This window comes from Galbibacter orientalis DSM 19592 (assembly GCF_000260115.1).
Lineage (GTDB): Bacteria > Bacteroidota > Bacteroidia > Flavobacteriales > Flavobacteriaceae > Galbibacter > Galbibacter orientalis.
Map to the genome: position 1 here is coordinate 341,500 of NZ_JH651379.1, position 57,671 is coordinate 399,170.

Below are 57,671 nucleotides of genomic sequence, written 5' to 3' on the forward strand. Positions count from 1 at the left end.
CTAACACTTAAAGCCCCTCTTTCCATCATCAAGTCGGCAGCCTTTGTTAGCGTTCCTGCAGTATCCACCATGTCGTCTACCAAAACAACATTCTTTCCAGTTACATCTCCAATAAGCTCCATGTGGTCTATTACATTGGCTTGTTTACGCTGCTTGTAACATATAACCACATCAGAATTTAAAAATTTAGAATATGCGTAAGCTCTTTTAGAACCTCCCATATCTGGCGATGCAATTGTTAAATCCTCCAAATTAAGACTCTTTAAATATGGTAAAAAGATAGTAGATGCAAATAAATGATCTACTGGCTTTTCAAAGAACCCTTGGATTTGGTCTGCATGAAGATCCATTGTAATAATTCTGGTTGCTCCTGCAGATTCTAATAATTTAGCTACTAATTTAGCTCCTATTGGAACTCTAGGTTTATCTTTTCTATCCTGTCTTGCCCATCCAAAATAAGGCATTACAGCAGTAATGTGTCTTGCTGATGCCCTTTTAGCAGCATCCAACATTAATAACATTTCCATTAAATTTTCTGAACTTGGGTTTGTTGAGCCTATTATAAAAACTCTAGTCCCACGTACAGACTCTTCAAATGATGGTTGAAATTCACCATCACTATACCTAGTAAAAGATACTATCCCCAAATCTGTTCCAAACGCTTTTGCAATTCTCTCTGCTAAATCTTGACTCTGAGTACAAGAAAAAATCTTTGGATCTGGCACCGAATATGGCATTGTAATATCTTGTTTAATAGTTAATTATCGCTATCTCATGTAAAATGAGGTGCAAATTTAGAAATTTATTCCAACTCTTAAAGCATTTTGTTACTATTTTTAGCTTGAAGATTGAAAATATTTTATAGTTTTGCATTCCGAAATTGATAGAATTACTATTTTTCTATTCTATTAATTCAAGAATAATGCTCGAGTGCCTGCCTGCGGTAGGCAGGGCGGAATTGGTAGACCTGTCTGCCGACAGGCAGGCGCGCTTTAAATTATTGACCATGATTACAGTATATGCAATATCAAGTTTAAAAACTAATTACATATATGTAGGAATGACAAGCAATCTTAAAGAACGCATTAACAGGCACAATTCAGGAAGAGAAAGAACAACAAAATTTTATCTTCCATTTGAATTAATTTTTTCTGAAGTTTGTAACGACAGAAAAGAAGGACGAATAAAAGAAAAGTATTGGAAATCTGGAATAGGTAAAGAGAAATTAAAAGCTCTTAGAGATTCCACCAAATAATGCTCGAGTGGCGGAATTGGTAGACCTGTCTGCCGACAGGCAGGCGCGCTTTAAATTATTGACCATGATTACGGTATATGCAATATCAAATTTAAAAACTAATTACATATATGTAGGAATGACAAGCAATCTTAAAGAACGCATTAACAGGCACAATTCAGGAAGAGAAAGAACAACAAAACCTTATCTTCCATTTGAATTAATTTTTTCTGAAGTTTGTAACGACAGAAAAGAAGGACGAATAAAAGAAAAGTATTGGAAATCTGGAATAGGTAAAGAGAAATTAAAAGCTCTTAGAGATTCCACCAAATAATGCTCGAGTGGCGGAATTGGTAGACGCGCTGGATTCAAAATCCAAATTTGAGAAGGGAAAAAAAGTATGCCGAAGTGGTGGAATTGGTAGACACGATGGATTCAAAATCCATTGCTCACAAGGCTTGCGGGTTCGATTCCCGCCTTCGGTACTAAAAAAGCTGAGATGAAAATCTCGGCTTTTTTTATGACTTGGTACAACATAGGTACAACATTTTGCTATTTTGAAGGCAACATTTTTATTGATGTTAAATTCTTCTATTTGTTTTTAAACCCTATGAATTTACTATCAGAATAATAAACTTTATCTAATCACGACCTTACTTCTTCGTAAGGGAAGTTTATTATCATACAATATACACGCAAGGTAAACTCGTAAAATACTTCCATCAAAAGACTACGGCATAAAGCCAACGCTTCTTCCCCTACTCATTTATTCCGTTTCCTTTTGAGCCAAGATTTTATCTTCCGTTTGGTTTCTGCTCAAATATTGTTTAATCAAAAATTTGAGTATTATGACAACAAAAGCGAGTACCACAAAGAAGCGCAGTAGAGCGAAATCTACTGCCAAGAAAGAAGTAAATGGAAAGAAATCCAAAGCACTTCAAATTCAGAACTTACCGTTGGGTAAAATCAAGCCTGACCCAGAACAGCCGAGAAAGACGTTTAACGAAGATGCGTTAAAGCAGCTATCTGAGAGTATCGAAAAGCACGGTGTGTTGCAACCAATCACGGTAAGGCAACTAAATGACCATTATGTCATCGTGATGGGCGAACGCCGATATCGTGCAAGTAATTTGGCTGGAAAGAAGACCATACCCTGTATCGTGAGGACTTATAAAAACAATGATGTTCTTGAAGTTCAGATTATCGAGAATCTGCAAAGACAGGATGTCGAGCCTACCGAAGAAGCCGAGGCGATTGCTTACCTAAGCGAGAAATACGCACCTACTGAAATTGCAAAGCGATTGGGAAGAACGGATAACTTTATCAGACAGCGACTTAAACTGGCTGGATTGATTGACGGTTTTAAGCACTTTGTCCGCAATGGCGAAATGACGATTTCCTTAGGTGTTGGTGTTGCGCTATTTGAACCGGAAGAACAGCTGATGATGTTAGAAACGATGGGCGAAGATTTTAATGCACATCAGATAAACAGGATGATTAAAGACCAGACCTATGATTTGGAAAAAGCATCCTTTGATGTAGCGGACAAAAAATTAGTCCCAAAAGCTGGGTCTTGTGTAGAATGTCCGTTCAATGCGGCCAATCAAGGCAATCTGTTCGGCGAAGGTCAAATGGTCTGTACAAAAGCAGCTTGTTATGAGACCAAGAAGAACAAGTCGTTCTTGAACCTCATTGAGAAATCGAAGAAAGAGAATATTTTGATGATTCCCGAAATAAGGAAGTATTGGGCGGATGACAAAAACAATCAATTAATCATTTCCCAGTTGGAAAAGAACGGATTGAAAGTCTATTTACTGGATGATGCTGAAATTATAGAAAATCCAATTGAACCTACAATAGAGGCAATTAAGAAAGAATACCAACATTATGACTATTCTGAAGATGAATTAAAAGCCGAATTTGAAAAAGCGTTGCAAAATTACAAAGAAGCATTGGAAGAATACAATTCAGCAAATGAAAATGGGTTTACAAATGGCATTTTGTTTCATCCCAAAACTTACAGGAATAAAGAGGTCTTTGTAAAAATTGTCGAAAAATCAAAGAACGATTCTACGGAATATTCGGCACCATTGGCCAACAGAAAAATGGCAGATTGTACACCTGAAGAACAAATCGTAAAAATCAACGAAAGGGAAATCCGCAAGAAGCAAATAGAGAACAATAAGCAATTTGAGGAAGTTGTGCAGATGATTCGTGAGACGAAATACATTGATACAAAGAAGACACTTTCAACAGATGAAATGGTCGCATTCTCGATATCACTATTTGAAAACAACGTGGACTATATGAGCCAGCAGAAGTATTTCTCAAAATTCCTGAGCGACACTTCAAAGATGACCAGAGTTGAAATGGTAGAGAATTTCAAGAAGAAGTTCAAAAAGGAAATCTTCCATAAATTGATACGGTATATGCTCACGAGGCAAGTGCATTTTGGCGAAAGCAATCACGTCAATAATCTTACCAACATTTCATTTTATAATGCGATACAGGGATATTATAAATCCAAGATTGCCGGCATAGAAAAGGAATATGCCGAAAAACGAGACAAGCGTGAAGCACGTTTGAAAGAGCGCATCACGGTTCTTGAAAAGCAAATTCAGGAACTCAACGATTAGCTTTTGTTGTTTGAAGAAGGGTCGGCATTCGTGCTGGCCCTTCTTCTTTTTTATGATAGTGTTTTGAAAGATGGGTTCTTAAGGAAGGGGTTATCAATCAATAGTTAGTGCAAAGGTAAACTCGTAAAATACATCCATCAAAAGACTACGGCATAAAGCCAACGCAACTTCCTACGCTTATTTATTCCGTTTCCTTTTGAGCCAAGATTTTAACTTCCGTTTGGGTACTGCTCAAATATTGTTTAACTAAAATTCAAAAGCTATGTATTTACAAAATTTGCAACAGGATGAAATCTTTGTTCCATCAGAAATGAAATCCTTAAAGAGTCTGACACAGATGGAATCTCGAAGAGGGCTTGAAAATGCTATTATCTCAAATGGCAAAATTGTCAACGTGGTATCGAACAGTTACGGACACATTCCGAATCAACTATTCTTCAAGAATGCTGAAGAAATGTTGACCGATGCACAGCTAAACTTTCATAAACGAACCATCAACAAAAATGATAGGTCGTTCATTACCGACTTTATCATCGACGACAAAAGCCAGTTTACGGTCAAGAACGATAAAGATTTGATACTGCCGATGCTTCGGTTCAAAAATTCCTATGACGGTAGTGAAAAGACCTCTGGTCACTTTGGATTTTATAGAGAAGTGTGTTCAAATGGCCTGCACGTTTCCCAGGCAGAAATTGAGTTTTCAATCAAGCACAGTAAGAACAACACGCATTTGATTATGCCGAGGCTGAACAATCTATTTGATAAATTTCTGGACAATGAATTTTATACCATTACCAAGAAATTCGACAAGATGAAGGAATGTAAAATCATCGATACACAAGAATTTGTGAAGGCCATTCTTGACAAAACGAAATTGTTCAGATATGAATGTAGCGACAATAACAGCGCCCCTTCAAAAAAGTCTCGTGAAGTCATAGAAATCTTGAACTATGAAGCCTTGTTGCTCAATGAAAAACCAAATCTCTGGTTGGGCTATAATGCGTTTAATTCAGTACTTCATAATGTCTTAAAGAAAAGCTTTGGCCAACAAGAACGGTTGGATAAAAAGCTGTTTGATGAAGTCTATGATATGGCATAAATTAAATTAAGGTTTGTCCAGTACCTTAAACTGGATTTTTAGTAACAATTGATTTTTTGAAGAACATTCTTTTTCACTAACAATTATGCTAATTGCAATAACCAACAAGCCCGCAATTTTAAATTGCGGGCTAAAATACTTGCGTACCTGCGGATAGAGAGAGATTCGAACTCTCGGTACAGTTTCCCGTACGCCTGATCTTCAATCAGGTGCCTTAGACCACTCGACCATCTATGTTTTAAAGAAGTTTTACCCCTTTTTTGAAACAACAGGCTTTAGAAATGTGTTTAGAAAACCGTTTGTTGTCAGATTATGTAAGCCTAACAAGTTGGCTATTTCTTTAGTACTTGATGCAGTAAAACCGGAACTGTTGATCCCATCAACAAATCTTCTTAAAGTAATTTTTAACGAAATTAAGGATTCTTCGTCAATAACTCTAGTATTTGCGCTAGTGTTCACATTCCAGCCTTTTATATTTGGTGGTTGAATTGTTACTAAATTAAAACTTGCTGCTTCACCATATAGTTTCTTAAACCACTCGCCTGAGCCCAATAACTGATTAATGTTATCTCTAGTGATTTCACCGTGTATAGCTCTAGATTTGGCCTCTAAAACTAAATAATGATTTCCAGTCATTACCCAAAGGACATCAGGACCGTTACCAAATTCTGCTTCTGGTTCTTGAGTATGAAAACCGACTAGTCTTCCAACTTCTGCCAAGGCGTTTTCAAATTTTGTATGTGGTATGTCCGGACTGAACTGAAGATCATCCAATAGACTTTCTAAATACAATTTAAAATCTTGGGATGTTTCATATCTTTTTATGAAATTGAGGACTTGTGTCGCCTGCTCTACACTTGCCATTATTTTAGTATAACTATGTCCGTTCTTTGACTGCAACATATGTGAGGCCGTCTTTGCTGCTTTTATTTGTAAATCGTTAGATTTCGGGATATTATCTAGATAGAGATAATTGGCTGCTTTTTCAAAATACCAACCTTTCTGTTTTTGGGTTAAATCAATTGTATCAACTATCTCATCCAAGATTATTTTTGAAGCTCCTTCGTGATTCCGTCTTCTGAAAAGGTCTATGGCCTTTGACTCGGTATCGGCAATTTCCAAATTCTTAATAACCCGCTCATCGGTTTTGTCAGTCTCCACTTGCGAAAGTATTCCAGAATGGTACTCGCGCCAACTCATATCTTGCACAAGACATAATTTAGCGGTATCTCTAATTGTTTTTAGGGCATTATCGTTTGATTCATCATCTAATAGTGATAGACCCAGTTTGAGTTGTTTCCGTGTTACTGGTGTAAAATACTGTAGATTCGATTTGTTTCCTAAAAACTGTAATAAATCCTTCCCCATTAGAAACACCGCGCAATAATCACTGCCAGACCTTACAGCTCTGCCTAGACCCTGCTCAATAATTTGAGCCTTTAGGGAAGATTTTACAGACTCTAGACGTAACTCTGCATATAACTGTTCATACGAACTAAATGACGGGTAGCCGTCCAATATCAAAATCCTGCACATATCGCCATTCAAATCTACACCATCATAACGATTCACCAGAACATTCAACGATCCCTTCTTGGATTTTAAACTGGCTATATCCTTATTGATGTTATCTTTTTCAATAATTTCTGCGCCAATATCTTCCCACTTTTCAGCTCTATTTGCAGAAGGTGTTAAAACCATTACATTTACGCCAGAATCTGCATATTCTTTAGCCAAATCCATTATCTGCTCGTCAGTTATCCTCGAATCGAATCTTTGTGGGGCAAGAATCAATCTTTGACCAACGTCCTTACGATCCTTGGGAATCAAGGCGTTTTTGATACTATCGATATCAATACCTAAATCCTTTATCAAATCAATCTGGTCTTCAAATGTAGCTGAAAGTATGTACCTATGTTTTGCTTCGTTAAAGGCGCGTACATTATGAAATGGCACATAAGACGGTGCGATTTCAATACCTCTTGGTCCCACATAGCAATCATAAGATTTTAAGTCGTCCGCTATCAAACCCCATTTGAACATCAGCTCGCTGTCTTCACTGAACTCGCCTATAAGATGCACAAGTTCATCTAAACGCGTGAGCCAAGCCCAGTAAGGTACTTTAAGTATCTTAGCATATGGATCGCCATCAGTTAACCTATGGTAAGTTCCTGGTGCTTGATACTTTAATTCATCATTGAATAATTTTAGTAATCTTTCGGCAAGTTCGTGACCGAATGGAATGTTTATGGTGGTGGCTTGCCTAGCTTTATCAAGGCATACGTGGGCATCATCGAGAACAATAGAGCCGACATCGATATTATCCCTATCAAAAATAGAGCGTGAATTGAAAAGCTTTTGAAACGTGCATAACAGAATAGCTTTTGAATTTAAAAAGTCATCAGGAAAAACACTTCTTTGCCCTTGATATTCAATTTCACAAACGGGTATTCCATATAAATCCGCTTGCAACTTTGCCTGTTCTAATAGTTGTTTGTCTGGACATAAATATAAACTTGGACCGACTCCTTCAATCATTTTTGAGTGCAACATCAATAAGCTTACAAGCGTTTTTCCAGAACCTGTATTCATTTTACACAAAACATCTCGTTGGTCTCTTATACTATGCCAGGAGTTTAATACCTCTTCTTGTATTCCTCTTAAATATGCATATCCTTCCTTATGGAACAAATTTTGAAATAACTCTATGGGTTCAAAATTTAATTCCTTTGGGGATGTATCTTCTAGTTTTTTCTTAAATATATTCATCGACAATTTTGTTCTATTATCATTTAATTAACAAAGGTCTTAAAAATTTATCAAGTGATGGGCTATCATTCTTTAATTAGTTAAAAAGTGAGTTAGAATGAATAATTTATTTTTTTAAATTATTAAGCCCATTCCCCTACACTTCGCGAAAAGCTACATTCCGGAAAAAGCGCTTCATTACACAAGGTCTTGGACACAATTTCAAAGTTTCCGATTTCCATAACGCTAAATCCCCCAAAAGCGGAAAACGTCAATCTACATCTTTGAAATTAAGACCGCTTTAAACTCTACTAAATAGGATAATTCGTTTTCATAATCCGTTCAGCACATTCCCCTACATTCCGCGAAAAGCTACATTACGGGAAAAGAGCTTCTCTAAAAAGGTCTTGGACATCATCCACAATTTCAGCTTTCCATTTCGTTAACCCTTCCCGCGATGCTGGGAAGGAACACTTCATTCCCGAGCCAAAATCGTGAATTAAGTCCGCCTTCTTGAGCGGAAAGTCATCGCCTCAGTTTTCTTAACAGAATTTGCGGCGAAGTCTTCTTGAGCCTTCACTCGAAAATTCTTAAAAACCGAACCGCTGCCTTACACATTTTAAGGGGTTTATAATGGATAAAGCCTTTGTTGTTTTTCGGGGCGTCGAAAAACAGGCACGACATAACCAATTCTAATTTAACCACAGCTACTTATCTCGCTTAAGTACCGGTACGCTCAAACGCAACTGCGTTTAAAAGAATTGCTAATGCCCTTATGGAACTTGTCAAGACTGTACAAGTTTTAATGAAAAATAAGGCTTCTACTTCCTTGAAACCCGCCGAAAAAGGCAGGTTTGCTACGTCGCAAACACACCTGATTTGTTCCCTAAAAGTCTTGACAAAACCCACTCTATCCATTGTGCTGTGCACAGAAGAAAAGAACAAACACCCCTTAAAATTTAATCTGTTTTAAATCAATAGGGGAAATATAAATCACTTAAATATTTAGTTATGAGTACTATTAGAAATCACGTACAGTTAATTGGAAACGTTGGTCAAGAGCCAACCATTACGAACCTTGAAAGCGGTAAGAAAGTAGCCCGCTTTTCACTCGCTACTAACGAGTATTACAAGGACAGCAAAGGCGAAAAGCAAACGGACACCAATTGGCATACCGTAGTGGCCTGGGGAAAGACCGCTGAAATTGTTGAGAAATATGTCGAAAAGGGCAAAGAAGTAGGAATCACAGGGAAACTAAAGACCCGAACCTACACGACCGATGATGGCAACCAACGCTATGTAACGGAAGTCGTAGCCGATGAAATCCTTCTACTTGGAAGTAAAAGCGATAAGTAATCTTCAAAATAAAGAGGGCGTTCCTCTCGAAAGTTGCGCCCTCTTTTTCATTATTCACACATTAAATATATGCACAATGAAAGCACAAGTTAACGAAATAAAAGAGCGATTGCAATATTTTACGGGAACAGAAATGTTCTATCAAATCCCCTTACTAAGAACACGTTTTACGGACGGATTGAAATATTTGTCAGAAGTAGCAGAATGTTTTTGGCTCATTACGGACACTTCCGTAATTGCAAAAAGTCTGATGAACCGAAGCGAATTTATAACCATAGACTTTAAAAGATTGCCCGAGGAAAAACAAAATTTTACAGGATATGAAGCTGAAATTATTTATACAGATGGCAACGACAATATTTTGGAAAAACACGGCTATCGGGCAACCGATTTTCCGCTCGATGAATTGCGGTTATTTTTTGTAAATGATACGCTGATGTTACCAAGCGAATATTAAAAATTCAGGCTATGGTTTATCTCAATTTTACAGACTTGAGCGAGGAGGCTCAAAACCGACTTTTAGAGGATTCTAAAAAAAACGTGGAACGAAAATTTGGCGATGATATTCGCAAATACGTAAGGGAAAATTACACCTGTTTTGAAACGATGATAGAGGAAGAAGCATTACGAAATTTATATTCCTATAAGTTCATATTCAACATCTAATTTTCTAAACTTAATAATCAAGCACCTCTAAATTTTGGAGGTGTTTTTTCTTTTCAAGTAATTCCAGTTCAATAAAAAAACCGTATCTTTATTTCGCTGAAATTCAGCACACATAATTTATATAGCTACCCTATTTTTAACTTTCGCTGGTAGCTGTATCCATCTATATTTTACATATTGGAATTTCCGAATTCCTAAAAGGGCAATTGGCTTTTTAGCCAGATTGTATGAAATTTTTGTCACGCTTTGGCGTGACGAAAAGGAATAGCAAGAGGGTAACGGGCAGAGCCGCGTTACACATTCCTTTTAGCTTATAACCAATTGATTTTCAACAACTTGAAAATTAATGGATTATATATATTTCTTCGATTTGCGTCAAATGCCCTTGAACAACCTGTAAACAGGGATGGATTTACGTCAAATACACAAAAAAAGCGAAAGAAAATGGATTCATTCATCACCATCAGGTTCAAAAGGAAAACTGCCAAACGTTTTCAGGAATTTTCAAAGACACACTTCAAGACCCATACCGAAGCAATGGAAAATATCCTTGATTTTTTCTTCTATAACGAGATATCGCCAAAGGAAAAATTGGGTCCGACAGGGCGAACCATCGAAGCCAAACTATTAAAAAGAATCAATGCAGTCATCGCTATAATGCGTGATGTTGAAAAGACACAAACCAAACCCACGGTCGCAATGATTCAATCCCTTTTTGAGACAGAACAGCCAAACAAAAAACCGCTGATTTTAGAAAAGAAATATGCCGAAGAAAAAAAGGAAGTACGCTTCCGTGAAAAACAAAATCCAAGTAACCAACTGTAAATTTTTGAGCTATGTATATTACAATCTCACCTCAAAAAATAGGAGGTAATTATTCTAAAAGTTCGGCTGATTTTGTTGGCTATCTGGAGAAGGAAAACCAAGGATTGGAACAACAGGATATGGAGCATTTTTTTAACCAATATGGCGACGAGATTTCAGCAGAGGAAGTGGTCAGGGAAATTGATAGCAATACCGCAAAACTTGAAAAGCACGAGCCACGGTTTTATTCTATTATCGTAAGCCCTTCACAATACGAACTGAAACGGTTGCAAAACCATAATAAAGATTTGCAAAAATATACCCGGGAGATTATGAAGGATTATGTGGCTTCATTCAACCGTGAAATAAATGGGCGACCCGTCAATATCGATGATATAAAATACTATGCAAAAATTGAACACCAAAGAACCTTTAAAGGAACAGATAAACAGGTGCAGGAAAACCAGCCTTTTGCCACAAAAATACTTCAATTAAAAACTGAAGTCCGAAATGTGCTAGATGGACGAGCAGAAGGAAATGTGAAAAAATTGGAAAAAGAAATCGGGAAACTAGAAAGAGAAGCACCGCACCAACAGAACGGAAAACGAATAGTACAAGGAATGCCAAAAGCAGGAGACCAAAGCCATTTACATATTATCGTTAGCCGCAAGGATGCATCAAACCGATTCAGTTTGTCACCTGGAAGTAAATATAAAGCTTCCGACGTTGAATTAAATGGTAAAACGGTAAAACGGGGATTTGATAGAGATGGGTTTTTTGAGAAAGCAGAAAAGACTTTTGATAAGACTTTTGGCTATCAAAGGAACTTCGCTGAAACCTATAAGGCAAGAAAGGATTTCATCAAGAATCCGAAAATCTATTTTGCATCGTTGATGAAACTACCAACCAACGAAAAAGCGATTGCGTTCAAATTAATGCGTGAAAGTAATATTCCAATAATGCCGAGTATTCCGGTCACGCAGGCACAATTGGTAATGAAAATAATTAACAAGCTACGACGTGGTGCGGAAGTGGCCATCAAATCAAGTTCCATCGGAATCTAACTTAAAATTATACAAATGGACAATCTCGTAACAGTACTTTTTATTATTGGTGTAGCCAGTGTTGTTTTCTATGGAATATTTCGGGTTAGCAGATATGCATTTGTCGTCAATTTTCTATTGATTGGCGCTTTTGTGTATTATTTAAATGAACAATTACCATTGGTGCAAATAGCACTTTATTTTGTTTGTCCTCTGATATTAATTAATATAGGAATGTATGTATTCTTGCATAAAACGGACGAGCCTAAAAGTGGAAATGCCAAATATCAGGTCAACTTTGCCACTACAAAAGGAAACTTCAAACTGGATAACATCAAACGTGGTGCATCTATAATCGGTTCTGCGGGAAGTGGAAAGACCGAAAGTGTAGTCTATGGTTTTTTGAAACACTTCGAAAAAGAAGGGTTTTGCGGAATTATCCACGACTACAAGGATTTTGAGCTTACTGAAATGGCTTATCCCCTTTTTAAAGATGGTAATATCCCGTTTAAGGTCATTTCCTTTGATAAAATCATACATAGGGTAAATCCTATTGCACCACGCTATTTAGAGAACGAGGAAAGCGTAAACGAAGTTTCAAGGGTATTGATTGAAAACCTTTTGGAACAACGGGAATCTGGAACAACTGGAACGACCAAATTTTTCAATGATGCTGCGGAAGGCTTGATTGGTGGATTGATTTGGAAATTAAAAACTACCTATCCACAATTCTGTACCCTTCCACATTTAATCGCCATTTATCAATATCTGGACACAAACAGCCTTATCCAGTTTTTGGAAACCAATACGACATCGAGGGCAATGGCAGATGCTTTTATAAGTGGAAAAGATTCTGAAAGACAGACCGCAGGAGTAAAAAGCACCTTGGCCAATGCTTTTAAACGAATTAGTACACACCGCATTTTTATGGCGTTGTCTGCGGACGAAGTGCCACTCAATATAAATAGTCCTGAAAATCCAACTGTAATTTCGGTCGTGAACAATCCCAAATTTGAAACTTCGTATTCTCCTGTGATTGCCACCATCATCCATACCATTACAAAACAAATGAGTGTACGCAATGCAAAGCCTTCTTTTTTGATGATGGAAGAAGCACCAACCATTCGTTTATTGAATATGCATCGTATTCCTGCGACACTTCGAAGCTATAATATTTCTACGATTTATGTGATGCAGGACAAAATACAAAATGATATGATGTATGGGGACAAGGCAAGCAAAGCGATTTTAAGCAATCTATCCTACCAATTTTTCGGTAAAGTCAATGACCCAGACACCGCAAAATATTACGAACGGTTTTTTGAAATTATTAAGGATCCTACCAAAAGTATAAGTCGTGGGCATAATTTGGATTTTGACACTAGGGTAACTACTGGAGAAAAAGAGATTCCAAAGATAAGGGCTGACGTGTTTTTTCGGTTGAAGCAGGGCGAATTTATCACTTATGCAGATGGGAAGGATAAGAAGGTGCAATTTAAATTGGAAAAAATCAAAAGGGAGCTTCCGGAGAATACCAAAGAATTTTCTAACGCTGATTTGGAGGCTAATTTTGAGAGGATTTTTGAGGAAGCGAGGTCTATATTTGAATAGTAAGGAAAAAAGACCTCACTTTCTTCGTTAACCTAAATATCATTGAGCTTTTCTGCATCTATATTGAGAAAAAGGATGGAATGAATCATCTATAATATTCCAAAAACCGTATCATTAAAACTTATTCGCCGATTAATTCATTACTATCTGACTATAGTCAAATAGTAGATGGTAAACATAAAATGATTCTTTTCCCCCAAAATTTTTTGTGTGAACTGAACTGTAGGTATTTTGAAAAAAACTGTGAAAACTTTGGAATTTTAAATATTGAAGAGTATTGATTTCTATATCTTTTTTTAAAATACTATTGGCTTTTGTCATTACTTTGTGATGGTCTATATTCAAATTCTCAATGAAGGCTATTTGTCCCTCAAAAGGAAGCCTTAAATTGGTGTGATTTCTATTTGCTACTTTTCTAATGTCACCTATATAAGCTTTTGTGTCCGATAAAATTCTGATTCGTTTACATTCTATTGCAAAATAGACCTGATTATTTTTGGACATCCATTCGCTTTGAAGTCCTAATCTATCCACGTATATATCAATTTTATCGGGTTTCTGTTTAGAATCAACAAGGTCTATATATCTTTCTTGGGTTTCAGCAGCAAAATGAATATCTTCTAATTTTGAGATTTTATCTTTTAATAGGTGTTTTTTAACGTTGAGATAATTATCTACTAAATCAAATTTCAAATAGTCCTCAAATGATAATGTACTATTCTCTTTGACTGCATTAATAGAGTATGGATTTTTTGTTTTTTCCTTTAGACAAATCCCGTAACATTCGCATACGTAAGAAATTATTTGCTGTATTCTTTTATTAGTTATAGAAAAAGTATTTTTCCTATGTTGTATGAATTGGGATGCATCAGAAATCATTAACTTCATTACTTAAGTCATTAAACTCTGCTTGCTCAATAGTGTTTCTAAATTCTGCTACGTCATACCAAGCGATGGCGCGATGCCAACATTTATACTCATTTGGTTTAATTATATAAAATGAATTATTTTCAAATCCCTTAATGTCCTTTTGTAGATACAAGTTTTTTAGAGGATCACGCGTATTTGTAATTTGAGATATACTTAAATTGTCTGCCAACCTTTGCAATACTTCTTTTTCATCAAATTTATCTTTTGGGTATATAATTTTTTCTTCCGGTTCTACATTTAAAAGAACAAAGTTCATTGCAATGAAATAATCTAAAATGTAAATCTCTATTTGAATAAATTCATCCTCGTAAAGGTTCCCAATTTCATTTAGGTAAACTTCTGCATATTTTTGTAGAACGAAATCTTGGTTTCTGTAATGATTAAAATTAAAGTGAGTGAAATCCGTAACCAAATCTTGCTTGCTTTCTTGGAATTGGTATCTCGAGACATTAAGGGCATAATCTATTAAATCTTTTTCATAGTCTTTAATTTCGTAAATTTCAGCAATTAACCCATTTATTTTTAAGAAAATCTTGTCATCAAATTCAGGCTCTCCTAGATTAAAATCTGAATAATGCTTTCGGAAAGAATTCAAAAATTCATCTACCAATTTAATAAGTTCCTCATTCAATGAATTATCTGGCTTATTAAAAGGAATGTTCAAAAATTCGTCTACAAATCGAATAGCGGGCCTTGTACCAACACCCCAAGCGCTCGCAATTAAAAACATATAATAAGTAGCCATTTCTGAAATCAATAAACCATAAATAGGCTTGATTATATTTTTATTAAATGAAGAGATTGCAAAAGTACCCTTTCTAAATACCGAGTCCGATTCGCAATAAGAAATGACTGGTTTATTCCAATTCTTACTCTGCTCCTTTAATAGAATTTTACTCCCTTTAAAAATCTCTATTTTTCTCCCTCTTGAGAGTTTGACATCTGCTTCTCCTAAAGTTTTGGCCTTATTTACCTGTGTATAGTATTCATTTATTTCACTATTTTCAACTATTGGCAGTCCAATTAAGTTTGGATATGGTTTTGCATCCAGCCCCCTTTCTATACCAGCTCCTTTGAAAGTAGTTTTCTCATCTATTAAATCTAATATTTTTAATGTATTTTGCGACTCTAACCTTTTTATAAATCCAAAATCTAAAATATTTCCATATAATGCGACTTTAAACATCCAATCATTTTCAACAAAATGTTTTTGAGCAATTTTCTTGTTGTCGTATTTTTCAATGACCAACATTTTAAAATACTTTAAAAATGAGTTCACCTTTATACTCAAATGTTCGACAGAATTTTCGAGATGATTTTCACTTTTCGCTTGGCGATAAAAGACTATCGAAGTTGGGCTCTCTTGCTGCTCGAAAAGAGATTGTTTGACAGCTGATAAATCTAAAAACTTATTTAAGCAGAAGGAAGTTAAAAATTTATGCTTAAATTCTCTGGTTGTAGTTGAAACATTATAAAAAACGGTGCTGGTTACTATTAAGGCTGTAACAGTATCAACTTGCATAAAATCATTCGAACGCAATAAAAAGGATTGTGCAATTTCTAATTTGCCCTTAATTTTTTTGCTATAAGTATTACTGGAATTGACCCATTCTAGGTGTTTATACGATTTATCTTTTTTCCAAGGCGGATTTCCTAAAATAAAATTAGGTTTTTGTCCTATAACAATCTCGTTGAATTTGTGGTCAAGATCAAAAAAATCTGCTTCAAATAAATTTTCTCCTAAGAAATTCGGGAAAGGATATTTTTCTATATCCTTTGGATTTTGGTAATCTAAGAGAGCGATATATATTGAAAAGCAAGTTACTTTTAAAGCCTCCGGATTAATATCAATACCAAAAAGATTGTTTTTAGCTATATTCCTGATAGATGTACTGAAATCCTCATTGTTCTCTTTGCCATTTAAGTTAATTTCTTTTTCAATCATCTTTCTTAAAGACTGGACTAAAAATATTCCAGAACCCACCGCAACCTCAAAAATCTTGCAGGAAGATGTATGACTGTTTTCTAAATACTTATCTATGGTATCATTTAAAATATATTCCACCAAAAAAGGAGGTGTATATACCGCAGCATCTAACTTTCTTTTTTCCTCATCAATTAATGACTCATAAATACCAGAAATTACTTCTACAGGAATAATTGAAAAGTCAAATATGTGAAAATAATATCCATCAAACAAGGTTCCTTGTTCTTGGACTTCTCCTTTAAAAACATCTGCTAGAAATTGAGATTGGCTTGAGGTTAATTTTATATCGACTTCTTTAAATAGAACCCCATTGAAATTTTTATTTAACTTAATAAACAAGCTGTCCAATTTGGCAGGATCCTGAATTATTTTACTAAAGCTAAATCTTTTCTCATCAATGCTATTTCCTGTGATTTCATCATCGTCAATTTTAACCCCTCTATCAATCAAATAACGAATAAAAATTAATCGGAGGATTAAGGAATTTGCTTCGTTTTCAGTAAGTCCATCAGGCTTACTTATTAAAATTTGTCTAACAGAGCTTATATTTTGAAACAATCGATCATTTACCCGTTTCCGAAAATTATTTTTCTTTGTATTTTCGAAATATTCATATTGCAACCATTTCCAAGTAAGTCCGCTTTGTAAATTCCAAAAAGAAAATTTTGATTGTCTTTCCTCTGCATTTAAGGGAATTTCTTCCAGAGTTCTCTCTTTTTTATGGTAATTAAGAGCATTGTAAACTTTTACATCTTGATTTTTAACAATAAAAATCACAGGCGAATTGTCAAACGACCATACTTGTTTATGAATTTCTAATTCACGAGTTGACAGATGATTTTCATCAAGATAAAAAAAAAGCAATAAGGGTTGCTGATTAAAAACGTAATAAGCATCAGGATTAATTATTTCTAATTTCTGCTTAACTTCAGGGGCAAATCCATCATAGGAAATACCATCTGCTCTATCCATAAAATAGACAGCTCGGTGCTCAATTAGCCCTAATTGATTTAATATGTTATTTAATGGCTCGATTAGAAATCAAAAATTTATTTACACAAAAATAGAAGTTTTAATAGACCATCCATAAGATAAATTGTATTTGTTTTGTCAAGCGGAACAGAATGATGTTTTATTTAAGCCACATAAATTCCGAAAATAGTCTGTTTATCTTAAAAAGGCCCTTTATCCCTCGGTCCATTATGGGTTACCTTCCATTGGCCATCTTTTTGAACCAGTTTAAAAACACCCGGTTTTGGGTCATAAGCTGTTGAATATTTTACCCAAGCCACCACGCCATCCATAGCCTCATCCACCACTTTAAAATTAGCTTCTGAATCTTTATCTTCAGTAAACATTGCTTGAATGCTTGAAAGGTTTGCATAGCCTTCCGAAGTGGTAAATTTTTTCAAGGTAGCTTCATCACCGTGATAAAAACTTTCGGCAACAACTTTAGCGGTTTCAGAAGGGGAAAGGTTCTTTTTTTCTGAACACGAGAAGAACAACAATATGAGCGAGCAAATGACTAAATTTTTCATAACGTTACTAATTTGGGTTATTGATATAACTATGTGATATTTTCAGTTCAATATTACGTTCGCCATCTTTTTCGTGCAGTTCAAAAATTGCTCTGCGGTCATTGGATAGCGAAAACTTCGGCAAGACATAAACAAACCGAACCGTTTCGTTTTCTGTGATTTTAGAAGGCATATTATGTTTGAAAATCGGTTCTTGATACAGTCGTTGTAACGATTTCTTTTTCCCCTTCTGTCTTGTTTCAACAGAGAGTTTTAAGAAATTCAAATCATAATCCAACGTAGAATTATTCTTAATCTGGATGACAAAGTAAAGTTCTTCCGTATCAAAAACAATGTTCTCAACGCTCAAAACTATACCTTCGGTTCTCTTTTTAATCCTACCTACACGCTGCTTTCTCTCAAGAAGATAGGAACTGAATTTCTGGTAATAATAATCCCTGTTATCAACATTGCTTTCAGCAGTAACAACAGAAATAGAATCATTCAATATTGGTCTTTCATTCCCGATACTACTTGACTTCGGAATAAAATAATTGAATTTTAATAGCTGCGCTTTATACCTTACAATATACGAAAAAATTGAACCATCTCTATTGACTATCAGAAGATTGCTTTCTTTCCCAGGCTTTGCTTGAAGAAGCCCGAAATACTGCTCTTTTTCACGATTGTAGGTAAATATAAAATTTTCTGCACCGGTTATTCCCTGGCGAATGGGCTCTGGAAAAAACAGCGCAACATTTTTAGTGTCATTCGCATATATGGTATCAATTACAATTGTGTCTTGTGCTGTAACCTGCGCGAAGCAAATTCGAGGTGCAAATGTGGAAACAGCTAGTAATAATGAAGTTATGATATATTTTTTCATAATAGTGAATTTTTAAGAACCCGAGATGGCTCATAGTTTTGGTTTTAGAATAAGTTTATAATTGTTCAGCACGGTCACTTTCACACTTCGGTTTTTACGTTTGAGGATTTTTGTGATTCCGCCAACTTCAGGAACACTTGGAATATTAATATCGCCTATAACATCGTCCAGGACTTCCGTTGTTATCTCTGCCCTAAAATTGTTTTCTACATAGATGCCCTCGCTACCATCCTGTAAATCGAAGGCTTTGAGTTTAGTGGGATGGTGTTTGATATTTTCAATTTCTATTAAAGCACGATTGGGCTGAAAACTGATAAACCCAAAAACGAGCGTGTTTTTTGGCATTTGCTTATTGTTAATCATAGCAGCCTTGGTAAGCCGCATTCTTAATCTGGAGTTTGCTTTTACTACTTGGTCGCCATCGACGACCACATAGATTGTTTCATCCGTATTCCCGATAATGGAAATGTCGTTTGGTTTTGGCGAAGCAGCAAAGAACAATTGATGTTCCAAGCCTAATTCTTTGGCTTCAATCTTTTGTTCTCTTTTAATTTCAGTGGAATCTACCTCTTTTACTTTTTTGCGAATTGTTTTTCTTGAACCAATATTCTGATAAGTCAAATCAGAATATTTGATTTTTCCTGCGGAATAAATGCTATCCACGATACGTTCTTTTTCACGTTGAGGCAAATCTGCATCATAAAAGCCAAGGGAATCAATCAGTTTTTCATCATAGATGCTCGGTGCATTGTTTTCACGTACTTCCTTTAAATCATTGATGGCATCCAGTTTGGAATCGTATTCTTTTTGATTTTCTTCCAAATCGGGTATCAAGGTCTGTTCAAGGTTTTCATTTTCACTTTCATCATCGCCCATAACCATTATAGAGTATGATATCAGGAAAATGAAGATTACTGCCAAAACCGCTGCAAATACTATTTTGTTCTTTTCTACTCTCATCTGTTGATATTTATTTGTTTTTAAATGCCGATTACCTGCACGACGGCAGGCGGGTCGGCTCAATTTTCATTGTTCAGTTTTTTTAAGGTGTTTTCAAAATAATCGGTTATCAATAATCCGTGTGGATTGTTCGGAAAGTTTCGATTGACCATAATGAGGTTTCCAGTTGAAACCAGTTCGTAGGTGTCAATTATGGAACCTCTATTGATTTCAAAAATGGTCGTCGTGGTAAAACTATATGAACCATTATTTTCAATTATTCTTGAATCGATACTCAACACTTTTTGAACCAAGGAGTATTGTAAGAGTCGATTATAAACACCATCAGCTTTCTTCTGACGATAAAGGTTGTCAATGGAACTGTTACCCAACCAAAGCGCTTTTTCTAAATTGCGTTCATAGTTACTCGCATCGATATTGTAGAAATAAGTATGGAACAACTCTAAATGCGCCAAAGCTTCAACCCTGAAATTTTCTTTTTGGGTAACGAGTTTTAGCGGAATGATGCTACCGTCGGTATTGATTGCAAAGGCATTGTTTAGCGCACTTTTATGGGTAGTAAATGCCATCCAAACCGACAATGTGCTAGCCAAAAAAGCAAACACTACGACTGCTAAAACGATAAACCTATTCAACTTTAGGACATTGTAAATATTCTTATAAGGTGTTTTCATTCTGAATGGATTTAGTTGGTAAATAGTCTGAGTGTAAAAGATGTGGCGCGTTTATACAGTTTGAACTTCAAGAAAACAATAAACCCTACCGAACCTAATTGAACCACAGGTGCAAAAAAGGCTTGACCTGTATCGATTCCAAACAAATTGACCCAAAAATTGGTGTTGATTTCCGTGTAGAGTGCATTCACAAAGACGTTTACTAAAAAGAAAGCAGGTACTAACATATAGACCGCAGCATAAAGCTTGAAGAATGTGTAAGCTAACGAACGGAACTTTTCAAAGACTGCAAGGCTAATGACCAAGGGAAAAAAAGTTTGCATTATTCCGAGTAGAAAAAAGCGTTCTGCCAAAAACAATGGATAAATTGTAAATTCCTGTAAAGTTGACCCACCCATTCCTGTTTAAATTGAGCATAGTAAAACAGGTTCTAAAAAGAGCAGTTTTGTGCTTATAAAAATATAAAATTTATCATTGTTTTTTTCTTTTTTTTCTCATGGATTCACCTTTAAGTTCCACTCTATGTGCTGCATGTACCAGTCGATCTAAAATAGCATCAGCAATAGTTTGTTCTCCGATAATTTGATGCCATCCCATAATTGGTAGTTGTGAGGCTATGATAGTAGCACGTTTTCCATGTCTGTCTTCGATGATTTCCATAAAAGCTTGTCTTTTATTAGTATCAAGTTCTTGAAGTCCAAAATCATCAAGAATGAGCAAATCCTGTTTTTCTATTCTATCGATTTCTTTCATGTATGAACCGTCTGCTTTAGCTAGTTTGAGTTTAGCAAAAAGCTTATTGATATTGTAATATTTGACTTTATACCCTAGAGAACAAGCTTGGTATCCAATAGCTGAGGCAATAAAGCTTTTACCAACACCTGTGCTTCCTGTAATGAGTATGTTTTCCTTGTTTTTAATAAACTCGCACGATGTGAACCTAATTAATAGGTTTTTGTCAATCATTCGGCTGGATTCAAAAGATATCTCTTCTACAGAAGCTTTATATCTAAACTTGGCTGCTTTGGTTAATCGTTCTATTTTTCTATTGTGTTTATCATCCCATTCAGATTGTAATAAATACGCTACTAGCTCATCATTAGTATATGCTAGATGATTTGCTTCTAGTGTTGTCGTAAAGGCTCTATGCATGCCATATAGCCTTAGTTGTTTCATTTGTTGTAATGTTTGGTCATTCATAATTTATAATGATTTAATTATTTATAATAATCGCCCCCTCTGATGTTTCCATGCTTAGGGATTGTAGATTCTGTATTGGTATCTTCCTGTATAAAATCCAATCCTTTTTCAAGAATACTTTTAACACTTTGATAATTGATGCGTTCATAATCTAAAGCTCGTTTACAAGCATTATCAAGACGTTCATTCCCAACTTTTTAGCTAGCCCTAATACACCAGCACAAGATTTATAGGATTGTTCAGGATGTTGTCTTTTTCCTAATAATAAAGTGATGAAAGTTTTACAATGGCCTCCAATACCTTCAGCCCAATTTAAAAAGGTGTCAGGATTCCAATCAGCTACATAACGATGTGTTGAAGGCATATGCTCGCTATCGGTAGTGTAACCATGACGTTTTAAGCCTCTTTTATGAACAGCAATCCGTTTTTGCTTATAGTAAATTTCAACGGTGTCTTTTGTATAAATGATGCGAACCTTCTTTCCTATATAACGATAAGGAACGCTGTAATAATGCTTATCTTTATTAATGTGGATATGAGAGGTCTTATATACTGTTCCCATTAGGTAGGCACGTAGTTGATATTTATCTGTAGGCAATGGCAATAATTCTTCTTGCTCCAAAGATGTAAATAAATCTAACCTAGAACAGTCCCTTGCTTGAAAGTTAATTTTATTATGCTTCCCCGTGAGTTCTAATACAGCTTCATTTAAAGCACTTAAGGTATAATAATCATTCCCATTTAATGGAGCAAAAACTCTTGTGTAGATAATCTTTACAGCATTTTCTACTAGTGCCTTATCTCTTGGACGATAGGTTCTTGTTGGAAGTATCGTGGTATCATAATGAGTTGCCATAGCCAATAAACTCTCATTAAGGATAGGCTCATACTTGCTACTTTTTGTAACAGCTGACTTTAAGTTATCAGTTACTATTGCTCTAGGAACGCCTCCGAAAAAATGTAATGCACCTACTATGCACCCAATAAAATCCTCTCGTTTTTGTGAACGACAAGCTTCTACATAGGTATAGCCGCTTGCTCCTAGTACAGCAATAAATACTTCCATTTCTTTTAGTAAACCAGTAGCGGGATCTATGATAGCTAATTTCTTTCCTGTGAAGTCCACAAACATTTTATCCCCAGCCTTATGGTTAAATCGCATGACTGGATTTTGAGTACGAGACCAAACTCTATACAAATGACAAAATCTAGAATAAGAGATAAATACCTTTTTATTTTGATAATAGTCCTCCCAGATCATGTAACGAGTAACTCCAACCTTTTTAAGGCGTTTGCTTACCTCTGGGTATAACTTAAAAACATACTCATGACGAGTCGTTATGTGGGTCTCATCAATATGCAATAATATACGTAAATCTTCAAAACCAAGCTTATCAACCTCTTCACTTGTAAGCTTGCTCTTTAGTAATAATTCGATGTATTTGCGAACAGTATTCCTGGATATACCAAGTTGTTTACTGATGCTCCGCTTACTAACTCCTTGAGTATGTAAACGATATAGTTGTTTGATTTTTCGCATGTCTAAATGTATGTTTGCCATGGTTATTTTTCTTGATTATAACCATACAAGTTATTTAATACATGCTCTTTCTAGAGGTGGGTCAATTTAGACAGGAATACCCGGGTCACTTTAAATAGGATTCAGTGGGTCACTTTCGCAGGATTACATGGGTCAGTTTGGCAAGAATTTCCAGATAAATGAATAAATCTAATATCCAGAGGAACAAGCTAATGATGAATGCAAATATTTTGAATCCGTAAAGCGGTGTAACCAAAGCTTCATATAAAAGCGTCATAGCAGCTTGGGCAACCTCGATGATACTCACGTCCTCTTCAATGGGAATGTCCTGCATTTGCAATGGCAATAAGGCTGGTGCAGTTCCTCGATATTGTCCTTCAATGGCTACTAAGATGCCATCGAAAAAGCCTAATACTTGCGTTGAGAAAATGACCAAAATGACAATGGCAAAATTCTTGGCGAGTTCGCCTGGACTCAATCCCCAAGTGTAGCCATCCTTATCTGCAATGCCTTCATTGTATTTTTTGAGGATGTTGACCAGAAAGAACAGGACAGCGAGCGTTTTCATTCCCGCAATCGTGTATTGCGAAAAGTCGCTGGCCTGTATGGTCTGGAAGACGGTATCGATGTATTCCAGTCCAATTCCTAAGAGAATGGTCGCAGTCATTTTTAGTATTCGGTTTCTCTATTATTGACTTTATCCTGCATTTTTCTAAAAGAAATAATGTCACGATAGCGTTTTGTTTTTGTAGTGATGTTGGAAACCATTTGCTTGGATTCCTGTTCTTTTGCTTTCAGGATTTCAGCACGTTCGGCATCACTCATTTTTAGGTAATCGCTGGATAGGACTTCATCAATAAAATCTACTGTGTCCAACGAGTTTTGTACTATGGCGTCAAATGATTCTACAACCCTTGAAACTTCATCTGGTTTGATGTAGGGCGAATTCAAAATATCCTGTAAATCATTTTGCATTACGTTGATAAGGCGCTGATTATTCTGTCCAATTTCCTCAACTGCTCTCAGTTGCTCAACAACGCTTGATACTTTCTCTATTGCCTCTTTTGCATCTTTTAGGAATTTTACAGACTTAATCATTTGTGCTGTCTGTTTTCCAGATTCTATCAGCTGTTTTACCAAGCTGATAAAATTGGTATTGTCATAAGTGGGCATTCCCTGGCACGCAGCGCGTGCGGGCAATAAAAAGATGAATGCCGTTGCGAGAATTAAAATTTTTGTCTTCATAATATTATGTTTTAGATGTGAATTGAATTATTGCTTTTTGCATATCGTGATGCTCGTTGTAGAGCTTCATTATTTCTTCATTTTCCTGTCCATCGGTCAAATAAGCGGCATATACTTCCTTCGGAACTTCGAGCCGAAAGATGTTACTTTCTCTACCTATCTTGATAAACATTTCGGTGTACTTCCGTGGTCCTGAAAGATTGTTCTTGATGGATTTCAGTTGGTTAAGGTCGTGGCTGGAAAGGTTGAGTCTTTTGACCAATTCATCATAGCCTTTTTCATTGTTAAGGCTGTAGATGACTTGCGTGTTTTCAAGAATACTCGCAGAAGTTGAATTGTTTGGTAATTGGTTTATGGATTGAAGTATAATCCCAATAGCACCGTTTTGTTTACGTATGGCTTGATAGTAGAATTCTACACTTTCCAATACGTTTTCAAACTTCAATTGCTTGGCAAACTCATCAAAAAGGATGATTCCCTTTTCAGCTCTGTTCTTCCAAATGGTTCTTTGGATGGCTGACTTAATCAGCTTCAACATCACGGATAGGATTTCTTTGTTATCCTTTACTTCATCCAGTTCAAAGACAATCAAGCGTTTGTCTTCGATTTTATAAGTCTGGTCTTCGCTTACTTCAAAAAGAAAGCTATATAGACCATCGCCGACATATTCGGACATTACGTGCAAGAAGCTCGTGACATTGAAGTAGTCGGGATGGATTTTAAGAGTGTCAAGTAGATTTTCTTGGCTCTTTTCTATAAAGCTGTAAAAACCATCTAACGAGTGATTTTCAGAAGTACTATCATAATAATGGCGCAGTATCTTTTTAACGGAAACCGATTGTGCTTTCGTAACTTTTAAATCTGAAGCAAAGAGTTCAAATAGGAAAACGGATAAGTCTTCCAATCGCTCTGGTGTTAAGTCATCTTGATGACTGATGTAAAATGGATTGATGCCCAAGTTCTTTCCGCTTTCGTAGCGAAGCACCGTATATTTTTCAGGGTAGAGTTTGGCAAACTTGGTGTAGGATCCACCGAGGTCTATGATGACCAAGCGAACGCCACTTTCAAAATACTGACGTAATATGTTATTGGCCAAAAACGATTTGCCTTCGCCCGTTGGTGCAAAAATGGCAAAGTTCCTTGCTTTAATTCGTTTCTTTTTTTCATCCCAAACATCCTTTAAAACAGGAATGTTATGCTCACGGTCGTTGAAGATGATTCCGGTAGGATCGCTTTTGTAATTGGTGTTATTGATGAACAGGCAAAGCGCGTGTTTTAAATCCGTTACATACAAATCGTTGTTCGAGAAATTGGACGAAAAACAGCAGTAACTGTTTAGGATATAATTCTTACGTTCTTCGCCTCTTGGATAGTATGGTATGATATCCAATTCCTTAAATTCGGTCTTTATTTTTGAAGTTATTTTGTCGAGCTCTTTAGCTTCTTTCGCCCAATAGACAATATTGAGATGACCACGGATGATTCGTGCATTATCATCGGCATTGATTTGGTCAAGAATGTGCTGGATTTTGCCAAGCACCACTTTATTCTGCGAACCGAAATTTGAACTTTTGTTGAGTTCCTCAATCTTCTTATCGAGCAGTTTACGCCATTTCTGTTTGTCATCCAGATACAAAATCTGATTGACAATGTGATTCTCGTTAAGCGTAAGCCCTAAGCCATCAATAAACCCTTGATGAAACACAAAATCGTCAGAAGTGAATTTCTCATTGGTTTTGCTACTCTGTACACTTTCGCCAAAGCACAGTTCGCTGTTGATGGCCAGGGCATCAAAATGGTTTTCGCCAATATTGACGCTTTTTTTGTCCAGTAAAATATCGGTATCGTAGCCTTCATTAAAGCCATTGAAATAGGCACTTGTTAGTTGCTGTATCTCTTCCGCTTTAAGCGAAACAAAATCCATCTTTCGGCTATTATTGATGAAGGAAACCGAATCGCTAACCGAGTTTACAAAGCTTTTAATATTGTCATCCAGTTCCTGTACGATTCCTTTTGAAACTTTTCTGAAAGGGTTGACGTATTTCGGATTGTTGAGTGCCTTATTTTTGGTCAATATGAAGAACAAATAGCAGCTGTGCTCGATATGTCCACGACCTTTAAAATGCTCGTGGGTAGCTTTTTCCAAAAAGGTGGAATTCGGAAGTTGTTCTGAAGAATAGGATTTCTTCAAGTAGATATCCTGTTTATGAACCACAGTACCAACTGGCAAAGACTTTAATGCCTGAAACCAAGCACCGTGCATATCTTCAAAATCCTTTTCAGACAACGAGTATATTTCCGGCAGATTTCCTTTGTAGCACAAAATAACATTGCCATTATTGGCAAATACGATATTGTCCTGAATATCTACGATGGGTTGATATGCCGAAAGGTTAATCTTGTTCATAATCGAAGCCAGAATTTCTTTTGTTACTAATGATTTTTGGAAAAGCCTTAGCCATTTGGAATAGTTGTGGATTGTGGGCTATTCTCGTCAGCGCCACATAAAGGGAAGCGTTGAAAACCAACACACCTATTATTATCCCAAAGCTGAAAGAGAAGATGATGATGAGCAACGAAGCCAAAATAGAAACCATCATCAAAGCAAACAGGGAAATGGGCAGCCCAAAAATGACCGCCCTTTTCCTGATGTTTTTATAGACTTCGAACCGTTTCATTTATACAACGATTCCTATTAGGTAAGTAAAGATTCCGACTACTGCACCTGCAATCAATACAAATACTAAAACTCGGGTAATCCCCTTTTTTAAATCTGCATTTTCCCCAAAAAAATGTCCTGCGTTAAACAGGAAACCTACAAGGAAGATTACACCGAGAAGTATTGGAAAAATAGTTCGGATAGTGTCGCCTACATCGTTAACTGAATCTTCAATGCCACCAATTTGAGCAAAAAGCGAAGTGGATAAGAGCGAAAGAATGGATGCTAAATAGTGTGATTTTTTCATAACGGAACAGTTTAAATTTTTGGTTCATTTTCGTTATTGGAAATTTACATATATTTGAACTTAAATAACTGAAAATCAAATAATTGTGAATAAAATATTATTTGATATTGTTTGAATTCCGTTGCTATTATTTGGCATCAAATCCTATGGATTTTTGAAGGGAAGTTGTTGATAACCCAAAAATTGAAAATGAAAAATCTGCTCAAAAACGTCAGTTTTGTGATTTTGGTTCTAAAAATGTGCTTCATTTTTGGACAAGAATCGACTGCTCAAAAACGAATAATAATTGACGTTGGACACGGCGGAAAAGATGCTGGTGCAATTGGTATAAATGACATTCAAGAAAAAGATGTGGTTTTATCGATTGCAAATGAGATTTTAAAGTTAAATGACGACTTGGAAAAACCACTCGATATTTATTTGACCAGGTATAAAGACACTTTAATATCATTATCGGACAGGACTAAACTGACCAAAGCCTTAAATGCTGATTTGTTTGTGTCTTTGCATTGCAATCATTCCGATAATCCGGATGCAAGAGGTATTGAAGTTTACGCTTCAAGAAAACAAGAAAAATTCTCAAAAGCATCGGTTTTTATGGGCTATCAAATTGAAAGTGCACTTTGTGAAGCAATAGGCTATGATAGCAGAGGTGTGAAGTTTGCGAACTTTCAGGTGCTAAGGGAAACAGCAGATTATTGTACTGCCATATTAATAGAATTGGGCTTTTTATCCAATTGGGATGAAGAAAGCTATATCTCAGACAACCACAATATTGAGCGTATCGCACTATCGATATTATTATCCATTCAAAAATCAATAGAATTATGAAAGATATTTTTTTAGAGTTAACGAAGAGCTTGAAGGACATTGTTTTACAATGTGTTTCAGAAGTTATTTTACTGTACAAATCCTTTAGAAGTTAGATTACCTAAGTTTATTATCTACACATTATAAAAAACAATTTATTCAATAGTGTATTTAAGTATTTGCTTAAATAATATAATAATGATATATTTGTGGCCACTTTAAATCAAAAAAGATGAGCTTGGAAATAACCTGTACACGGAACGAAGCAGACAAGAAGCAAATATCGAGATGTAAGGAAACCATAGAGAATTCTTCAGGTAGCTTAGAAGCAATAAGCAAAATTTTGTCTCTTGCGGGAAGCGAGGTACGACTGAAAATTCTATTTCTATTGAACATAGAGAATGAACTGTGTCCTTGCGATATTGCTGACATTCTTGAAATGAGTGTTCCTGCCGTATCCCAACATATCCGTAAAATGAAGGATGCGGGAATTATTACATCGAGACGTGAAGGGCAAACATTGTATTATTCGCTGGTAAAGAGTGAGGACAATGTTTTGAATGGAATTTTCAATTCAATTTCAGCAAGAAAGAAAACAGCTTAGAAAGTTTACATTATGGCACCGAATAAAACTTCAAATACCGCGGCCTATACCGGCATTTTTACCGCAGTTGCAGCATCAATATGTTGTATAACCCCTGTCTTGGCATTAATTGCTGGAACAAGCGGAATTGCATCTACATTCTCTTGGGTCGAGCCATTTAGACCCTATCTTATCGGCTTGACCATTATTGTTTTGGTCTTTGCCTGGTACCAGAAACTACGACCGAAAACACAGGAAGAAATAGATTGCGCCTGTGAAGATGATGCGAAACCATCGTTTTGGCAATCCAAACGGTTCTTATTGATAGTAACACTATTCGCCGCATTGATGCTGGCCTTCCCGTACTATTCCAATCTATTTTATGCACAGCCCGCCAAGGATATCGTCTATGTCTCTCAATCCAATATCAAAAAACAGACTTTTGAAGTCGCTGGAATGACCTGTGCAGGTTGTGAGGCACACGTAGAAAGCGAAGTCAATAAATTGGACGGAATTATTTCTATCAAAGCCAGCTACGAAAATGCTAATACCATAGTGGAATTTGACAAGACCAAAACCGATTTGCCCACAATCCGAAAAGCTATAGAAAGCACGGGGTACAAAATAATAGAATAATGAAGATTCAATTAAAATCTACGATTACCTGTCCAGAATGCGGCCACAAAAAGGCTGAAGAAATGCCAACCACCGCCTGTCAATTCTTTTATGAATGTGAGAATTGCAAAACTGTTCTGAAACCAAAAGAAGGGGATTGTTGTGTATTCTGTTCTTATGGTACTGTGGCTTGTCCGCCGATTCAAGAAAATAAAAATTGTTGTTAAAAAGCCATACCTTAAATTCACTTCCGTTTATCCCCAGCTTTAGTATCAAAAGCAATCAAATTAAAAAGTTCTCGCATTCGGCTACGCACACGATTACCATAGCGTTCTTCCAGTTCTTCAGCATTGAGATTGGTTGTGGCGTGCGTCTTGATTTTGTGTTTGGTTTGTAAGTAAAGCTCGTATCGGGATAAGAGCACTTCGCCCATTACGTTCAAATCCTTTCCGTAGAATCTACCAGATGGTTCCACACCTAAATCATCAAAACAGTAAAATTTGGTATTACCATACTCTTCAACCGTTTTAAACCCAAGATGGTTGAAACTGAAGGTTACATTCCGGCAGGGAATCATTTCGTAAGGTCTTTGTAGTGGAACCAAATGGCGCAACAATTTCATCAAACTGGTTTTGCCGCAGCCAACGGGTCCGGAAAGTAGAATGCCTTTGTCAATGTCAATACCATAAGTCTCACAGTTGTCTTTATCCTTGATGAAGTAGGAACAGAGCTTCAGCAAAATATCCTTGTCTTCATCATATATCCTAAACTTTTCGCCAAACAAAAGTTTGCCTTTGGCATTTAGGTAAATCAAGATTTTTGGAAAATCATAGATCACACTTTTACCATCAAATTTTCCGAGCGAATATTCCACGCCACCTTCGGTTATTTTAGAGGGGTTGTCCATAATCTTTGTTTTTAGTGGTTCGCAAGTTGTCCTTGATTTGGGACGCTTGTTTTTTGTTTGGTTTGTTTTCCTCGTCGAATATTTCGGTTCTGTCCATCCAGTTGATGGCTACGGCTCGCCAATCTCTGATTTCCTTGCCATCGCCAGTTTGCCAATTTCTGGTCTGGTAATGCTCATAGAATTTTTTAGCTTCATCAGCATCAAAACCTTTTTCTTCAAAAAAAATAAAAACGGCCTGCCAGCCCTTTGGTTGTTTTATATAGTTTTCTTGTTTGATATTGTTTGTATTAGATACCAATGCTTGTCCATCTATGGGACGGTGTTGGTTCACAACCTGTCCATTTTTGGGATGGTGGTGTCCCTCAAGCGGTACACCTCTGGGATGGTACTGTTCCGCAAGTTGTTCTAATATGGGATTGTACTGTCCCACAACCGGTTCATCACTTGTCCCAATAATGGCCATCTTTATTTTGCTGCCTTTGTAGGGATTGTTGGAAGGGAAATAGGTTAAGTATTGCCAAGAATCTAACTCGACGATGCATCTGTGATATGTAGACTTAGAACCTATTTTAGCACATCGCATCAAATCGCGACGGTTTACATAAAATTCATCCATAAAGCGGCAACTGTTCCATTCTTGGAACAGTGCCATATAAAGGCTTATGTGCGTTGGATTGAGGCGGTCATCAAAAAAGAACTTTTCAAAAGCCGCATTTAGTAGCTTTATATAGTTCATCTTTTAAGAATTTTGCTTGTGCTGCACTCGATTTGAGTTCATTACATCTTGAATTTCCTCTGCATCATAGTAGATAATGCCCCCAACTTTTGTGTATGGCAACGTTCCATTGATGCGAAGATTCTGTAATGTACCTGGACTGACTTGAAGCAAGTCCATTACCTCGGAAGATTTTAAATATTTCTTGAGTTTTCCAGTTGCTTGTTTAGATAGAAGATTCTTGATGTCATCGAGCAATTCCATTTTAAATTCTCGAAGGTCGTCGGTGGTAATAATATTTGCTGGCATAATAGAACGGTTTTAAAGAAAGGGACTATCGTATCGATTTCAACTAATTTGATAGTCCCTGACCTGATTTGACTTTCGTTCTACAAATTTGGGATGGTTTATTGGATTTTAATCCCAAGTTGTACCCAAGTAGGGTGTTTTTATTTGCTCATTTTCAATGGTTTAAATTGGTTTGATTTAGAGGTGTCACTTTAAATCATCTATGCCAAATGATAATAGATAAAATTAATTTTATTTTTTCACAAGTAAGACCCAACTTGGGAAGAAATTTAACATTTTTAAAAATGAAAATATCAACCGTCCGTTTCTTCCATTCGCCTTAAAAGTGTTGCTTTTAGTCTATCAATAAACTTGGTTTGGTCGATTTTCCGTTCTCTTATTTCGAGAAAAGTTCTATAAACGTTACCAAGATTAAGTTCAAAAATATCTTCACAAGCTGAAGCCATTTCTTTAATACCAGCTGTACCGCTTTTTATCGCTCCAGAAGCCTGTAAGGCATAAATCAATTCAATCAGGTCAGTTTTTGAAGCCGTCCAGCCAAGGCGCTCACCATTGGCTAAAGTGTTTAGTTTATTTGAAATACCGTAGGACTGATCTCTTAAATAACTTAATTCCTGAACGTAGTGATTTATTAAGAGGTCATAGGCCATAATTTTAGCAATTGCGTTATCGTGACTTGTAGAAAATTCAGCATCAGTATAGAAATGGGAAGTGTCCGAAACCAGACTAATTTTATCTTTACCTCTTATAAAGTAAAATTCATCTAAAACCGTAGATTCCTCCCGGTAATATTTAATAAAGTCGATATTCCGGCGGTTACTTTCTTGAAGTTTTTGAATTTCTTCGTCTATAAAGATCTGTTGAGATTGAATCGTTCCCGCCGGGCGATTAATCAAAAAATTATACAGTTTAGCATAGAATTTCAACCTGCTATAAACATACGGCTTGTGCTTTTTGAAAAATGTTATTTCATTTTCTTTATTTTTGAATTTATTATCTCTAATACATAGCCGAAGTTTTTGTAAATATTTCCTTGAGATTGTAATTCCCTTTTCAACTACATTGAAATCATTAACGTTGGACTCCTCTATTTCTAATATTTCATTTTTGAAATCTTCTATTATTTTAAGTAAATCTTTTTCCAAATTTAATCTGGGTTTAAATGTTAATAAAATAAAACCCACATTATTGACAACTGTAATTTTGGGGTTTAAGAAATCGCATTTTGCATCTTAACATCGTTTCCAAAACGACTTAATACAAAACACCTAAATCATTTGGTGTCATAAAGAGAGACTAGTTAAAATACACGCTCTATAAATGTTACTTTATTACCATTATTAGGCTTTTTAATTCGTTAGGTTTATTATTACATTATATTCAAGCCTGTAAAAGTTTGAGGAACTCAACTCTACGCATCTCTTATTTGACTTGAATAGCCCTATTTCTATGATTGCTAACATAATACAACAGTAAAAGAAACCCTAACAAGACCACTTGTGCCATTAGAGTTTCATTTGTAGGATACACGCCCAACCAATCTATCTTAAGGGAAATAGGGAAACTAGTGACTGATACCCAGCCTGCCTCTTGGACAGCGTGAACCCCTTTTCCAATTAATATTATCGCAAGTAAGGTTATTACCCAAGCCGAATATCTAAAAAGTTGCCTTACCGGAATTCTTTTGGAATATTTTACAAAAATCACTGCAAGCAATGCTATCAGTCCAAAAGCAGCAATCACGCCCAAACCTATGGAAGACCCATCACCAGTTTTGGTCTCTAAGCTAATGGCCTGTAAGAAAAGGATGGATTCAAAGGCTTCCCTAAATACAACCATAAAGGAAAATACGGCCAATCCAAACATTTTTTCCCCTCTTAGTTGTTTGCCTATCTTTTTTTCTATAAATTCTTTCCACTTTTTTGAATGGGAATGATTATGCAGCCAAAACCCAACAAATGCCAGCACTATTACCGCTACTAAAGAAATCAATCCCTCCATAATCTCACGGTTCTTACCACTAATACCGATTATCCAATCTGACAGGAACCATCCTGCGATACCTGTTAGAATGGCCATAATCCACCCGCCGTGTACATACGGGAGTGCTTTTTTAGTGCCGGAAGTTTTTATTAAAGCCAGGATCAGGGCAATGATAAGGAATGCTTCAAGCCCCTCGCGCAACATAATAGATGCTGCCAAGAAAAAGGAAAGCCAATAGTTGAGCTTCGTATCCCTCATCAATTGGTCCGCACGGTCTATCATTGATACCGCATCAGCGATTTCAGCTTGTACCGTGGAGATACTTTTAGAGCTCTCTATAGCTTGTCTAACCGCCATCATTTGCTGCTCTAGTTGTGAGGTGAATTCTGGGTCGTTGGCTTTCAATCGTACTTCTACCGGTTCAATACCTTCGAGATATGCATTCAGGGCATTTTGACGTGCCGATTTTTTATTGCCCGCCTTATAATCTAACAGAACAGCGTTCAGGTAATTTCTGGCAACAACAAGACTATTGTCGGTCGAGGCCTTTTCGAGAGAAAAAATTCTTAGAGCTTTCAATTTTTTATAAGTAACGGAATCTTCGTAGCCCAACTTTTGAATCAATTCCTTATCGGATAGAGTAGCCACATCTTTTAAGGAAACTTCATTAGAGATTTTGTTAAATATTTCCTTTAGCCCAAGCGAATCTGCAGAAGAGGCATTAAACCTCAGGGATTTGATATAAAAGGAAAGATCCCATACTTCTTTATCGCTCAACATACCGAAACTTTGCATTGCAGTTCCTTCTACACCAAGTTTGATGGTGTTATAAGCCTGAAAGGGGGAAACCTCACGCATAAGGGTATCGATTAAGAAATTGGTAGGCGCCGGATTTAGGCCCATAGCTAGTTTGCCCTGTCCATTACCGCTTGCTCCGTGACATTGAATGCAATTGGTCAGGAATAGTTTCTTTCCATTATCAATATTTGGCCAATTAGGTGGGCTAATTTCAAATTCCGTAAAATTGATAATAGCCCACTTGACCTTTGAAGTGACCTCTTTTATTTTTTGATGGGAAACCTTGTTTAGTACATATGCTCTCAAATCAATCAAGTCGCTCTGTATCTGGTTTGCCTGCGTTAAGGAGAGCTCCAGATTTTGGCTTAGTGAGAGTATGGTTTCACTAAATTCCTTCATTTCAAGGTATTCACCTTCGTTAACTATAACACCATCTTTAACCGCTGCTGGATAATCTTTTGATAGATAATCCAATAAATGTATAATGGTCTGAATATTCGAGTCATCTTTGACCGTGCCGGCATAGATGTTCGAGCTTAATAAGGCAATGAAGCTTATTAGAAAAATACTTATATAACGCCTGTGTTGTAACATAAAAAAATTATTATAAAAATCATTAATATTATTTAGACTAAATAAATATAAAGATACGCTTTAAAACAAATCCTTTCGCAAAAGGTGCGGTCAATATATCAATACTGAGTTACTTTATTAAGTAATCAATCTTATATGATATGGAGATTCTTAAAACATTATGCACCTAATTTTAAATCTTTTAACCAAGGCACCAATTTTCAGATTTTATCCATATACCAAATCTTTTATAAAGAAATGAAACAAGAGAAGGGCTGCGATAAAAATTCCAATTAGGGCCATAATTGCCCATAACTTGTCTCTTTTGGTTATTTTACTCTTAGACCTTTTCTCCCTTCTTCTTATTCTTCTGTTTAATGACATAATTTGATTTCGAGTAATCAAGACACTTTTCAACTGGCAATAGGGACAATCCCTGAACCTTAAAAAATTTCAATTATTAAGAGGAAGGCGATGTCATCTATATAAATGAACTAGTTAAACACTATATTTTCAACTCCCCACAGTATTAGATAAATTAAAAATCCTTTGAATAGTATCAATCCGAAAAAAGCAGGTAAAAAAAGTAGAAAATGGCATCGAAAAAATAAATTATAAGTACTATAGAAAAGATTCCGACAAGTGCTAGGATGCCGTACAATCTGTCTTTTGTTGTCATAGTACTTTTTAGGGATTTTTCATTCCTTTTTCTTTGCCTTCTATTTCTACGATTTTGAGACATTTTATTCTTTATATGCTTCTTCCAATTTTAAATTAGTCCCATTTCATTTTCTGTAGTCGAATGGCATTGAGTATGGCAAGGAAGGCTACTCCAACATCTGCAAAAACTGCTTCCCACATTGTAGCCATCCCCATTGCGCCCAAAATCATAACAATGATTTTTACACCGAAAGCCAAACCAATATTCTGCCAGACAATGCGTCTTGTAGACCGGCCTATTTTTATTGCCCTTGCTATTTTAGAGGGTTGGTCGGTCTGGATAATGACATCCGCCGTTTCAATGGCCACATCGCTGCCCAAACCACCCATTGCAATGCCTACATCACTTATTGCCAAAACCGGGGCATCGTTAATGCCATCGCCAATAAAGGCAATCTTGCTGTCCGGGCGTTTTTTTAAAGTTTCCACTTCATTCAATTTATCTTCCGGTAAAAGCCCTCCTTTTGCCCAATCGATTCCCATTTCGTTTGCCACTTGCTGTGTAATTGAATCCTTGTCGCCCGAAAGCATTATAAGTTGTCGAATTCCTGCTTGACGTATTTGTTCAATGGCTTCGTGCGCATCTTCCTTCAGTTCATCGGCTATGGTTACATAACCTGCAAATTTTCCATCAATGGCTACCATTACAATGGATTCAACAATAGCGTCCGTTTCTGATGGAACTTCAATACCGTTTGAGGTCATCAAAGCTTTGTTACCTACAAGTACTGTTTTTCCGTTGACCATCCCTTTCAAGCCCTTTCCGGCTACTTCCGAAACATCGGTCGCCTCATAATCCGAACCGTCCGCTTTATATTCCAATATCGCCTTCGCAATGGGATGTGTGGATTGTTCTTCCATCGCCATCAGGTACTTCATAAACGTTGCCTTTTCTAATGTTATGGGTTTAATTTCCTTTATTTTAAAGACCCCGTGGGTAACGGTTCCGGTTTTGTCCATTACTATCGTATTCACTTGGGTCATTGCATCCAAAAAAGATGCGCCCTTGAAAAGTATACCGTTACGGGATGCGGCACCCAATCCACCGAAATAACCTAGGGGAATGGAAATGACCAATGCACAGGGACAAGAAATTACCAGAAAAATCAAGGCTCGGTATAACCAATCCTGAAACACGTAATCGTCCACAAAAAAATAAGGTAAAAACGTTAAGCATACCGCTAAAAAAACTACGATAGGAGTATAGATGCGTGCAAATTTCCTTATAAACAGTTCCGTCTTTGATTTTCTTGCGGTAGCATTTTGTACCATATCGAGAATACGGGCAATGGAACTGTCCTTGAATTCTTTGGTGGTTTCCACTTCTATAACACCTTCTAGATTGATGCTCCCGGCAAAAACCTTGTCTCCTTTGGCAATGGTGTCGGGTTTGCTTTCCCCCGTAATCGCTGCGGTATTGACCGATGCTTTTTCGGATAGTAATTTGCCATCTAAAGGAATCTTTTCGCCTACGCGCACTTGTATTTTTTCTCCAATTTCCACGGTCTCGGGATTGACGGAAACATAATCGCCGTTTCGATACACCACGGCCTCATTAGGGCGTACATCAAGCAGCGCCTTTATATTACCCTTTGCTCGTTTTACAGCTGCGTTTTGGAAGAGCTCACCTACGGCATAGAAAAGCATTACCGCAACGCCTTCAGGGTATTCCCCAATGGCGAACGCCCCCAGGGTTGCGATGGACATTAGGAAAAATTCGGTAAAGAAATCACCGTCCTTGATACTTTCCCATCCCTCTTTTATAACAGGAAAACCAACGGGGATGTAGGCTACCGCATACCAAACGATTCGCACCCAACTTTTAAAAAATGGGAAGGCGTCAAAATAATCAACCGCAATACCTACTATAAGCAATACAAAACTGAAGATGGAAGGGATATATTCCTTAATACTCAGTTGTGCTGAAACCTTATTTTCAATTGATGTATCGTTGAGGTCTCTTAAATTTAGTTTTTTCTTTTTCATATATGTTTTATTTTAAAATAGTTTTAGAACAAAAAATACCATTATTAATAGATAGACGATATAGGCTGCATCGAAAACGAATATCTGCCATCTGCTAAAACCGTGAAGTTCCTTGCTTTGATGGACAAAAAGGGAATACAAAAGCGGCATCAGCCCAACGAAGGCAAGGTTCGCCCAGAACAACTGAAAATCTTCGATAGGGGTGGTTACCAGTGCCAATGGGAAAAAGGCTACCGTCATCGTAACCGCATTATCTGCGATAACACTGGTGGTGCCTGCCGTTACTTCGCCTCCTTTCACCACGCTCCAGGTCTTGAATATTTCAGGCGCGGTGGTCATTATACCCGTGATGAACAATCCGCCAACGATTTCAGAAATATTCAGGGTCGAAACAATATTTTCAGTGGCCTTTACAATAAAAAAAGCTCCTACCGCTATCGCCAAGGCTCCTGCAACAGATAACCAAATCTGTTTTTTGTCCCATTCTACATTTTTGCCCTTTTTCCGGCCTTTTATGATGGCGTGGGCCAAGAAAACTGCGTAGGCAGCGAGCATAATCCACCCATCCACAGGCTGAAGTCCTCGCCAGGCTTTGGGCAAAGTCAAAAGAGCGACAAGGGCGATAATCCCCAGATAAGGCAGGGAAAGGACAGAAATAGATCGTTTATTCAGCACAAGAATATTTTTATCGAGGTGTTTTTGATGTTTCTCATTGTTCTTGAATCGTTTCCGTGAAGCGAAATACGCTATGGTAACCATTAACGGAATGGAAATGATATTTGAGCCCAATAGATTACCTAGACCAATATCGGATACGCCCCGGGCTGCACTGGTAACGTTTACAGCTACCTCGGGGCTAGCGGTTACAATGGCAAGGAATGCTGCACCTGCTGAAGCGGTCAGGCCCCATTGTTTGCGGAGCATCTTTAAAGGCGTCAAGAGTTGGTCCGCACCCCAGTGTGCCGCCCAAGCTGCTACCCCCAATACTAATATCCATAACCAGACGTCCATTAATAATTGTTGTTTATTATTGTTCTGTTACCATCGGTATATTTCAACTTTTTCATATTCGATCTTTTCTGGACCTTTCGTTGTTTGTTTTGAAAGATCAGGAGCAAAATCACTCCCGTGCTAATCCAAACATCTGCGGTATTAAATACAGGGTCGAAAAAAGTAAATTCATTGCCTCCCCATAATGGCAGCCATTCCGGAAGCCTTGTATCTATAATTGGAAAGAACCACATATCGACTACATTACCATTTAAGAATCCGGCATAACCACCGCCCGAGGGGAATATTTCTGCAATGTTGCGAAGTGCGGGATCACTTTTTTCAAAGATCAGTCCGTAAAATGCACCGTCAATCAAATTACCCAATGCACCTGCGTATATAAATGCTGCACAGATTACAAAAACCTTTGCATATCCTTCACGTATCATCTTTTTGATATAAAAAGTCCCCCAAACAATGGCGGCCAGCCGAAATAGGATCAAAACAAGCTTGGCCAGATATCCCTCCCCAAACTTAAAGCCCCAGGCCATTCCGGGATTTTCCAAAAAATGCAAGCGAAACCAATCCAGGCCAAATACGTAGTACTCCTCACCATAATAAAAATGGGTCTTCACATAAATCTTTATGGTCTGGTCTATTGCCAACAACAGTAAAATCAATAATGCTACACTACTTTTATTCATAATTTCCTATTGTTTCCCAACGTCTTGTGCAACATATATTTGCATTATTTAGATAATTTTAAAATTCTTATGGCGCCCCGCATTACAAACGTGAAGACGATGCCGCCAATCACCAAATCGGGCCATTTGCTATTCAGAAAATAGACCAGTACCCCTGCCACTATAACCCCACCGTTTACAATAATATCATTGGACGTAAAAATGGCACTGGCCTGCATATGCGCCTCCTTACTTTTAGCCTTGTTTATCAACCAAAGCGAAATAAGATTCCCCAGTAGGGCAAAAATTGAAACAATGATCATCCATTGGAACAAAGGTGTTTCTGTATCGCTGAAAAACCTTCGCAAGACCTCTGCAAACCCAAGTGTTGCCAATGCCATCTGAAAGTATCCGCTGAATTTTGCCACCTTCTTTTTTCTTGAAATGGCACCACCTACTGCGAATAGGCTCAACGCATATACGATGGAATCTGCCAGCATATCCAAGGAATCCGCCACAAGTCCCATAGAAGAGGAAATCCAACCTGTGGTCATTTCGATAACGAAAAATCCAAAGTTGATGCCCAAGACCCACCAAAGGATTCTTTTTTGTTTGGATTGGTCTTCCATTACGGGTGTTTCGGCTTCTGTGGTTCCCTCAAAGGAATCCCCAAGTTTTAAGCTGGCTATAGACGTTTGTATTGCTTTAACACCGTCCACGTGATATATTTCTAATTTTCTATTGGGAATATCAAAATCCAAGTGTTTTACTTGAGCATAAGACTCCAACTTCATTCGAATCATCTGCTCTTCTGAAGGGCAGTCCATTTTAGTTATTATAAAAGTGCTTTTTTTCATTATTATTTGTTACTAGATAATTTTATTTAATGATTCTTTTTGCTTTATTGGAAGCGCTAATTTTTTAATTTTTTGTTACGAATCCGTATTTTTAATCATATCCCTAATGTATGTCTCGGCTTGGCCAATGGTGTTTAATTTTTCTGCCTCATTATCTGGAATGGCTATATTGAACTCGTTTTCAAACTCTAGCATCAATTCGACCATATCCAACATATCCGCACCAAGGTCTTTCGTAAAATTCGCTTCCGGTCTTATTTGATTCGGATGTATTCCAAATTTATTGACCAAGAGCTTGTTGAATCTTATTTTAAATTCGTCCATCTGTACTTCATTTATTTATGCGATTCTATATATCTTTCCAAGAGTGACTTCAGGCTATCTAAATAGTCCACGAACGAGTTAACGGAAATCTCGGGTGTTTCGCAATCAGGGATTGTAATAGGGTTTTCATCAAGATATTGGTATAGTTCGGGGTATTCCTGCTCAATTCTCAATGTCAATTCGTTAATTTCCTTGGTCAATCGCTGAAGCTTCTTCATCTCTTTTATTCTTTATTGTGCCGGTTATTGTAAATATTAAATATGCAATGCCCTGTCTTCTGTAGCGGCCAGACAAGCTTCCTTAAAGGTCTCGGAAAATGTGGGGTGCCCGTGTGACATTCTTGCAATGTCTTCGGCAGCTGCCCGAAATTCCATCGCTACCACCGCTTCGGTGTAGCTGTCTGCAATGCGAGGGCCTATCATATGCACGCCCAATATCTCATCGGTCTGCTTATCTGCGATTACCTTGATAAAACCATCCGTATCCATACTTATCTTCGCCCGTGCGTTTGCCTTATAGGGAAAAGAGCCTGTTTTTATACTTTTATTGGCCTTCTTCAGTTCTTCTTCCGTCAAGCCTACTCCGGCCACCTCAGGCTGGGTGTACACGATATTTGGGATGAGCGAGTAATTGATATGGGGCTTTTGGCCAACAATCCGTTCGGCTACGAAAACGCCCTCTTCACTGGCTTTATGGGCAAGCATTGCCCCTCGGATTACATCCCCTATGGCATACACACCCTTGATGTTGGTTTCGAGGTTCTCATCTACCGCTATCTGTCCTTTCTCATTGGTTTCCACTCCTATATTTTCAAGCCCTAAATTGGCGGTGTATGGTTTTCGACCAATGGCCATAAGGCAGTAATCGCCATCTAAACTCATTTCTTCTTTACCGGAAAGATTTTCCGCTTTCAATTCTACTTTGCCATCAGTTGCCGTTGCATAGGTTACCTTATGTTCCAAATAAAAATCAATTCCCTGTTTTCTTAGGGAACGGTGCAATTGATGTCCCAGTGCGCCATCCATAGTGGCAATGAGGCTATCAAAATATTCTACTATAGAAACCTTTGAACCCAGGCGGGCGAATACGGAACCTATCTCAACACCGATAACGCCTCCGCCAACGACTATTAAATGCTTGGGGATTTCCCGTAGCGCAAGGGCCTCGGTAGAAGAGATGATACGGTTTTTGTCGATTTTAATATTGGGTAATGAAGCGGGTTTGGACCCTGTGGCAATGATGATTTTATCGGTTGCTATGGTTTCCGTTTTATCTTCGCCCTTAATTTCAATCGTGTCTTTGTCCTTGATGGTTCCGTGGCCTTCATAAACGGTAACCTTGTTCTTTTTCATCAGATAATCAACACCATTGATGATTTCCTGTACCACATCCTGAACCCTTTGGTTCATTTTCAGGATATCGACATTGGCTTCTTTAACATCAATCCCAAATTTTTCGAATTGATGCTTGAGTTTGTAATAATGCTCAGAGGCTTCCAACCAGGCTTTTGACGGGATACAGCCCACGTTTAGACAGGTACCGCCCAACGTGCTGTACCTTTCAACAATGGCCACTTTTAGACCCAATTGGGCGCAACGGATGGCACTTACATACCCGCCCGGGCCAGACCCTATAATTGTTACATCATATTTTTCCATATTCGTAAATTTTTTAATTAAATAAGGTGGGGGAAACCTTAAGCTGACCAGTGGGCGCAAGGGTTCAGTTTTAAGGTACTCCCACCTATTATTTTTTACTACAATTTTTACATACCCCTTTTAATACCAGGTTCACATCGTTTATTTCATAATCGTCCGGCAAGTTTTGTTTCGATATTCTATCCGGCAAGCAAATAGTTTTTCCGCAAACGGTACAATGAAAATGCATATGTAAATCTGTACCGTATTTACCTTTGGCCTTTTTATCGGAAATTGCAAATTTTGCCACTCCTGTCCCATCATTAATCTGATGAATTAGCCCTTTATCTTCAAAAGTTTTTAGGTTTCGATAAAAGGTAGTTCTGTTTGCCGTTTTGTTTTTTTCGCTTTTAGCGATAAAGACTTTTTGCATTTCGTTTAAACTTACTGCATAGGTCTTCCTATTGAGGTATTTGTGAATTTTCAACCTCATTTCAGTAGGGCGTATCCCTTTGGACAATAATGTTTTTTCTGTTTTTGTTGTCATTAAAGTCATTCAAAAATCAATTATATTCCAAGCGGTGCAACACTATGTATAGTCATCTTTTATTCAATTTTAAAATTGCGCATCATCCCCATATCTTCGTGTTCCAGATTATGGCAATGGTATAAAAAGAGGCCTTTAAAATCTTCAAAGCGCATAATTAGTTTAACACTCATACCTGGCATTAACAGAACCGTATCCTGCCAACCCTCATCTATAAATCCATCCTTAACTGAATTCCAAATCCTGCTGTCAACCCCGGAAACGTCCCTTTCCAGAATATTAAATTGCAAATGATGAATATGAAAAGGGTGCGGCATCTGCATTCCCCCGCCCATCATTCCTCTGTCTCTATCCATTTCTCCACGGTTACGCATCCAACCTCTTTCTCCCATCATATCGTCATTGCCCATCATTCTACCACCTCTGTTCACGATTTCCCAAACCTCGGTCGTATTGAGCTTTACGGTTTCTTCTTCGGTAACCCCCGTCATTTCCCAAGTCCGGCCATTGATAGTCCATTGCATTCGCCTCATAAAAAAACGGAACGTCCTTGGGTTGTTCCTATTAACAGCAGTGGCGGGATCGAGTTTGTTGAATTCGGCCAGCCGTTGTGGAAGCTCAAAGTCGTTGCTCCCTGTTTTATCGATATTGATTTTTAATATTTCATAAGTGCTGCCCAAAGGAAGGTTGTTTCGACCCCTGCCTATCATTCCGCCCATCATCCCCATCATCCCAGGAGAGAACGACAAACTCTTCATAATCATTTGAGAGCCTTGAGGCCTGTTCTTTAAATCGAGCCATACATCAATTCTTTCTGCAACGCCCAACATTACATAAGGTTTAGATTTAGGACTATCGAGTAAACTACCATCCTTGCCTATAATAACAAGTGGGGTGCCGTCTTCCCAAGCTAGTTTATAAAAACGTGAATTGGAACCGTTTAGAAAGCGTAGTCTATAGGCACACCCACTTTTAAGTGAAAGTTTCATATCCGGATTTCCATTGATAAGGATACGGTTGCCCAAAAAACCATTCATCCTATCCATACGTCCACGGTTTAGATATACCAATTGATTATTGTTATCAAACTGGCGATCTTGCAGTACAACAGGAACATCGTATTCTCCTGATGGCAATTTTAATCGTTGTTCTTCATCGTCCGTAACTACAAAAAGCCCTGCAAGACCATTATAAACCTGTGGCCCAGTACGTCCGTGTGGATGTGGGTGGAACCAATAGGTGCCGGCACGGTTCATTATTTCAAATTCATACACATAAGTTTCACCATTAGCTATTACATCTTTAGGATGACCGTCATCTTCCTCTGGAACGTGCATACCGTGCCAATGAACAATACTTTCCTCAGGTAATTGATTCTTGAAACGAACCCTTATTTTCTGTCCTTTTCGCACCCTTATTATAGGTCCCAAATAGCTCTTCCCTAATTTTTGTACTGTTGTTTTGTCTCCGTCAAGAACGTTTCCTTCAAACATCCAAACCTTGGTTGTATTTCCATGAAACAATTGAATATCTGTTTCTTTGGCTGTCAATTCGAAATCTAAATCTGCTTGAAAATCGGGATTGATGGTATTTTTATTTTCTGAAGCAAAACCATTACAGGAATTCAACAATGGCCAGGTAATAACAACAGTTGCTCCAAGGCTACCAAGCTTGATGAAGTTCCTTCTATCTATTTTGTTCTTTTCCATAATTTTCCGATTTCTAATTAACAATTTGCCCAAAGCGTCAGGTTTATTCGATTAGTTTAAGTCACTGCTTTTCATTTTTATCTTCATCATTCTCCTCCATTTTACATTGGCACTTTCCATCTTCATTTTTACACTCACATTCACACTTCATCTCTTTTTCTTTTTTCATCGTAGCCATTCTTTCCTTCATCTTTTTTGACATTGTAGTGTCCTTTTCCATTTTCATCATCATTTTTTTCTTCATCTTTTTGGACATCGTGGTGTCCTTTTCCATCATCTTCATCATTTTTTCCATCATTTCCATTCTCATCTCTGGATTATTGATAATGGCCGTCATAACCTGTTCCCTTTTTTCAGGGTTCTTCAAAATTTTGTCTGTGTTTTGTGCACTGCTCTGAAAGCCTATCATAAAAGCCACCAAAACCATTAGAATACCTGCATTTTTAATCTGTTTCATAATATCTGTTTTTAAATGTTGATTAATTTTCTGTTTAAGCCTCAATCCATTTTTTGGCAGTAACGGAATCCTTACTATCAAAATATCTGATATGTGCCCTAGAAAAGGGCATTAAGAGCTTAGTGAGTTCTTCTTGATATTTAAAAGAACCTACAATCGCAACCTTCTCAAGGTGTTTCTCTTTTTCAAGGTTCTGAAAATAATCTTTCTCAAACACCTCTGGTGTGCAGCCCTGGCAATCCTTTATTTCAAAATAACAACGGACATCTTTAGCAGAATTTATTTGTCTGTTCAGCTCTAAAAAAAAGTTCTCACAGTCATTGAGGTCAAGCATACCTTTAGCAATAAGGAAGAGGGTATTGTTTTTATGAGTTATAGTCATCATTTTATTTTTTTTAAATTATAATACCTTAAATTCATCGTGAATCTGCACTTTCATTGCCACACTTAACGCATATCCCTTGTACGATCAAATTGATGTTTTCTGCCTTAAAACCTTGGGGTAAGTTGATTTGGGGTATTTTATGGTCTGTGAGACAAATTGTTTCATCACATTTATTACAGTGAAAATGCAAATGAAGGTCATTGCCAACTTCGCATTGACAATCTTCATCACAAAGGGCATATTTTACAAAGCCAGTACCGTCTTCGATGGCGTGTACCAATTTGTTTTCCTCAAATGTTTTCATAGTACGAAATAGGGTGCTACGCTCTGAACTTTTGAAATGTTTTTCGAGTTCTCCCAAACTTATTGCTACCTCCATTTTTGATAAATGTTTGTAGGTTAACAAGCGCATAGCAGTAGGTTTAACGCCCTTTTCTTCCAGTTTTTTTACTATGTCTTCCATTTTACATCGGGTTTTATAAGTCGTACCTCTTGAGAGATTCACCAGTTTTGATTTTAAAGGCATCGTCTATACTGGTTATATAAATTATTCCGTCCCCCTTTTCCGGAGATTTACCGTTTTCGGTTATAATATCTATAGCCTTTTGTGCCTCTTCGTTCTGGCAGACGAGTTCCAGTTTTACCACAGGACTGTCAGTTACGTGAAAATCGAGGGACGGTCTTGCACCTTTTGCCTTAAATGCACCGGTACCTTCTGCCTGAGACAGGGTCATACTTTTAAATCCGTTATCCGATAGAGCCTCAATGACCCTTTGTATTCTGTTCGGTTTTACAAATGCTTTTATTTCTTTCATAATTATTTATTTTTAATTGATTTTGAACCGAGCCTGTTTTTTAATTTTTAACTAACTAATTAAGACGATAAACAAGCTCGGAATCAAAACCTTTAATTGTTTATTGAATTAATCGTCATCTCCCAATTCAGCTTTAATCATCTCGGAAGAGAGAATGTATGCCCCTTTTGTAACAACGGTTATATCCTTAGATATACCTGCGGGGAGGCTTATTTCCACATAGCCCAAATCGGTCATCCCTGTATTAACAGGAATCATATTGAACCTTAGTTTATTTTCTTCTTCATTGTCCTTATCCTCTACGAAAATGAAGGTTTTTTCCCCATTTTTAACAATGGCTTCCTCTGGAACTGCCAAGGCCATTTTTTCGCCTTGAACAATTCTACCTTCCACATACATTCCAGGAAGGAGTTCTTTATCTTCATTATGAATGTCCGCGTGCACGTGAATCGCTTTTGGATCGGTTTCAAACGTTTTGCCAATGGCGTGGATTTTTGCCTTTAATAGTTGATCTGGCTTTGATGCTACGGTAAAATAGATTTGTTGCCCTTCCTTTACTTTATAAATATCTTTTTCATACACTTTAAAATCTGCGTGAATTTCCGAATTATCACTTACCGCAAACATTTTGGTCTGTGGTGCCACATAGTCACCAAGGCTTACCATAACTTCATCGACAAAACCTCCGATTGGCGATGTAATAGGCACTGACGCATAAATTTCACCAGATTTTATTTTAGAGATATTTAATCCCAGTAGCTCCAGTTTTGACCTTAAGGCGTTAACGCTCGAAGTAGTACTTCTGAATTTGGACTGAGCCATCTGAAATTCTTTGGCCGAGGAGACCCCTTTATCAAATAAAGTTTGCTTGCGTTCAAAATCCTGTTGAAGGAATACGAGTTCATCGTTTTTTTCCTGAAATTCCTGTTGCATTGAAATAATATCTGGGTGCTGTAAGTAAGCCAATACCTGTCCTTTCCGAACTTTATCCCCCTCGATTACTTTTATGGAACTTACATTACCTCCTACAAAAGGGCTAATATTGGCTTTGTACTGCGGATACAGCTCTAAAATCCCGGTAACCTTAACACTGTTGCCAAGGCTTTTTTCTTCAATTTGCTTTAGCTCAAGACCTATGGTTTCAGCTTGTTCATTGGTAATTTCTACTACACCTTCTTCACCTTCTTCGTTTTCCCCTTCTTCAGCGCTTTTGGAATTTTCCGAAGTTTCATTGGTTTCGCTGTTCGGTATCTCCGAGTTGGATTTTCCATTACAGCCTATTAACATAATAGTTAGTACTATGGAACTGATTATTGCTATTTTCTTCATTTCTGTTTTTTTTAGATTATAGATTTCCCAATTGATATTGTAGTTCAATGGCCTGTTGGTTATATTGATTGATAAACTGTAAATGATTTTGTTTTATCGTAATGGCACTGTTGAGAATAGTGATATAATTCACATAATCTATTTCACCTTCCTTAGATGCCAGTTCTGCCGTAGTAATTTGCTGCTCGGCCAAAAGCAATGCGCCCTCCTGATAATAATTCAGGATTTTTTGTGTTTTTTCCAGCGATTTTATGAGTTGAGAGACTGTACTTTCGGTCATTGCCTTTTGTTCGAGGTATTGGTTCTCGGCAACCATAGCATTAGCTTTAGCTGCCTTTACCCTTGATTTCTGTGGAAAGAACCAAAGCGGTATGTTAATACCGGCTTGATAGGTATTGAAGCCCGATACATTATCCACAATCTGTCTTCCATAGGTCAAGTTGAACTTGGGTAGGAACTGTGCTTTTTCCACACCGACATTGGCTTTGCTTACTTCTGCATTCTGCATAGCATATTGAAGCAAAGGATTATTGTCTACGGAAGCCGAGTCCAAAGTGGCCAAAAAATCCATCGGTTCATAGGTTTGACCAACCGTTTCAATTTCTTGTTCGATGCCCAAATATTGTTTCAATGCCCTTTTTGCGATATCTATATCATCATAGGCTTGTTGCCTTAAGACTTGAATCTGCTGATATTCAGAAGAGGCGGCAATAAATTCCAGTTTGCCCGTTTCCCCGGTATCATAGCGCAATTGGGCAGCTGTCCTAAAGTTAGTATAAACACTGTCCAACTGTTCCGCAAAGCGCAATTGTGCTTTGTTATAATTGATACGGTCATAGGCCTGCATCACATTACGAATCAATTGCTGCTCGTTGACAGCGTAGAACGTTTCGCCCAGTTTAACACGTTCCTTATAGAACTTGGATTTTGAAAAACCTGAAAGCAAATCAATATTTCCTTGCTGTACACCAATAGTGGTCTGTATGCCTGGCAGGTCATTGCCTACTTCTTCCTTTCCCGTAAAAACCCTCGTGTTTCCCATATCAAAGCTGGTACCCTTCATCGCCTGTTCACGCTCAATAAAGGCTTGGCTTTCTTTTAAGGAAGGATAATTTTGCTTTGCCATTGTAATGGCTTCTTCCAAAGTAAGGGTTTGGGCCATTTGATTATCCTGCGCGGTTGCAGAATTTGGGGTCAAAAATCCTCCCAAACTCAATAATACAATAATAACCGTTGTACTTTTCTTGATATAACTTGCCTCACCACCATTGCCTTTACGTTCTTTGCGGGCCTCCAGCCAATTATATAGTACGGGAACCACGACCAATGTTAAGAATGTTGCCGTTATCAGTCCACCGATTACTACCGTTGCCAGCGGTCGTTGGACTTCTGCACCTCCCGATGTGGACACTGCCATTGGTATAAAGCCCATAATGGCGGCAGTTGCTGTTAAGAGTATGGGACGTAGCCGTTCGTGGGTAGCCTCATAAATTCTATCTTTTATATTTGTCATACCACTTTCTTTTAGTTCATTGAATTTATTGATAAGCACAAGCCCATTTAATACCGCAACCCCAAAGAGCACGATAAAACCGACCCCAGCGGAAATACTGAATGGCATCCCCCTTATCCAAAGTGCAAAAACACCGCCAATGGCCGCCAAAGGCACTGCCATATATATCATTACCGATTGTGAAAATGAGTTAAGTGCGAAATAGAGCAAAATGAAGATTAAGAAAAGTGCTATAGGCACCACAATCATTAGACGGTCTGAAGCCCGTTGCAGATTCTCAAAAGAACCACCATAGGTAATATAATAACCGGGAGGAAGATTTAATTGAGCATCTAATTTTGTCTGAATCTCTTCAACCATTGATTTTACATCACGACCACGAACATTAACCCCAACCGAGATACGACGATAGGTATTGTCCCTGGATATCTGCATTGGCCCAGGTTTATAACTGATGTTGGCCACTTCTTTAAGAGGTACTTGTGCCCCGTTGGGAAGGTCGATGTATAGATTCTTTAGGTTATTAATGTCTTGACGGTACGACTCAGAAAGACGAATGACAACATCAAATCTTTTTTCTCCCTCAAAAACAACACTGGCTTTTTCACCAGCGAATGATGCACTTATATAATCGTTCAGCTTATCAATGGTTACACCGTACTGGGCCATTTTAGCCCTGTCGTATTCTACGGTCATCTGGGGAAGGCCACTGGTAGCCTCGGCTCTAACATCACCTGCTCCGGGAACGGTTTTTATAATCGAGGCCATTTCGTTAGCCTTATCTGCCAGTACGTCCAAATTTTCACCATAAAGTTTTATAGCTACATCTTCTCGTACACCTGTAAGCAATTCATTAAAACGTAGCTCAACAGGTTGTGTGAACACAAAATTTACTCCAGGTATTACGGCGATTTTTTCCTGTATTTTTTCGATGAGTTCTTCTTTGCTGTCTGCCGAAGTCCATTTACTTTTATCCTTTTCAAGGATTATGTAACTATCGGCAATATCCATTGGCATTGGGTCTGTGGGGATTTCGGCAACCCCAATCCTTGAAATCATTGTTTTAACCTCTGGGAACTCATTTACTATATTTTGAAGTTTTTTTGAGGCCTCAATGGATTCGGTAAGACTGCTTCCAGGTTTTATCAGTGCCTGCATTGCTATATCGCCCTCATCAAATTTTGGGATAAACTCGCCACCCATATTGCTAAAAATGAATCCTGCAATCAATAATAGGCCAACTGCACCTATCACGATGCCAGCCTTAAAACGAAGTGCAAAAGACAACAGTGGCTTATAGGCTCTATTGAGACTAGACATAATCTTATCACTGAACCTATCAATTTTATTCTCGAACTTTGCAAACCAACTATCCGGATTTTTTGAAGGTTTTAAAAACATTGACGAAATCATTGGCACATAGGTAAGACAAAGAATAATTGCGCCTAAAACCGCAAAACCGAAAGTAAATGCCATTGGGCGGAACATCTTTCCTTCTACACCGGTTAAGAATAAAATAGGTGTAAAGACGATTAGAATAATCAACTGTCCAAAAAATGCGGAATTCATCATAGTGCTTGCAGATTCATAGGCAATCTCATCCATTTCAGCCTGCTCAATGACTTTAGTTGATTTTTTCATCCGTTGATGAATATGAAAAACCATTCCTTCTACAATGATTACTGCACCATCTACTATAATCCCAAAATCAATTGCACCAAGCGACATTAGGTTTGCCCACACTCCAAATTGTTTCATCAAAATAAATGCGAACAAAAGGGATAATGGAATTACCGATGCGGTAATCAATCCTCCGCGCAAGCTTCCCAAAAGGATAACGAGTACGAATATTACGATAAGTGAGCCTTCGATCAAATTCTTTTCTACTGTGCTTGTCGTTCTACCAATAAGCTCGCTCCTGCTTAAAAAGGGTTCAATATATACACCCTCAGGAAGGGATTTTTGAATTTCCTTTATTCGGCTTTGTACATTGTCTATTACGTTATTGGCGCTTTGCCCCTTAAGCATAAGGATTTGTCCTCCAACGGTTTCCTTTCCATCTTGGGTAAAGGCCCCGTACCTAATCTGGTTTCCATAGCCTACTTTTTCAGCAACATCCCTTACAAGAACTGGTGTGCCATTTTCTGTAGTGACGACTGTGTTTTCTAAATCTTCGAGGCTACGCGCCAGACCTTCACCCCTAATAAAATTGGCTTGATGGTTTTTTTCAATGTAAGCACCACCTGTATTCGCATTGTTCATTTTGAGGGCTTCGAAAACCTGTCCCATCGTAATACCAAAACTTTTGAGCTTATCTGGGCTAAGCGCTATTTCGTATTGTTTCACATATCCACCGAAAGCATTGACCTCTACAACGCCAGGCACCAATGCCATTTGACGTTTAACAATCCAATCTTGGATAGTACGCAACTCCATTGCATCATACTTATCCTCATATCCTTCTTTTACTTTTAAGGTATACTGAAAAATTTCGCCCAATCCTGTAGTGATAGGAGCCATAAAAGGCGATCCAAAACCTTCGGGTATCTCTTCACTGACTTCAGCTAGTTTTTCCTGTACCAGTTGACGGGGAAGGTAGGTGCCCGCTTCGTCCTTAAAGACAATAGTAACCACTGAAAGACCAAAGCGAGAAACCGAACGTAGCTCGACAACATCTGGAAGGTTTGCCATTGCCAGTTCCACAGGATAGGTAACAAATTGTTCTATGTCTTCAGTGCCCAAGTTGGGTGCTGTAGTTATGACTTGTACTTGATTGTTCGTAATATCTGGAACCGATCCCAGATTAATGGTGGCCATTGACCAAATGCCCGTGCCAATCAGGGCTACCATCAATAGACCAACAATAAATTTATTGTTGATTGAAAATGAAATGATTTTATTAATCATAAAAAAGAAGGGTTTAATTCATTGAAACTTTTTGGTACAAATTTGCTATATACAAAATCGTATCAAATTAAGATTGACCTAAAAAGGTCTAAGGAGGATATAGCTATCCTATAAAAACTGAATTAAACCTGTGGAGGCTGCAAAAGGGAGAGGGGAAGATCTTTTCCAAAACCATCAGAATGGAAGAATATTTCAGAAGAAATAACAAAAGATGGCATAACAAACGGAACTACATCGACATTTACAACATTTACGTGACAACAGCTACAAAGGCAAAAATTGATGCATACCGGCTGTTCGGTATTATCTGAATTATGATCTAACTGTATTTGTAAGTCATTTTGAAAATCGTATAAACTAACTTCACCGTCATCACAGGGCACAACATTGAGTACCAAAAAGTAAACGGATAATATGATAGTTAAAATTTTCACTCTGCAAAGATAATAAAATTGCGATGCACAGGTTGTGCAAAGATGATTTAGAATTTCAGAAATCAAAAATTAATGACGCTATCCAAAGCATTATCGGCATCCCTATGCATAAAGTTAGATTGGTAATTTATAGTAGTGGTAATCGATGAATGTCTATATAATTTTTGGAGCATATTAATTGGGATTTTATCTTCCGATATATTCCCAAATGTATGTCTAGCAATGTGCATAGTTACTTTTTTTGATATTTTGGCTTTATCAGCGACCGATACCAAATATTTATTGAATTTCTTGTTGGCCGTTTTTGTTTTAGCATAGACATCTTTTGCATCTTGTAAATTTGCCTTTTTCATTTCCGGAAATATAAAATCGTCATCATTTTGTTTACTGTCCTGATAATATTCCAAAATCGGAAATATTTTATCTGGGATTTTAAGGGATAACAATTTTAAATTCTTGTTCATTCGATAATGCAGCCTTTCGTCATAAATATCGGTCCAACGAATTTTCAATACGTCAGCTACCCGAATTCCGGCAAAATAAAAACTGAAAAGCCAAACATTTCTAGCGTGAGTCTCGTTGTCGGTCAGATTTTCAACGGATTCAAGTTTTATGACCTCATTTTTGGTAAGGCCTATTTTTTCGGTTTCAGGGAACTTAATCCGTATTTTATCTGAACCGAAGGGATAGAGTTTTCTATCTACTATACCCAATTTAATAGCTCTATTATAGATAGTTCTAATCACAATAAGATTATTTACTATCGACCTTTCCGATAGGTTGTGTTTTGTACGGAGGTAAGTTTTAAATCTCTTTAGAAAGTTTTCATCAATTTCTTGAAAGGTAAGTTGTTTTGATTTGGTAAAGTTCAATACGTGGTTAACACGAGCCTTGTCGGTCGAGAGCCTAGACAGCTTTTCGTTTGCTTCTAAATCATCAAGAAAATCTTGTGCCACTTCGAAAAAAGTAACTGATTCGGAAGATGCATAAAGTTTCTCTTTTATTTGATTAGCCGATATATCCTTTTTGCTCGATTGCAAATCAATCAGCATCTTATTCGCCTCAGACAGTTTAGTACTAAGCAAGCCGTTTAACCTATCTGAGTAAGGGTGTGATTTTCTAACTCTAATATTTTTTCCATCCCAATCATTAGGGTCAATATTATGACCTATATAATGATAATTTGAGCGACGGTTTTTAGTAATACGAATACAAAGAGGACAATGCCCTTCTTTATTGGGCTTTTTCCGAAGTACTATTTTTGCGTTTGATGCCATATCTTAAGTATTGAGAATATAAAGATAATCATTTTTGGTACAACATAGGTACAACAAATTAGGATTTTAAACGATATCAATTGACATTATATAAAATTAAATATATGTTAATCAGTTGATTATAATATAACTTACGGAAATTTGGTGGTAAATACGCTGGATTCAAAATCCAGTTCTTTCGGGAGTGTGGGTTCGATTCCCACCTCGAGTACTTTTAACATATCAAATGATATTAAAACCCTGTAAAACATCAGATTTTACAGGGTTTTTTAATTCCCTATATTCATTTAAATTCAATTGAAATCAACTAAAATGTGTATCATTCGGAGACACTTTGGGTGTTTCCAGAGGTGCGCCCGAATAGATGTTAAAATACTAAAAATCAATTGTTTATGATTTTTAAATTTGGATACTACTAATTATCTTTGAAAAGAAAAAGGTGTAACCTATGCAAGATTTATTATCCATATTATTTTATATCAGAAAAAGTAAAGCGCAAGATTCAGAGTTAGGAACTATTTATTTACGCATTACTTATAGTGGTGAGCGTGCCGAATTAAGCACCTTTTTAAAGGTGAGTTTAGAGAAATGGAATGCCAAAGCCAATAAATTAATGGGAAGCTCGCCCACTAGCAAAGAAGTGAATAGGAATCTAGACATGATTAAAAAGAATGTATATCGGGCTTATCAGGAAATGATGGATAAACAACAGGCTATTACAGCTATGAAAATTCGTAATCGCTATTTAGGAAAAGATGATACTAGGAAACATATTCTTGAAGTGTTTGAAGAACATAACATGAAAATGGCAAAGCTAGTTGGCAAGGATTATACCGCTAGAACCTTACAGCGCTATAAAACTACCAAAAGACATATAGAAGACTTCAATATAGCTACTTATTCTGCATCCGAATATTTGGTAAAAGATATTGATGTGAAATATATTAATAGTTTTATTTATTATTTAAAAACCAGCGTTGATCTTTCTCATAACTCAGCAATAAAGTATTTATCATATCTTAAAAAAGTAATCCGTATCTGTCATGCAAATGGCTGGATAGAAAAAGATCCATTTTATAACTTCAAGCTCCGAACGCATGAAATTGAGAAAGAGTTTTTAACTAAAGAAGAATTAAATAAACTTATTGAAAAAGAATTATCAAATCAACGTCTGGAACAAGTCCGAGATGTATTTATCTTTTCTTGCTTTACTGGTCTTGCTTATATCGATGTTACCAAATTGACTCATAATGATATTATTTTAGGTATTGATGGAGAACAATGGATTAAGGTAAAACGTACCAAAACTGGAACTATTAGTAATATTCCTTTACTTCCAGCAGCTAAACAGATTATTTCCAAATATTATAATGAAGAACAAAAAGCTGCGCCTTTACTCCCCATGTCAAGCAATCAAAAAACCAATAGTTATTTAAAAGAAATTGCAAGTCTATGTGAAATCAAAAAAAATCTTACATTCCATGTAGCTCGGCATACATTTGCCACTACAGTAACCCTTTCAAACGGAGTTCCTATTGAATCAGTTAGCAAAATGCTTGGACATAAATCTTTAAAAACTACGCAGCATTATGCTAAAATAGTAGACAGAAAGCTTAGTGATGATGTTCAAAAATTGAAAAAGGTTTTTAATAAAGGGGAAAACATTAAAGATCGTAAATTCAAATAAAAATTAAGTTCTTTTTTCATTATTGTGTTTTGAGACAGCCTGACGGTTAATATATGAAGCGTAACCTGCCGATAGGTGGCTATGATTTCATACACAGTGTTAAGTGCTTTTTTCTTTTAGTTTGTCTAATTCTACCTTGGCAAAATAATACTCAAATTCGAGGTATTTGCCTTTGATCCTTTCGCATTCTTCCAAATGCGATATGTATTTTGAATTTGTACCATTTCCAAAATATTTTACAGCTTTATAAAATTCAAAAACACATTCCGATCTATTTCTTAAAGTTTCATTTTCAATATGTTCAAGTTCTTCTTTTAATTCAGATTCCGTTATTCTATCAGTTAGATATTTGGGAACAGTCAAATGACTTTTATTTAACTCTTTCATAGTGATCTTTTCCAATTTAGAATCTTTGAAAATCTTAGATATCAATAATAGAAAACTCGGAGGTCTAAATATTCCACTCGTGTATATCACCTTCGTTTTATTCGTAAGAGGATATGCAAAGTATTTCTTAGCCAATTCATAATCTTTAAGTGCATAATAGCATAAACCTATTTTCAAACACAAAACATCACCTAACTGGTTTGTGTCTGAGTTTCTTGTAAAAAGATCACTGTAGTCATTTAGAGCTGATTGGTAATTGTTCAATAGTAGATTACAATTTGCTCTTGCTCTTAGGTTCAAATCACTTGCAACTTCACTATACTGATCTTCAGCTTGACTCAGCGCCAATTCAAAATTTTCTTTAAATATTTTATCCCAAGGATTCATCTATTTTTAATTACACTTAACGGCAGTCTGTTTTAAAACTGCCTTGAATTTTGAATAAATTTACACAATTTGGGAATATTTGACATAAAGCTTGTCCTTAATCTCTATCTTCCTTAATATTAAGATTTCGGCGGAGATTTGATTTTTCTATGTCCTAATCGCCTTAAAAAAGATTTTCACAGTATTCATTGTATGTTTTAGCCTGTTTTTAGGCACCCACATTATTTGCCAAATTTAAGGATAAACCAAAAATCGGCATAATACCAAAAGAAATAAGTACCATGAAAATTAAAGTGCAAAAAGCAACACTAAATAAAACCCCATTAGGTTAAAAACAACTTCCAATAGCCTAATAAAACCACAATCCAAAATACTTTATAACCAGACTAATCCGCATAGTAGGCTAACCGACCGAAAACCGGTTCAGTTAACAAGGTGTTCATGTTGGGTCGTACCGACCACACGAACGCTAGTTATTGTGCCTAGTTTTTTTCAGAGTTAATATTTCTCCTAATAATAAATATACATTCAGAAATAGATTTTTCGCTTCTTTATAATCTACATCAGAATGAACTCCACTCGATACTCTTGAATATAGATTAGTTAAATTCTGTTTAAGCTTTTTTCTTCTATTTGTACTTTCACTATTTTGATGAATAAAAACATTTATTCTGTTCAAGACATTACTTTCCTTTAGAGAAAGTTCATTACCTCCAATATTGAATGTTTCTTCTGTTGCTGGAAATATATGATTAGCAAATGAATCTATTATTCTTCTGCAAGTAGTTAAAGCCTGACTTATAGATTCTTTGTCTCCTTCGGATAATCTTGCCACGACAGAAGGTATTTGTTCTATTACATCACCGCTGTTTTCGGCAATCAATAAGTCAATATCTTTTTTATAAGACTCAAAAATTCCTTCTGCCAAATTATCAAACGTTCTTTCATAATAAACATTAGTGACAAATTCGTGTACTAGTGATATTATTCGACTTTTAATTCCTCCTAATTTTGCTATTCTTACAGCAGTCTCACTCATTGTAAACTTCATATCTCTGATTATCGGTAGTGCAGTTGAAGCACTTGTATCAGGTATTCTCAGTTGTATAAGTTTATTGTTCTCAACTTCAATTTTAGCTTCTATTTGAGATAAAGGAAACCAATAACCTTTAGAGTTTTCTTTATCAGTCCAACGTCCAGTTAATGACATATATTTCCTTCCCAATTCATTGTCAGGATAACCTTGCATTTCGAATTTTAAAAATGCCCTAATATTGCTGTCATCTACATATCTAGCTAGCCTTGTGGTTTTGAGAAGAATTGCTTGAGCTTCACTTTTACTCAACTCGATATCATCCATTATTTCGGTTGCGAGTTTTAAAATATGTTCGGTTTTTGATTCCATTTTCGATTTTTCTCAAATTAGGCACAATGATAGCAGTAAAGTTAGTGGCTCTTATTCAGGTTAATAGGTTTTGGGCCATTAATTTTAATGCATGTTGTAAGTTGTTATTTTTTCGCATTGTACTTTAATATTTCGTCTTTCAGTCCAAGGTCATATTCGTAAGTTTCCAAAGTTATTGGGTTTATGTCCAATCTATGAAAGTTCGGTAAATGTCCTTTGTCACAAAACAGCTTCACAGTTTCCATAATCTCATTTGGGTCAGATTTTACTCCGAATACTACTTTTTTTATTTCATTAATATTAAGAACAACATCAATATTTTTTCCCTCATTTACTTCGTTGAATTTTTTAGGGTCAAAACCTTCCTTATGAATTACTAAACGAATCTCTTGTTCATATTCCCAAACATCAGATTTGTAAGTCGCTAGGTAAAGTGGTAAATCATCACTTTCCATATTTCTAGAATCTCTTTCATCTCTTAAGGAACTGCAATAAGTGATTTCAATTGGTACTGGGTCTCCTCCTGAATAATTTTCTTGAGTTAGTTCAGGAAATTCAATTTCAAAACACGCGCCTTTATGAGAATTACCATAGTGTGACCACATTAATTTAGATGTTTTGTCAATATAAGATTTCGAAAAGCAGGTAATGTAAATTTTACTACTGAGCCTAATAAATGCTTCATTTGCAAGAGCTTTTACAACATCAGTATTCGATTTATCTTCTCTTACAATTTTAGACCATTCTGTAGGCACTAAATATGGATTAGCTTCATATGGGTCGTTAAATTGGTCTCCTCTTGTGAATCTTAATTTTTCGTGTTCAATTATTAAATTCAAT

Annotated in this window: 53 protein-coding genes, 2 tRNA genes and 2 pseudogenes (2 of these 57 only partly in view); 16 read left to right on the forward strand and 41 right to left on the reverse strand. The window is 36.8% G+C overall.

What is annotated here, in order from left to right:
- Positions 1-737: the 5' portion of a ribose-phosphate pyrophosphokinase gene (locus tag JOOMADRAFT_RS01645; RefSeq protein ID WP_008610912.1), read on the reverse strand. 205 nt of this gene lie to the left of the window's left edge; the window shows 737 of its 942 coding nt (coding positions 1-737); it begins with the start codon at positions 735-737; its stop codon lies beyond the left edge, outside the window.
- Between the two features lie 185 nt (positions 738-922).
- Here JOOMADRAFT_RS01645 and JOOMADRAFT_RS01650 point away from each other — a divergent pair, with 185 nt between their 5' ends.
- The 5 genes from JOOMADRAFT_RS01650 to JOOMADRAFT_RS01670 all read left to right on the forward strand — a co-directional run bounded on the left by JOOMADRAFT_RS01650 (position 923) and on the right by JOOMADRAFT_RS01670 (position 4,969).
- Complete coding sequence (locus JOOMADRAFT_RS01650) at positions 923-1,255, forward strand: GIY-YIG nuclease family protein (RefSeq protein ID WP_008610913.1); 333 nt, start codon at positions 923-925, stop codon at positions 1,253-1,255.
- A gap of 7 nt (positions 1,256-1,262) precedes the next feature.
- Complete coding sequence (locus tag JOOMADRAFT_RS01655; RefSeq protein WP_008610914.1) at positions 1,263-1,568, forward strand: GIY-YIG nuclease family protein; 306 nt, start codon at positions 1,263-1,265, stop codon at positions 1,566-1,568.
- Positions 1,569-1,636: 68 nt separating this feature from the next.
- Positions 1,637-1,719, forward strand: a tRNA-Leu gene (locus JOOMADRAFT_RS01660).
- Between the two features lie 363 nt (positions 1,720-2,082).
- Positions 2,083-3,870, forward strand: coding sequence for a ParB/RepB/Spo0J family partition protein (locus tag JOOMADRAFT_RS01665; protein ID WP_008610915.1), 1,788 nt, complete (start codon positions 2,083-2,085; stop codon positions 3,868-3,870).
- A 262-nt stretch (positions 3,871-4,132) separates the two neighbouring features.
- The gene (locus tag JOOMADRAFT_RS01670) at positions 4,133-4,969 is read left to right on the forward strand and encodes a DUF932 domain-containing protein (protein WP_008610916.1); all 837 of its coding nucleotides are present in this window, start codon (positions 4,133-4,135) and stop codon (positions 4,967-4,969) included.
- A 150-nt stretch (positions 4,970-5,119) separates the two neighbouring features.
- Here JOOMADRAFT_RS01670 and JOOMADRAFT_RS01675 read toward each other — a convergent pair.
- Positions 5,120-5,204, reverse strand: a tRNA-Phe gene (locus JOOMADRAFT_RS01675).
- 14 nt (positions 5,205-5,218) lie between these two features.
- Positions 5,219-7,738, reverse strand: a complete 2,520-nt coding sequence (locus tag JOOMADRAFT_RS01680) for a DEAD/DEAH box helicase (protein WP_008610917.1) — start codon at positions 7,736-7,738, stop codon at positions 5,219-5,221.
- Between the two features lie 990 nt (positions 7,739-8,728).
- Between JOOMADRAFT_RS01680 and JOOMADRAFT_RS01690 the strand changes: the two genes are divergently transcribed.
- The 6 genes from JOOMADRAFT_RS01690 to JOOMADRAFT_RS01710 all read left to right on the forward strand — a co-directional run bounded on the left by JOOMADRAFT_RS01690 (position 8,729) and on the right by JOOMADRAFT_RS01710 (position 13,197).
- Entirely contained in the window at positions 8,729-9,073 is a 345-nt protein-coding gene (locus tag JOOMADRAFT_RS01690) for a single-stranded DNA-binding protein (RefSeq protein ID WP_008610918.1), read from the forward strand.
- A 76-nt stretch (positions 9,074-9,149) separates the two neighbouring features.
- A complete protein-coding gene (locus tag JOOMADRAFT_RS01695) occupies positions 9,150-9,530 on the forward strand; it encodes a DUF6876 family protein (RefSeq protein WP_008610919.1) in 381 nt (126 codons plus the stop codon).
- A gap of 11 nt (positions 9,531-9,541) precedes the next feature.
- Positions 9,542-9,739: a hypothetical protein gene (locus tag JOOMADRAFT_RS19790; protein WP_008610922.1), complete on the forward strand. Its 198-nt coding sequence runs from the start codon at positions 9,542-9,544 to the stop codon at positions 9,737-9,739.
- Between the two features lie 444 nt (positions 9,740-10,183).
- Positions 10,184-10,564, forward strand: a complete 381-nt coding sequence (locus JOOMADRAFT_RS01700; protein ID WP_008610923.1) for a BfmA/BtgA family mobilization protein — start codon at positions 10,184-10,186, stop codon at positions 10,562-10,564.
- Positions 10,565-10,575: 11 nt separating this feature from the next.
- Complete coding sequence (mobB, locus tag JOOMADRAFT_RS01705) at positions 10,576-11,607, forward strand: MobB family relaxase (RefSeq protein ID WP_008610924.1); 1,032 nt, start codon at positions 10,576-10,578, stop codon at positions 11,605-11,607.
- Positions 11,608-11,622: 15 nt separating this feature from the next.
- Positions 11,623-13,197 (forward strand): type IV secretory system conjugative DNA transfer family protein, encoded by a 1,575-nt coding sequence (locus JOOMADRAFT_RS01710; protein WP_008610925.1) that lies wholly within the window; start codon positions 11,623-11,625, stop codon positions 13,195-13,197.
- 132 nt (positions 13,198-13,329) lie between these two features.
- Here the strand turns inward: JOOMADRAFT_RS01710 and JOOMADRAFT_RS01715 are convergent, their stop codons facing one another.
- From JOOMADRAFT_RS01715 to JOOMADRAFT_RS01780, 14 genes and pseudogenes are all read right to left on the reverse strand, one after another.
- Entirely contained in the window at positions 13,330-14,076 is a 747-nt protein-coding gene (locus JOOMADRAFT_RS01715; RefSeq protein ID WP_008610926.1) for a hypothetical protein, read from the reverse strand.
- Complete coding sequence (locus JOOMADRAFT_RS01720; RefSeq protein WP_008610927.1) at positions 14,066-17,086, reverse strand: Eco57I restriction-modification methylase domain-containing protein; 3,021 nt, start codon at positions 17,084-17,086, stop codon at positions 14,066-14,068. The genes JOOMADRAFT_RS01715 and JOOMADRAFT_RS01720 overlap by 11 nt, the downstream gene beginning before the upstream one ends.
- Before the next feature lie 200 nt (positions 17,087-17,286).
- On the reverse strand, positions 17,287-17,652 hold the full coding sequence (locus tag JOOMADRAFT_RS01725) for a hypothetical protein (RefSeq protein ID WP_008610930.1): 366 nt from the start codon (positions 17,650-17,652) through the stop codon (positions 17,287-17,289).
- A gap of 7 nt (positions 17,653-17,659) precedes the next feature.
- Positions 17,660-18,517: a DUF4138 domain-containing protein gene (locus JOOMADRAFT_RS01730; RefSeq protein ID WP_008610931.1), complete on the reverse strand. Its 858-nt coding sequence runs from the start codon at positions 18,515-18,517 to the stop codon at positions 17,660-17,662.
- Positions 18,518-18,547: 30 nt separating this feature from the next.
- Complete coding sequence (gene traM / locus JOOMADRAFT_RS01735; RefSeq protein WP_008610932.1) at positions 18,548-19,477, reverse strand: conjugative transposon protein TraM; 930 nt, start codon at positions 19,475-19,477, stop codon at positions 18,548-18,550.
- A gap of 59 nt (positions 19,478-19,536) precedes the next feature.
- Entirely contained in the window at positions 19,537-20,151 is a 615-nt protein-coding gene (locus JOOMADRAFT_RS01740; RefSeq protein WP_008610933.1) for a conjugal transfer protein TraK, read from the reverse strand.
- An 11-nt stretch (positions 20,152-20,162) separates the two neighbouring features.
- Positions 20,163-20,519, reverse strand: a pseudogene (locus tag JOOMADRAFT_RS01745) (hypothetical protein); the annotation flags it as partial.
- Between the two features lie 103 nt (positions 20,520-20,622).
- Positions 20,623-21,351 (reverse strand): IS21-like element helper ATPase IstB, encoded by a 729-nt coding sequence (gene istB, locus JOOMADRAFT_RS01750; RefSeq protein ID WP_008610934.1) that lies wholly within the window; start codon positions 21,349-21,351, stop codon positions 20,623-20,625.
- 151 nt (positions 21,352-21,502) lie between these two features.
- Positions 21,503-22,912: an IS21 family transposase gene (istA, locus tag JOOMADRAFT_RS01755; RefSeq protein ID WP_245547639.1), complete on the reverse strand. Its 1,410-nt coding sequence runs from the start codon at positions 22,910-22,912 to the stop codon at positions 21,503-21,505.
- A gap of 136 nt (positions 22,913-23,048) precedes the next feature.
- Positions 23,049-23,558, reverse strand: a pseudogene (locus JOOMADRAFT_RS01760) (hypothetical protein); the annotation flags it as partial.
- Positions 23,559-23,560: 2 nt separating this feature from the next.
- The gene (locus JOOMADRAFT_RS01765) at positions 23,561-24,136 is read right to left on the reverse strand and encodes a hypothetical protein (protein ID WP_008610935.1); all 576 of its coding nucleotides are present in this window, start codon (positions 24,134-24,136) and stop codon (positions 23,561-23,563) included.
- 4 nt (positions 24,137-24,140) lie between these two features.
- Positions 24,141-26,543: a TraG family conjugative transposon ATPase gene (locus JOOMADRAFT_RS01770; RefSeq protein ID WP_008610936.1), complete on the reverse strand. Its 2,403-nt coding sequence runs from the start codon at positions 26,541-26,543 to the stop codon at positions 24,141-24,143.
- Positions 26,530-26,814, reverse strand: a complete 285-nt coding sequence (locus tag JOOMADRAFT_RS19795) for a hypothetical protein (RefSeq protein WP_031427462.1) — start codon at positions 26,812-26,814, stop codon at positions 26,530-26,532. The genes JOOMADRAFT_RS01770 and JOOMADRAFT_RS19795 overlap by 14 nt, the downstream gene beginning before the upstream one ends.
- The gene (locus JOOMADRAFT_RS01780; protein ID WP_008610937.1) at positions 26,815-27,102 is read right to left on the reverse strand and encodes a hypothetical protein; all 288 of its coding nucleotides are present in this window, start codon (positions 27,100-27,102) and stop codon (positions 26,815-26,817) included.
- A 189-nt stretch (positions 27,103-27,291) separates the two neighbouring features.
- On the opposite strand from JOOMADRAFT_RS01780, the gene JOOMADRAFT_RS01785 reads away from it, so the two are divergent.
- The 4 genes from JOOMADRAFT_RS01785 to JOOMADRAFT_RS19800 all read left to right on the forward strand — a co-directional run bounded on the left by JOOMADRAFT_RS01785 (position 27,292) and on the right by JOOMADRAFT_RS19800 (position 29,337).
- Positions 27,292-27,933: an N-acetylmuramoyl-L-alanine amidase family protein gene (locus JOOMADRAFT_RS01785; RefSeq protein ID WP_008610938.1), complete on the forward strand. Its 642-nt coding sequence runs from the start codon at positions 27,292-27,294 to the stop codon at positions 27,931-27,933.
- A gap of 211 nt (positions 27,934-28,144) precedes the next feature.
- Positions 28,145-28,516: an ArsR/SmtB family transcription factor gene (locus JOOMADRAFT_RS01790; RefSeq protein ID WP_008610939.1), complete on the forward strand. Its 372-nt coding sequence runs from the start codon at positions 28,145-28,147 to the stop codon at positions 28,514-28,516.
- 12 nt (positions 28,517-28,528) lie between these two features.
- Positions 28,529-29,131: a mercuric transport protein MerTP gene (merTP, locus tag JOOMADRAFT_RS01795; RefSeq protein ID WP_008610940.1), complete on the forward strand. Its 603-nt coding sequence runs from the start codon at positions 28,529-28,531 to the stop codon at positions 29,129-29,131.
- Positions 29,131-29,337 (forward strand): GDCCVxC domain-containing (seleno)protein, encoded by a 207-nt coding sequence (locus JOOMADRAFT_RS19800; protein ID WP_008610941.1) that lies wholly within the window; start codon positions 29,131-29,133, stop codon positions 29,335-29,337. Before merTP ends, JOOMADRAFT_RS19800 begins: the two co-directional genes overlap by 1 nt.
- Before the next feature lie 17 nt (positions 29,338-29,354).
- On the opposite strand, the gene JOOMADRAFT_RS01800 is transcribed toward JOOMADRAFT_RS19800, so the two are convergent.
- The 21 genes from JOOMADRAFT_RS01800 to JOOMADRAFT_RS01895 form a co-directional block, all read right to left on the reverse strand.
- Positions 29,355-30,017, reverse strand: coding sequence for an ATPase (locus JOOMADRAFT_RS01800; RefSeq protein ID WP_008610942.1), 663 nt, complete (start codon positions 30,015-30,017; stop codon positions 29,355-29,357).
- Positions 30,001-30,753, reverse strand: a complete 753-nt coding sequence (locus JOOMADRAFT_RS01805; RefSeq protein WP_008610944.1) for a hypothetical protein — start codon at positions 30,751-30,753, stop codon at positions 30,001-30,003. The genes JOOMADRAFT_RS01800 and JOOMADRAFT_RS01805 overlap by 17 nt, the downstream gene beginning before the upstream one ends.
- Before the next feature lie 3 nt (positions 30,754-30,756).
- On the reverse strand, positions 30,757-31,041 hold the full coding sequence (locus JOOMADRAFT_RS01810) for a helix-turn-helix domain-containing protein (protein ID WP_008610945.1): 285 nt from the start codon (positions 31,039-31,041) through the stop codon (positions 30,757-30,759).
- 293 nt (positions 31,042-31,334) lie between these two features.
- Positions 31,335-32,186, reverse strand: coding sequence for an RteC domain-containing protein (locus JOOMADRAFT_RS01815; protein ID WP_008610946.1), 852 nt, complete (start codon positions 32,184-32,186; stop codon positions 31,335-31,337).
- Positions 32,187-32,463: 277 nt separating this feature from the next.
- Entirely contained in the window at positions 32,464-34,416 is a 1,953-nt protein-coding gene (locus tag JOOMADRAFT_RS01820; protein WP_008610947.1) for an FTR1 family protein, read from the reverse strand.
- 753 nt (positions 34,417-35,169) lie between these two features.
- Positions 35,170-37,101: a heavy metal translocating P-type ATPase gene (locus tag JOOMADRAFT_RS01825; protein ID WP_008610948.1), complete on the reverse strand. Its 1,932-nt coding sequence runs from the start codon at positions 37,099-37,101 to the stop codon at positions 35,170-35,172.
- Between the two features lie 12 nt (positions 37,102-37,113).
- Positions 37,114-38,112: a sodium:calcium antiporter gene (locus JOOMADRAFT_RS01830; protein WP_008610949.1), complete on the reverse strand. Its 999-nt coding sequence runs from the start codon at positions 38,110-38,112 to the stop codon at positions 37,114-37,116.
- Positions 38,112-38,795 carry a lipoprotein signal peptidase gene (locus JOOMADRAFT_RS01835; protein ID WP_008610950.1) on the reverse strand — a complete coding sequence of 228 codons (684 nt, stop codon included), beginning with the start codon at positions 38,793-38,795 and terminating at the stop codon, positions 38,112-38,114. Before JOOMADRAFT_RS01835 ends, JOOMADRAFT_RS01830 begins: the two co-directional genes overlap by 1 nt.
- 44 nt (positions 38,796-38,839) lie before the next feature.
- Entirely contained in the window at positions 38,840-39,631 is a 792-nt protein-coding gene (locus tag JOOMADRAFT_RS01840; RefSeq protein ID WP_008610951.1) for a cation transporter, read from the reverse strand.
- A 75-nt stretch (positions 39,632-39,706) separates the two neighbouring features.
- Entirely contained in the window at positions 39,707-39,955 is a 249-nt protein-coding gene (gene acpP / locus JOOMADRAFT_RS01845) for an acyl carrier protein (RefSeq protein WP_008610952.1), read from the reverse strand.
- A 254-nt stretch (positions 39,956-40,209) separates the two neighbouring features.
- Positions 40,210-41,613: a dihydrolipoyl dehydrogenase gene (gene lpdA, locus JOOMADRAFT_RS01850; RefSeq protein WP_008610954.1), complete on the reverse strand. Its 1,404-nt coding sequence runs from the start codon at positions 41,611-41,613 to the stop codon at positions 40,210-40,212.
- 88 nt (positions 41,614-41,701) lie between these two features.
- A complete protein-coding gene (locus tag JOOMADRAFT_RS01855; protein WP_008610956.1) occupies positions 41,702-42,148 on the reverse strand; it encodes a Fur family transcriptional regulator in 447 nt (148 codons plus the stop codon).
- Between the two features lie 50 nt (positions 42,149-42,198).
- Complete coding sequence (locus JOOMADRAFT_RS01860) at positions 42,199-43,881, reverse strand: multicopper oxidase family protein (RefSeq protein ID WP_008610957.1); 1,683 nt, start codon at positions 43,879-43,881, stop codon at positions 42,199-42,201.
- A 28-nt stretch (positions 43,882-43,909) separates the two neighbouring features.
- A complete protein-coding gene (locus JOOMADRAFT_RS01865; RefSeq protein ID WP_008610959.1) occupies positions 43,910-44,305 on the reverse strand; it encodes a hypothetical protein in 396 nt (131 codons plus the stop codon).
- A gap of 34 nt (positions 44,306-44,339) precedes the next feature.
- The gene (locus tag JOOMADRAFT_RS01870) at positions 44,340-44,690 is read right to left on the reverse strand and encodes a SpoIIAA family protein (RefSeq protein ID WP_008610961.1); all 351 of its coding nucleotides are present in this window, start codon (positions 44,688-44,690) and stop codon (positions 44,340-44,342) included.
- A 31-nt stretch (positions 44,691-44,721) separates the two neighbouring features.
- Positions 44,722-45,153: a Fur family transcriptional regulator gene (locus JOOMADRAFT_RS01875; protein WP_008610962.1), complete on the reverse strand. Its 432-nt coding sequence runs from the start codon at positions 45,151-45,153 to the stop codon at positions 44,722-44,724.
- 13 nt (positions 45,154-45,166) lie between these two features.
- Positions 45,167-45,505, reverse strand: a complete 339-nt coding sequence (locus tag JOOMADRAFT_RS01880) for a P-II family nitrogen regulator (protein ID WP_008610964.1) — start codon at positions 45,503-45,505, stop codon at positions 45,167-45,169.
- 108 nt (positions 45,506-45,613) lie between these two features.
- A complete protein-coding gene (locus JOOMADRAFT_RS01885) occupies positions 45,614-46,882 on the reverse strand; it encodes an efflux RND transporter periplasmic adaptor subunit (protein WP_245547640.1) in 1,269 nt (422 codons plus the stop codon).
- Positions 46,851-51,254, reverse strand: a complete 4,404-nt coding sequence (locus JOOMADRAFT_RS01890) for a CusA/CzcA family heavy metal efflux RND transporter (RefSeq protein WP_008610968.1) — start codon at positions 51,252-51,254, stop codon at positions 46,851-46,853. The genes JOOMADRAFT_RS01885 and JOOMADRAFT_RS01890 overlap by 32 nt, the downstream gene beginning before the upstream one ends.
- A gap of 122 nt (positions 51,255-51,376) precedes the next feature.
- The gene (locus JOOMADRAFT_RS20705; protein ID WP_073099406.1) at positions 51,377-51,688 is read right to left on the reverse strand and encodes a DUF6660 family protein; all 312 of its coding nucleotides are present in this window, start codon (positions 51,686-51,688) and stop codon (positions 51,377-51,379) included.
- A 62-nt stretch (positions 51,689-51,750) separates the two neighbouring features.
- A complete protein-coding gene (locus tag JOOMADRAFT_RS01895) occupies positions 51,751-52,965 on the reverse strand; it encodes a site-specific integrase (protein WP_008610969.1) in 1,215 nt (404 codons plus the stop codon).
- Positions 52,966-53,413: 448 nt separating this feature from the next.
- Between JOOMADRAFT_RS01895 and JOOMADRAFT_RS01900 the strand changes: the two genes are divergently transcribed.
- Positions 53,414-54,652 (forward strand): site-specific integrase, encoded by a 1,239-nt coding sequence (locus JOOMADRAFT_RS01900; RefSeq protein ID WP_008610970.1) that lies wholly within the window; start codon positions 53,414-53,416, stop codon positions 54,650-54,652.
- Between the two features lie 99 nt (positions 54,653-54,751).
- Here the strand turns inward: JOOMADRAFT_RS01900 and JOOMADRAFT_RS01905 are convergent, their stop codons facing one another.
- The 3 genes from JOOMADRAFT_RS01905 to JOOMADRAFT_RS01915 form a co-directional block, all read right to left on the reverse strand.
- Positions 54,752-55,426 carry a tetratricopeptide repeat protein gene (locus JOOMADRAFT_RS01905; protein WP_008610971.1) on the reverse strand — a complete coding sequence of 225 codons (675 nt, stop codon included), beginning with the start codon at positions 55,424-55,426 and terminating at the stop codon, positions 54,752-54,754.
- A gap of 469 nt (positions 55,427-55,895) precedes the next feature.
- Complete coding sequence (locus JOOMADRAFT_RS01910; protein WP_008610972.1) at positions 55,896-56,831, reverse strand: AbiTii domain-containing protein; 936 nt, start codon at positions 56,829-56,831, stop codon at positions 55,896-55,898.
- A gap of 104 nt (positions 56,832-56,935) precedes the next feature.
- Positions 56,936-57,671, reverse strand: partial view of a DUF2971 domain-containing protein gene (locus tag JOOMADRAFT_RS01915; RefSeq protein ID WP_008610973.1) — the 3' portion only. The gene runs 53 nt beyond the window's last position; the window shows 736 of its 789 coding nt (coding positions 54-789); the start codon falls outside the window, past its right edge — the gene reads right to left on this strand; the stop codon is at positions 56,936-56,938.

Bases quoted from the DNA above. Each gene is read 5' to 3' on its own strand.
- merTP (WP_008610940.1), top strand. From the start codon at position 28,529: ATGGCACCGAATAAAACTTCAAATACCGCGGCCTATACCGGCATTTTT.
- JOOMADRAFT_RS01695 (WP_008610919.1), top strand. From the start codon at position 9,150: ATGAAAGCACAAGTTAACGAAATAAAAGAGCGATTGCAATATTTTACG.
- JOOMADRAFT_RS01790 (WP_008610939.1), top strand. From the start codon at position 28,145: ATGAGCTTGGAAATAACCTGTACACGGAACGAAGCAGACAAGAAGCAA.
- JOOMADRAFT_RS01855 (WP_008610956.1), bottom strand. From the start codon at position 42,148: ATGACTTTAATGACAACAAAAACAGAAAAAACATTATTGTCCAAAGGG.
- JOOMADRAFT_RS01890 (WP_008610968.1), bottom strand. From the start codon at position 51,254: ATGATTAATAAAATCATTTCATTTTCAATCAACAATAAATTTATTGTT.
- JOOMADRAFT_RS01785 (WP_008610938.1), top strand. From the start codon at position 27,292: ATGAAAAATCTGCTCAAAAACGTCAGTTTTGTGATTTTGGTTCTAAAA.
- JOOMADRAFT_RS01900 (WP_008610970.1), top strand. From the start codon at position 53,414: ATGCAAGATTTATTATCCATATTATTTTATATCAGAAAAAGTAAAGCG.
- JOOMADRAFT_RS01895 (WP_008610969.1), bottom strand. From the start codon at position 52,965: ATGGCATCAAACGCAAAAATAGTACTTCGGAAAAAGCCCAATAAAGAA.
- JOOMADRAFT_RS01670 (WP_008610916.1), top strand. From the start codon at position 4,133: ATGTATTTACAAAATTTGCAACAGGATGAAATCTTTGTTCCATCAGAA.
- traM (WP_008610932.1), bottom strand. From the start codon at position 19,477: ATGAGAGTAGAAAAGAACAAAATAGTATTTGCAGCGGTTTTGGCAGTA.
- JOOMADRAFT_RS01865 (WP_008610959.1), bottom strand. From the start codon at position 44,305: ATGAAACAGATTAAAAATGCAGGTATTCTAATGGTTTTGGTGGCTTTT.
- JOOMADRAFT_RS01725 (WP_008610930.1), bottom strand. From the start codon at position 17,652: ATGAAAAATTTAGTCATTTGCTCGCTCATATTGTTGTTCTTCTCGTGT.
- JOOMADRAFT_RS01730 (WP_008610931.1), bottom strand. From the start codon at position 18,517: ATGAAAAAATATATCATAACTTCATTATTACTAGCTGTTTCCACATTT.
- JOOMADRAFT_RS01835 (WP_008610950.1), bottom strand. From the start codon at position 38,795: ATGAATAAAAGTAGTGTAGCATTATTGATTTTACTGTTGTTGGCAATA.
- JOOMADRAFT_RS01770 (WP_008610936.1), bottom strand. From the start codon at position 26,543: ATGAACAAGATTAACCTTTCGGCATATCAACCCATCGTAGATATTCAG.
- JOOMADRAFT_RS01840 (WP_008610951.1), bottom strand. From the start codon at position 39,631: ATGAAAAAAAGCACTTTTATAATAACTAAAATGGACTGCCCTTCAGAA.
- JOOMADRAFT_RS01880 (WP_008610964.1), bottom strand. From the start codon at position 45,505: ATGAAAGAAATAAAAGCATTTGTAAAACCGAACAGAATACAAAGGGTC.
- istA (WP_245547639.1), bottom strand. From the start codon at position 22,912: ATGGCAAACATACATTTAGACATGCGAAAAATCAAACAACTATATCGT.
- JOOMADRAFT_RS01810 (WP_008610945.1), bottom strand. From the start codon at position 31,041: ATGCCAGCAAATATTATTACCACCGACGACCTTCGAGAATTTAAAATG.
- JOOMADRAFT_RS01720 (WP_008610927.1), bottom strand. From the start codon at position 17,086: ATGGATAGAGCAGATGGTATTTCCTATGATGGATTTGCCCCTGAAGTT.
- JOOMADRAFT_RS01800 (WP_008610942.1), bottom strand. From the start codon at position 30,017: ATGGACAACCCCTCTAAAATAACCGAAGGTGGCGTGGAATATTCGCTC.
- JOOMADRAFT_RS01825 (WP_008610948.1), bottom strand. From the start codon at position 37,101: ATGAAAAAGAAAAAACTAAATTTAAGAGACCTCAACGATACATCAATT.
- lpdA (WP_008610954.1), bottom strand. From the start codon at position 41,613: ATGGAAAAATATGATGTAACAATTATAGGGTCTGGCCCGGGCGGGTAT.
- JOOMADRAFT_RS01740 (WP_008610933.1), bottom strand. From the start codon at position 20,151: ATGAAAACACCTTATAAGAATATTTACAATGTCCTAAAGTTGAATAGG.
- JOOMADRAFT_RS01905 (WP_008610971.1), bottom strand. From the start codon at position 55,426: ATGAATCCTTGGGATAAAATATTTAAAGAAAATTTTGAATTGGCGCTG.
- JOOMADRAFT_RS01710 (WP_008610925.1), top strand. From the start codon at position 11,623: ATGGACAATCTCGTAACAGTACTTTTTATTATTGGTGTAGCCAGTGTT.
- JOOMADRAFT_RS01715 (WP_008610926.1), bottom strand. From the start codon at position 14,076: ATGATTTCTGATGCATCCCAATTCATACAACATAGGAAAAATACTTTT.
- JOOMADRAFT_RS01910 (WP_008610972.1), bottom strand. From the start codon at position 56,831: ATGGAATCAAAAACCGAACATATTTTAAAACTCGCAACCGAAATAATG.
- JOOMADRAFT_RS01665 (WP_008610915.1), top strand. From the start codon at position 2,083: ATGACAACAAAAGCGAGTACCACAAAGAAGCGCAGTAGAGCGAAATCT.
- istB (WP_008610934.1), bottom strand. From the start codon at position 21,351: ATGAATGACCAAACATTACAACAAATGAAACAACTAAGGCTATATGGC.
- JOOMADRAFT_RS01805 (WP_008610944.1), bottom strand. From the start codon at position 30,753: ATGAACTATATAAAGCTACTAAATGCGGCTTTTGAAAAGTTCTTTTTT.
- acpP (WP_008610952.1), bottom strand. From the start codon at position 39,955: ATGGACGAATTTAAAATAAGATTCAACAAGCTCTTGGTCAATAAATTT.
- JOOMADRAFT_RS19795 (WP_031427462.1), bottom strand. From the start codon at position 26,814: ATGAAACGGTTCGAAGTCTATAAAAACATCAGGAAAAGGGCGGTCATT.
- mobB (WP_008610924.1), top strand. From the start codon at position 10,576: ATGTATATTACAATCTCACCTCAAAAAATAGGAGGTAATTATTCTAAA.
- JOOMADRAFT_RS01870 (WP_008610961.1), bottom strand. From the start codon at position 44,690: ATGATGACTATAACTCATAAAAACAATACCCTCTTCCTTATTGCTAAA.
- JOOMADRAFT_RS01780 (WP_008610937.1), bottom strand. From the start codon at position 27,102: ATGAAAAAATCACACTATTTAGCATCCATTCTTTCGCTCTTATCCACT.
- JOOMADRAFT_RS01680 (WP_008610917.1), bottom strand. From the start codon at position 7,738: ATGAATATATTTAAGAAAAAACTAGAAGATACATCCCCAAAGGAATTA.
- JOOMADRAFT_RS01690 (WP_008610918.1), top strand. From the start codon at position 8,729: ATGAGTACTATTAGAAATCACGTACAGTTAATTGGAAACGTTGGTCAA.
- JOOMADRAFT_RS01830 (WP_008610949.1), bottom strand. From the start codon at position 38,112: ATGGACGTCTGGTTATGGATATTAGTATTGGGGGTAGCAGCTTGGGCG.
- JOOMADRAFT_RS01650 (WP_008610913.1), top strand. From the start codon at position 923: ATGCTCGAGTGCCTGCCTGCGGTAGGCAGGGCGGAATTGGTAGACCTG.
- JOOMADRAFT_RS01700 (WP_008610923.1), top strand. From the start codon at position 10,184: ATGGATTCATTCATCACCATCAGGTTCAAAAGGAAAACTGCCAAACGT.
- JOOMADRAFT_RS01875 (WP_008610962.1), bottom strand. From the start codon at position 45,153: ATGGAAGACATAGTAAAAAAACTGGAAGAAAAGGGCGTTAAACCTACT.
- JOOMADRAFT_RS01765 (WP_008610935.1), bottom strand. From the start codon at position 24,136: ATGAAGACAAAAATTTTAATTCTCGCAACGGCATTCATCTTTTTATTG.
- JOOMADRAFT_RS19800 (WP_008610941.1), top strand. From the start codon at position 29,131: ATGAAGATTCAATTAAAATCTACGATTACCTGTCCAGAATGCGGCCAC.
- JOOMADRAFT_RS19790 (WP_008610922.1), top strand. From the start codon at position 9,542: ATGGTTTATCTCAATTTTACAGACTTGAGCGAGGAGGCTCAAAACCGA.
- JOOMADRAFT_RS01820 (WP_008610947.1), bottom strand. From the start codon at position 34,416: ATGTTACAACACAGGCGTTATATAAGTATTTTTCTAATAAGCTTCATT.